The sequence below is a fragment of the Parvularcula oceani genome, assembly GCF_000733125.1.
GTDB classification, from domain to species: domain Bacteria; phylum Pseudomonadota; class Alphaproteobacteria; order Caulobacterales; family Parvularculaceae; genus Parvularcula; species Parvularcula oceani.
Genome location: NZ_JPHU01000001.1, coordinates 1 through 56,908, shown reverse-complemented (window position 1 = coordinate 56,908; position 56,908 = coordinate 1). Strand labels below are relative to the sequence as shown.

Below are 56,908 nucleotides of genomic sequence, written 5' to 3'. Positions count from 1 at the left end.
GGCGCACCGTGATCTCCTCGACAGCTATGGCGGGCTGGACAAGGACGTCGCGAAGGTCCGCGCGCTTTATGACAGGCGCCGCACGCTGGAGCGGGACCTCCAGGAAAAGCAGGCGAGCCGCGAACAGGCGCTGCGCGAAGCGGACTATCTGCGCCATGTCGCCGAGGAGCTCGCCTCCCTGGACCCGCAGGAAGGCGAGGAGGGACGGCTCGCCGACCGGCGGGCGGTGCTGATGGCGGCGGAAAAAGTGTCCTCGGATCTCGCCGATGCCGTGGAGATGCTCGGCGATGATGGCCTAGAGCAGAAGCTTTCTTCGGCGGCGGGACGGATGGAACGCGCGGCCGCGCGCCTGCCGGATGACGAGGCGGGGCCGCTGGCCGCCGCTATCGAACGGCTCGATGCCGCGCTGTCCGAATTCGCCGAAGCGCGCTCGGCGGTGATCGATGCGGCGGACGCCTTCGTGCAGGACCCCGACGAGCAGAATGAAGTCGAAGAGCGCCTCTTCGCGCTGCGCGCTGCTGGCCGGAAGCATTCCCGCGCGCCCGATGCGCTCGCTGCCTATCGCGAGGAGGTGGAGCGGCAGCTCGAGCTGATCGACGAGGGCGAGGCGAGCTTCGGTAAGCTCGAAGCGGAGCTGAAGGACGCCCAGCGCGATTACGACAAGGCGGCAGCCGAACTGTCGGCGAAGCGCCTGCGGGCTGGCAAGGCGCTCGACAAGGCGGTGAAGGGCGAACTCGGCCCGCTCAAGCTCGGCCATGCGACGTTTTCCGCCGATATCGACCCGCACCCGGACGAGCCGGGGCCGCATGGCATCGATAGAGTGCAATTCCTGATCTCGACCAATCCCGGCGCGCCGCTCGGGCCCCTCAAGCAGATCGCGTCGGGCGGCGAGCTGTCGCGCTTCGTCCTCGCGCTCAAGGCGTCGCTGGTCGCCAAGGACGGCAAGACGGTCATCATCTTCGACGAGGTCGACGCGGGCGTCGGCGGCGCGGTGGCCGACGCCATCGGCGAGCGGCTGGCCCGCATCGCGGAGGGGAGCCAGGTGCTGGTCGTCACCCACAGCCCGCAGGTTGCCGCGCGCGGCTTGGCGCATTGGAAGGTCTCCAAGGCCGGCAAGAAGGCGATGACGACGACGGTCGAGCCTCTGTCCGAGGACGAGCGGATCGAGGAGCTGGCGCGCATGCTGTCGGGCGCCAAGGTGACCGACGAGGCGCGCGCCGCGGCGCGGACGCTGCTCGCGGATAGCCGCGCGGAGGCTGGCAGGAGCGCGGCGTGAGCGAGACGAAGGATGTGAAGGCCTTGTCGCCCGAGGAGGCGGCAGACGAACTCGAACGGCTGAGCGGCCTCATGGCCGAGGCCGATAGCGCCTATTACACTGACGATGCGCCGGTCATGTCCGATGCCGAGTATGACGCCCTTCGTGCCCGGAACGCCGCTATCGAAGAGGCCTTCCCGCAGCTCGTCCGTGCCGACAGCCCCTCGGTCCGGATCGGCGCGGCGCCGTCATCGCGCTTCGCCAAGGTCCGCCATGCCGAGCCCATGCTGTCGCTCGACAACGCCTTCTCGGATGAGGACATGGGCGAGTTCGTCGCGCGGGTGCGCCGCTTTCTCGGCCTGTCCGAGGATGAGACGGTCGCCCTGACGGTCGAGCCCAAGATCGACGGCCTCTCCGCCAATCTGCGTTATGAGAGCGGCCGCTTCGTCCTCGGCACGACGCGGGGCGACGGCATGGTGGGCGAGGACATCACCCGGAACCTTGCCACGCTGGACGAGATCCCGAAGGAGATCGAGGGCGCGCCGGACGTGCTGGAGGTCCGCGGCGAGGTCTACATGACCAAGCCCGATTTCGCCGCGATGAACGAGAGGCTGGAAAAGGCGGGCGAGAAGCTCTTCGCCAATCCGCGCAATGCCGCCGCCGGATCGCTCCGCCAGAAGGATGCGGACATCACCGCCGAGCGTCCCCTGCGCTTCTTCGCCTATGGCTGGGGAGAGGTGTCCGAGCCCTTGGCCGAGACGCAGCGAGATTGGCTCGAACGGTTCGCCGCCATGGGTTTTCCCGTCAACGACCTGACAGAGCGGACGGTGACGCTGGAGGCGGCGCTGTCCCATTACCGGACGATCGAGGAGCAGCGGGCGAGTCTGCCCTATGATATCGACGGCGTCGTCTACAAGGTGGACCGGCTCGACTGGCAGCGGCGGCTCGGCACGATCACCCGCACCCCGCGCTGGGCCATCGCGCACAAATTCCCTGCCGAGCGGGCGCAGACCGTTCTGGAAGCCATCGATATCCAGGTGGGCCGCACCGGCGCGCTGACGCCGCTCGCCCGCCTGACCCCCGTGACCGTCGGCGGGGTCGTGGTCTCGAACGCCACCCTGCACAATCAGGACGAGATCGAGCGCCTCGACGCGCGGGTCGGCGACACGGTGATCGTGCAGCGGGCAGGGGACGTCATTCCGCAGATCGTCGAGGTGCTGAAGGACAAGCGGCCGAAGGGGTCGGAGGCTTTCGTCTTCCCTGATCACTGCCCCGTTTGCGGCGCGGAAGCCGTGCGCGAGATGAACCCGCGCACCGGCGAGCCCGATGTCGTGCGCCGCTGCACCGGCGGCCTCACCTGTCCCGCGCAGGCGGTCGAACGCCTGAAACACTTCGTCTCGCGCCGGGCGATGGATATTGACGGCGTCGGAGAGCGCCAGGTCGAGGACTGGTTCCGCGCGCATATCGTGCGCGAGCCCGCGGACCTCTTCACGCTGCAAAAGCGGCAGGAGGAGGAGACGGAGGTGCACGGCACGTCTGACCTGCGCCGCTATCGCCGGAAGCCCGCGACGAAGACGCGCGGCGAGGTGTGGACGGACGAGGTCACCAACGCCACGGCGCTCGCCAATGTCTATGCGTCGATCGAGGCGGCGCGGACGCGCCCGCTCGACCGCCTGATCTTCGCGCTCGGCATCCGCCATGTCGGAGAGATCACGGGGCGCCTCCTCGCGCGCCGTTATGAGAGCGCGGAAGGGTTCGTGGCGCTGGGCGAGGCGCTGTCGGCGGGCGATGAGGCTGTCCGCGAGCAGCTTCTGGACATTGACGGCATTGGCGAGACGGTCGCGGATGCCCTGGCTGCCTTCTTCCACGAAGACCACAACCGTGCGGCGCTGGCGCGGCTTCTGGCCGAGGTCGATCCCGCGCCGCTAGAGGCCGTCAGCGATGAAGGGCCCGTCGCCGGAAAGACCGTCGTCTTCACCGGCAAGCTCGAGAAGATGACCCGCGACGAGGCGAAGGCGCGCGCGGTCGCGCTCGGCGCCAAGGTCTCGGGCTCGGTCTCGGCCAAGACGGATATCCTGGTCGCGGGACCGGGCGCCGGCTCCAAGCTCAAAAAGGCCGAAGAGCTCGGCGTCCAGGTCATGAGCGAGGACGCCTGGCTCGAAACCGTGGGCGCCGCCTAGAGCGGCGCCGTCCGCGTCTTCAGCCAGTCTTCGACCTCTTCGGGCAGGCGGCCCGAAAGCTTCGCGGCCACTTCCGCGTGGTACTCGTCCACCCAGCGGCGCTCGTCCTCGGTCAAAAGCCCCTTGAGGATCAGCTCGCGCTCGAACGGCGCGAAGGTGACCGTCTCGAAGCCCATCATCTCGCGCTCGCCGCCGACGACCGGGGCGAAGGGCGTGACGATGACGAGGTTCTCGATCCTGATGCCGTACTCGCCCGCGCGGTAATAGCCGGGCTCGTTCGAGCAGATCATGCCAGGCATGAGCGGCTGGTCGATCGGGTGCTTGGAGATCTTCTGCGGGCCCTCATGCACGCCGAGATAGCTGCCGACGCCGTGGCCCGTGCCGTGATCGTAGTCGAGGCCGGCCTCCCATAGCGGGCGGCGGGCGAAAGCGTCGAGGGCGTGGCCGGACGTGCCCTTGGGAAAGCGCGCAGTGGACAGCGCGATATGGCCCTTGAGGACGAGCGTATAGTGGCGGCGCATGTCCTCGGACGGCTCGCCCACCGCGATGGTGCGAGTGATATCGGTTGTCCCGTCGCGGTACTGACCGCCCGAATCCACGAGATAGAGCGTACCCGGCTCGATCGGTCGGTCGGTCTCCGTGCTGACCTTGTAATGGGCCATGGCGCCATGGGGACCAGAGGCGGAGATCGTATCGAAGCTCACATCGCGCAGCTCACCGGTCTCGCGACGGAAGGCTTCGAGCTGCTGCGCGGCGGCGATCTCGGTCAGCTTGCCGGAAGCTGCGTTCTGCGCGAGCCAGTGCAGGAAGCGCGTGATGGCGACGCCGTCGCGGATATGGGCCGCGCGGCTGCCGTCGAGTTCGGCGTCGGTCTTGATCGCGCGGGGCAGGGCGGTCGGATCGTCCCCTTCCACCAGTGTCGCGCCCGCCTCTTCGAGCACGGTCAGATAGCGGGCCGGGGCGAGCGAAGGGTCGACCAGAACCTTGATGCCTTCACCGCCCAGCTCGGCGAGCGCGGCCTCGACCTCGCTCTCCTCGCGCAGCTCCACCGCATCGCCGAGATGCGTCCGCAGCTCGTCCGAGACCTTCTGCGCTGCCAGGAAGAGACTGGCCCGCCCGTCCTTGCGCAGGACAGCGCGGCCGAGGGGCAGCGGGCTCGCATGCACGTCGCCGCCGCGGATGTTGAACAGCCAGGCAAGAGAGGTCGGCGCCGTCACGAGGACGGCATCGGCGCCCGCTTCCGCGACGCTGCGGCCGATCCGCTCGCGCTTGGATGCCGCGCTTTCACCGGCGAGCGCTTCCTCGTGCGGCACGACGGGCGCGCATGGGGCGGGCGGGCGATCGTCCCAGGCCTCGTCGATCGGGTTCGTTTCGACCGCCTTGAGGGTGAAGCCCTTGCGCGCGGCGGCCCGTTCGAGCCGCTTCACGCCCTGGCGGGGGTGCAGCATCGGGTCAAAGCCGATCACGGCACCTTGCGGCACCTCGCGCTCCAGCCACTCCGCCACAGCGCTGGCCGTGTAGTCCTCATACTCGAAGAACGCGTCATCGACCTGTTCGCGGACCTGGATCGTGTAGCGGCCATCGGTGAACACCGCCGCGCGGTCGCGCATCACCACGCCCGCCCCGGCGCTGCCCGAAAAGCCCGACACCCACATCAGGCGCTCCGTGCTGTCCGGCAGATATTCGTTCTGGTATTCGTCGTCATGCGGCACGACGAGGCCGTCGAGGCCCTGCGCTTCGAGCCGTTCGCGCAAAGGGGGAAGGTGGCGCGAGGCGAAGCTGCGGTCGGAGGGCGGGTCGTAGGTCTGGAACATTTGCGGTCTCCTCGCCTCGCACATAGGCGGAAAGGGACGCCGCTAGAACCCCGTGAAGTCGACGTTGAAGGTCAGGGACCGGTTCTGGTCGAAGCCGCCGCCCGTCGTGTTGTCGAACTTGTAGTTCACCGTGAAGATCGTGCACTGGTCCGTATAGCGCAGCAGGAGCGACTGCGCCGTCGTCTCGCCGCTGGCGAGGTTCTCCCGCCAGGCGCCGCCGACGGTCCACTTGTCGGTCAGCCTGTAGGCGAGCGCCGCGGAGAGGAATTCGTCGCGTTCATCGGTGATGCCGAGTTCCTGCGTCTCGGTCCGGAGATAGGAGAGATTGGTCGAGACGGGGCCGACGCTCGCCCGCAGCGCGGACTCGGCGCGGCGCAGCGTGAGGTCCTGGTCGTCGACGCGGAAGCGGTTGTCGAGCTGGAAATGGCGGCCGAAGCGGATGTCGAGATTGCCCACGAGGTCCGAGGTTGTCTGGCCAAGCCCCGTATCGGGGTCGAAGGCATTGCTCTCGTCGATGCGCAGCTGCTGGCCCACGAGCCCCGACATGGTGAGCCCGTTCGGATAGACCGCCGTCGCCGACAGGCCGTAATTGAGCCGCTGCCCGTCCTCCCACTGATCGAAGCCGGAGGCCTTGGACCAGTCGAAGAGCGTGACCGTGTCGAACTGGAAGAACTGGCTGTCCTCGTTGAAGACGTCGGTGCTGAAATCCTTCTCAGGGCTGACCGCGACTTGGACCCGCGGCTCGAGGATATAGGTCGCGCCATCGGTCAGCCGCGCGAGCGGATAGGACCACTCCGCGCCCACCGTCGGCAGGAAGCGGGCGGTGGTGAAGCCGGAATCCTCGCCATTGCGCGGCAGCGTCTCCCGGCAATTCTCGTAGCGGTTCAGTTCGCTCGGCGTGCCCTCGCCGGTATTGCAGCTTTCGATGCCGAGATCGGCATCCTCGAACCGGTAGATGTCCCCGCGCAGCTGGGCGAAGCCGGTGAAGCGATGCCCCCCCCGCGTCGTGTGCTGACGCTCATAGGTCAGGGAGGTGATCCCGCGCGTCGTATCGAGGCCGCCGGGTCGGTTCAGATAGAGGAAATTGCCCAGGATCTCGAGATCGCCGCCGAGGCCGGGGACCTCGAGGTCCTGGATGTGAGTGATCCGGGGCAGGGCATCGGCCTGGAAGTCGTTGTCGTCGGCGAAGCGCAGCGACTGGAACGCGATGGCCGAAATGTCGGTATAGCTGTCCGGCAGGCGCCGGGTGAAGGCGAGCTCGTTGATCAGCCGGTCGGGCTGGATGACGTCGACGGCGTCGCGCAGCTCGCCTTCGGGCTCGATGTCGTAGGTCCGCAGGTAGCCTTTGTCGGACACGACATTGATGTCGACCTGCATCAGCCAGTCGTCGCGCAGCTCCTTGAAGGCCGACCCGAAGAAGTGCCAGCGGAACGCGTTCGGATCGAGTTCGGTCGCGACATCGTCATCATTGGAATCGATGAAGCCGCTCTGCACCACGAGGCCGCCATCATGGGTGCGCAGGCGGTACTCCCCCTTGAGCAGCGTGCCGAGCTCGGTGAGGTGGCGCGGGCTGAACGTGATGTCCTGATAGTCCGAGATCGCCCAGTAATAGGGGATCTCGACCTCGAACCCTGTCCGCGTCGAGGTGCCGATATTCGGCGTCAGGAAACCCGACTGGCGGTCGACGGAAGGGTCTGCGATCTGGAAATAGGGCGTGTAGAAGACCGGCACGCCGAGCACCTCGACGAAGGCGTGGCGGAAGCGGATGACCTTGTCGTCCTCGTCCTGCGTCACGCGCAGCGCCTTGACCTGCCAGGTCGGGGTGCGGTCGTCGCCTTCTTCGGTACAGACCTCGCAGGCCGTGTAGACGGCGTTGTTGAGGTCGTTCTCTCCCGATGCCCGGCGCACCACCGAGGACCCGGCCAGACGCGAATCGCCGGCGAGAAGGGCCGAGAAATTGGTCGCGACGCCATCGGCCAGATCGCCGGTCAGCTGCGCCTCGTCGGCGAAATAGACCTGGCCATCCTCGTCATAGATCGCGACCTCGCCATAGGCGGTGACGAGATCGCTGTCCGGATCGTATTCGACGCGCTGGGCGGTGAGGAGCTGCCCGCCAAACGTGGCGCGGACATTGCCGGTCGCGATGATGGGGCTGTCCACCGTCTGCCGCACGACGGCATCGGCCTGGAACAGGACCGTCTCGTCCGCGTCTTCGGTGACGACGATGTCCTGGAGTGCGGCGGCAGACGACGTGCCGAGCGCCAGGAGCGCAGTCACGAGCGCGCCCCTGGAGATCGCCATGCGGAACCTGCCCCTCGTGCCGCAGCCTGCCCGACGCAAACCGTTCCTCATTCGTTAACGGCGATTGGTAAATGAATCCTAACCGGTGCCCGCTGCCGCCGGCTCAGCCGTCTTCCCGATACAGCAAGAGGCCCGTGGCGAACAGCACCGCCAGAATGCCCGGCGCCCAGGCGGCGAGCCCTACCGGCACGATGCTCGCCTCGGCAATGGCTGTCGACAGCTCGGACAGGATGAAGAGCGCGAAGCCCGCCGCGATGCCGAGGCCCATCAACGCCGCCACGCCCCCCGCGCGGGCATTCATGCCGAGCGCGAACGCGCAGGCGATCAGGACCATGGCGGCGAGCTTGAGCGGCAGCGACCAGAGATCGTGATAGCGCAGGCGGTAGGAGATGGTCTGTATCCCCGCGCTTTCGAGCACCTCGGCCATGTCCCGCAGCTCCCACACCGACAGGGCGCCCGGCTTGGCCTGATCCTCGCTGAGCGCGCGCAGGTCGAGGCTGACCGGAAGGACATAGCTGTCCTGGACCCCTTCGTCCTTCCGCGTGAGGGTGGTCCGCCGGGCATCGCGCAGGATGAAGGCATCCTCCTCCACGCTCGCGCCCTCCGCGTCCCAGCGTTCGAGGAAGACGCCGTCCGCCGTGCGGCGCCACAAGGTCACGCCGCGCAGCATGCTCTGGGCAGAATCGAAGCTTCGGGCATGGACGACGGTCGTGATCCCCTCGCTGCGCTGGCGCAGCCAGACCCCGTCGCGGAAGGCGGACAGCATCTTGCCGTCGCGCCCGCGCAGCTCGTTCTTCACGGTCTGCGCCTCGCTCGCCATGTGAGCCGCGAGCGGGTCGAGCGCCGTCACCGTGAGGATGCCGAGCGCGACGGCGAGGATGGCCGGCGCGAAGACGAGCCGCCAGACCGAGAGGCCCGCCGCCCGCATGACGGCGACCTCGGACGTCTTGGCCATCTGGCCATAGGCCCAGAGCGTTCCGAACAGGAAGACGAAGGGGGTCAGGGTCAGAAGAAGCTGCGGGGCCCGCAGGAGAGTGAGGTGCAGGGCATCGCCGAAGCCCGCGCCCTCGATCTTCTCCACCTCGCGCAGCGCCTCGATGAGGTCGACGGAGATGACGAGCGCCGCGATCACGGTGAAGAGGCCGAGCACCCCCATCAGGGTGCGCCGGATCAGATAGCCGAAATAGAGCCTCGGCCTCATGCCGGCGCTCCCGCGGTGGCGGTCGAGTAGCGGGACGCGGCGGCCTTGCGCTGGCGGACGGTCCAGAAGCGCCCTGTCAGGACCGCGAAAGCGAGGACGCTGGCGGAGGCGGGCAGCAGATATTGCACGGGATTGAGGGCAGGCATGTCCGCCGCCGCGTTCTGCAGGATGAAGCCGAATGTCCGGAGCGTGATCGCCAGCACGAGGGCGAGGGCGAGGCGGCGCCCATGCCCCTGCCGCGAGACCGGCGCCGTCAGGAGAGCCGCCGTCGCGATCATGCCGAAGGCGAGCGTGTAGAGCGGGGTGGCGAGCCGGGCATGCCCCTCCGCGCGCAGGCTGCCGGCGTGAAGGCGGTCATAGGGCTCGGACATGTCGGGCTCGAGCAGCTCTCCGACATAGCGCTCGGTGGCCTCCTGAATGCGGTCGGGCGGGCCCTGTTCGAAGGTCGCAAGATCCACCGCCGTCTCCATGAAGCGGACGATCTCGACCCTGTCCCGCCCCGGATCGACCCGCTGCACCGTGCCGCGCGCGAGGAAGAGAACCGGTCCCGCCTCGGTCATGCGGAAGAGGCCGCTTTCGGCCGTATAGGTCCGCGGCTCCACCGGGTCGCGTTCGTCGTGAATGAGGAGGCCGATATACTGGTCGCCCGGCCGCACCTCGTCCGCATAGATCGTGACGCCGTTCATCGCCTCGGTGAAGACGCCCGAACGGATGAGCGAGCGCGCGATGTCCGAGCGGACCTCCTGCACCGTATCCTTCAGCATGCGGTAGCTGCGCGGCTGGAGGTCGAGATTGACCGCCAGGACGAGAAGGCTGGCGAGCGCGGAAAGAAGGATCACGGAGCGTCCGATCCGCAGCCGGCTCCCTCCGGCCGCGCCGATCACCGGCAGCTCGTTGTCCGTCGCCAGCACGTTGAGGCCGTAGAGCACGCCCGCAAGCAGCGCGAAGGGCACGATCAGCCCGACGAGGCTCGGGATCAGGAGCATCGTCACCCGGAGGAAGGAAATCAGCGAGCCGCCATCCTCGACCATGAGGTCCACCCGCTGCAGCACCTGGGTGAGCCAGACCACCGCCGTCGTGCAGAGCAGCGTCAGGAAGAAGGGCAGCGCCGTCTGGCGGAACAGGTATCTGTCGAGGCGAGTCAAAGGCCGGGTTTGCCTCCCCGTTGGCGGCGTCCAGATGGTGAACACGTCCAGAAGAGCGCGGCGCTGCGGCCTTCACGGCGGAATGAAAGCCGGTTAGCACGGCTTCAAACTCGCGCATAGAAGACGCGGCCCCTTCCGGGGGCCGCACCGAGGGAGTCCCTTTCATGAACGTCACTTTCGCTTCCGATCATCCCGCCGAAGGCCTGATCGTCGTCCCCGTCCCCCAGGACCGCCTCGACCAAGGGCCGGCCGCCGCGCTCGACCGAGAGCTTGACGGCGCCGTGATGCGCGCCGCGCGGGCGTCGGAATTCGTCGGCAAGAAAGGCCAGAGCGTCACGCTCGCAGGGCCCGCCGGGCTGGAGAACGCCGTCGTCGTCCTTCTGGGCGCGGGGCCTGCCGACAAGGCGACCGCCGCCGATGCGCTCGCTCTGGGCGGCAAGGCCGCGGCCAAGGCGATGATGGCCCACAAGACGCTGTCGATCCTGCTCGGCGACCTCGCCCTCGGCACCCTGTCCGGCGACAAGCTCGCGGTGCAGGTCGCGCTCGGCGCGCGCCTGCGCGCCTATGCCTTCGAGATCTACAAGAAGAAGGCCGATCCCGACGATCTCGCCAAGCTGCGCGCTATAACCGTCGTCACCGATGCGGAGGGCGCCGCGCGCGACGCCTATGAGGCGCAGGACGCTCTCGCCGAAGGCGTGCGCCTCGCCCGCGATCTGGTCTCCGAGCCGCCCAATGTCCTCTTTCCGGAGAGCTTCGCGGAGCGCTGCCGCGAACTCGAAAGCTATGGCGTCGAAGTCGAGATCCTCGGCGAGGCCGAGATGCAGAAGCTCGGCATGGGCGCGCTCCTCGGCGTCGGCCAGGGCTCGGTCCGCGAAAGCAAGCTCGCGGTCATGCGCTGGAACGGCGGCGAGAAAGGGGACCGTCCGCTGGCTCTGGTCGGCAAGGGCGTCACCTTCGACACCGGCGGCATCAGCCTCAAGGCCGGCCCCGGCATGGAAGACATGAAGATGGACATGGGCGGCGCCGCCGCCGTGACCGGCGCGATGCGCGCGCTGGCGGGCCGCAAGGCCAAGGCGAATGTCGTCGGCCTGATCGGCCTCGCCGAGAACATGCCCGACGGAAACGCCCAGCGCCCGGCCGATGTCGTGACCACCATGTCCGGCCAGACGGTGGAGATCTTGAATACGGACGCCGAAGGCCGCCTCGTCATGGCCGACGTGCTGACCTATGCGCAGGAACGCTACAAGCCCGATGCGGTGCTGGACCTCGCCACGCTCACCGGCGCGATCATCATCAGCCTCGCCGACCAGTATGCGGGCGTCTTCACCGAGAATGACGCGCTGGCCGATGCGCTGCTCGCCGCCGGCGAGTCCTCGGGCGAGAAGCTCTGGCGGATGCCGCTCGGCGACGCCCATCGGGACATGATCAAGTCCGATATCGCCGACATGAAGAATATCGGCGGGCGCGACGGCGGCAGCTCGACGGCGGCGGCCTTCCTCTCCCGCTTCATCGAGGGCGACACCCCCTGGGCGCATCTCGATATCGCGGGGATGGCCTGGTCGAAGAAGGACCGGGATCTCTCGCCCAAGGGCGCGACGGGCTACGGCGTGCGCCTGCTCGACGCCTTCGTGCGCGCCAGCCGCGAGAGCTGATGCGGCTTGCGGCCATCGAGGCGGGCGGCACGAAATTCGTCTGCGCCAGCCTCGATGGCGCGTTGAACATTCTGCGGCGGAGCGTGATCCCGACGGGCGCGCCCGACGAGACGCTCTCCGCCGTGAAAGACTTCTTCGCCGAGGGGGACGCGCCTCACGACGCGCTCGGGATCGCGACCTTCGGCCCTGCGGGCACAGTGCCCGGCGAGCCCGGCCATGGCCGCATCCTGCGCACGCCCAAGCCCGGATGGTCGGACGCGGACATGCTCGGCGCCTTGTCCGGCATCGCGCCCGCGGCGGGCTTCGACACGGATGTGAACGGCGCGGCGCTCGCGGAGGCCGCGCTCGGCGGGCAGGGCGAGCCGCTCGCCTATGTGACGGTCGGCACCGGGGTGGGCGTCGGCGTCGCGGCGCAGGGTCGGGTCCTCTCGGGCACCGGCCATTACGAGGGCGGCCACCTCGCCGTTTCGCGGGCCGCGGAGGACCGCTGGCCGGGACATTGCGTCTTTCACGGCGATTGCGCGGAAGGCCTCGCTTCCGGGCCGGCCATCGCCGCGCGCTGGGGCAGATCCCTCAGCGAGCTGCCAGACGATCACGAGGCGCACGGGCTTGTCGCGGCTTATCTCGGCCAGTTTGCCGCCACGCTCTGCCTCCTCCACCGGCCCCGGCGAATCGTCATGGGCGGCGGCGTGATGAACACGCCCGGTTTGCGCGAGCGGGTCGGGCTTGCCATGGAAGAGCGGCTGGCGGGCTATCTCGATCCGCCTTCTGATGCTGCCCGAATCGCCGACATCGTCGTCGCGCCGGCGCTGGGCGGGGATGCAGGCCTTCTCGGCGCGGCGCTTCTGGCGAAGGGAGCCCTGACATGACGACCCTCGTTGCCGATATCGGCGGCACCAATGCCCGCTTCGCTCTGTCGGAACCCGACGGCGCGCTTCACCATATCTCCAAACTGCGCGTCGCCGACCATCCGCGTTTCGAGGATGCGCTGCGCGTCTATCTGGACAGCGTGCCCCAGAACCCCACCGAGGCCTGTCTCGCCGTGGCGGGCCCGTCGGACGAAGGACGCGTCGCCTTCACCAATTCGCCCTGGGTGGTGGAAGGCGCCGCGCTGGAGCGGGCGCTGGGCCTGGGCCGCTGCATGATCGTCAACGACTTCCAGGCGCTGAGCCGCTTTGCAGCGCTGACCACGCCGCAGGACGTCGTCGAGATCAAGTCCGGCGAGCCGCTGGAGGGGGCGCCGATCCTCACCATCGGCCCGGGCACCGGGCTCGGGCAGGGCCTGCTCGTGCCGACGCCGGCCCGCCCGCTGACGATTCCCACCGAGGGCGGCCATGTGGTGCTACCGGCGGTGGGCGAGGCCGAGGCGGTCATCGTGGAGGGGCTCTCCGACCAGCTCGGCCGGACGGCGACCGCGGAGGACGCGGTGTCCGGACCGGGCCTCGAACTCCTCTATCAGGTCATGGCCGGGACCGCGGGCGAAGCCGCTCTTCCCGCCACGGCCGCAGAAATCACGGCGGCGGCCCTGAAAGAAGACGGGCCCGCAAGGCGATGCGTCCGGCAGTTCTGCCTGTTCCTCGCCACGGTGGCCTCGAATTCCTGTCTTGGCACGGGCGCCCGGGGGGGCGTGCTCATCGCGGGCGGGATCCCGCCGCGCATCCTTCCGCTGATCCAAGACAGCGGCTTCGCCGAACGCTTCGTCGGCACGAGCAAGATGCGCCACTATACCGAGGACGTGCCGGTGCGGGTGCTGACCGCGGACAGCGCGGCGCTGCGGGGGGCGGCGGCGCTGCTGACCGATGACGGGCATGCGAGGGCGGTCCTCAGCGGATGATGCGCAGCTTGTTCAGGTCCGAGCCGATCGCGCCGAAGGCGCCTTCGAGCGCTTCGCCGGACGGGGCGACCCAGTACTTGCCGAGATCGGTCGCGCACTGGCGATAGTAGCTCTTGGTGCTGCCGCTGACGCTGTCCGAGAAGACGATCGTATAGACGGTGATGTGCTGCGCCTTCGCCTGTTCGCAGAGGGCGAGCATCCGTTCATTGACCTTGGTCTGGATCGTGCCCGAATTCGTCGTGGCGAAGAGGGCATTCATCTGGCCTTCGCCCACCCGGCCATAGCCGGTCATGTCCGATGCCTCGTCGTCGACGAACAGGCCGCCTTCGGTGCCTGCATCGTAAAGGGTGTTGTTGCCGTCGGTCATCAGGACGATGGCGCGGCGCCAGCGGTTAGACTCCCAGATCGCTTCGCCGGTATCGGGGTCGACATGCGTGGCCGATTCCGTGAACGGCGCGCCGGGGCTCAGAACGCGGATGCCCCAGGACATCCCGATATCGGCGAGGGTGCCGCCGCGGTTCCAGGCGGTCATCGCGTCGACGGCATTGTCGACCGTGGTCCGGCTGTTCGTAAGCGGCGTGATCGGCGTCGGGCAGCCGACATTCGGGCCGTATTGCTTGTTGGTGCTGTGACCCGGCTGCGTCACCACTGTATCGGCTTTGACGCGGCCGATCTCCATGCCATAGGCCCAATAGGTCTCCGTGCGGTACGGATTGTCCCCGTCCACCGGCCAGATGAGGGGATCCCAGTAGCCGCCTTCGGTGGGACTGGTATCGGCGATCGAGTGATCGACGCCGCCGCTCGCGGGCCGCTCGCGCACGCAGCCCTTCCAATGCGTCTTGTCCGCGGGATCGTAGTTCAGCACGGGAAGCTGCCAGCCGCTATAGCCGGTCGCGGCGTGCGGATCTTCCACCCGAAACTTCGTCACCGTCGGCAGGCCGTCGGAACCCAGAGGCCCCACCCAGCGCAGCAGATCCTCGTTCCACCAGCCCGGATTGATGATCGTCCCGTTCTTCACCTCGTCGCCGACATTCACCATCGAGGCATAGGGCACGATGCCGAGATAGAGATGCTCGGGCTCGGTCTCGTCCATGAAGACTTCGTCGACGAGAAGCTCCGTCGCGCGGCGCAGCGATTCGATCCGGCCGCTGGTCCACATCGAGCCGGTATTGTCGAGGACGAGCGAGACCATCAGCCCGCCGCCGGCCCGCTTCACCTGCGTTTCCGCGGTGACCTCGAGGTCGCCGCGCCAGACGATGTTGATGAAGTAGGTTTCGATGCCGACGCTGCCGCGGACCACGACGTCGTCCGCTGACGACTGAACCGCCACGCTGCGGACGGTGGTTCCGCCGATGTCGAAGTTCTGGCCGACATAGTCCTCGACCCGGCTGAGCAGGGTGCCGTCGTCGCCATAGGTCGCGCCGACCGCGAGCGCGGCCGCGTCGAGCGCAGCCTGGAAGCGGTATTTGACCAGAAAGGCGCGCGAGCCGTCGATGGCGAGGCCGGTCATCGCGATGATCGGGACGATCATCAGAGCGAAGTTCAGGGCGATCGCGCCGCGTTCCGACGATCCGAAGGACCGGATCAGCCGCATGCGGCGCATCTTTTCAGCGATCCTGATTCCCATCATGCACCTACGTCGTAGAAGGTCCAGGTGACGCCGCTGTCGTGGATCTCGCCGTCGATCGAGATCGCGCGGGTCACGCGCGGCACGAAATACAGCGTGCGCCGGAGCGTCGTGGTCTGGCCGAACCGTTTGGTGAAGGAGGAGGCGAAGGTGAATTCGGCATCGATGCGCAACACGCTGCGGCTCGGCTTTTCGAGGCCGAGGGCATCCGACAGGTCGATCTCGCCGAGGCTGGCGCCGTGCTGCCGCCGCCACAGGAGGAGGGGCGCCCCGTCCTCTTCATAGCCGACGCTCGTCACCGACAGGTCGAGCATGTCGGGCGTCACCTCAGCGGTGCGCATCATCTCGGAGGCCATGTCGTAGACCAGCGCGATCTCGCTGCTCGTCAGGGCGTCTTCGCGCGACAGGTAATCGCCGGCCTGGAAGGCGTAGCGCTCGAACTCGTCGGCCACCTTGAAGCGATAGGTGAATTCGAACACGCCCGAGACCAGCAGGACGCAGATCGGGGCGATGAGAGCGAATTCGACGGCAGCGGTTCCGCCGTCGCTCTTGAAGCGGCGCCACATCATGAACAGCTCGCCTGGCAGCTGAACGGTTCGTTCTTGGTCATCGACGCGCCGACGATGATGGCGGGCACGCCGTCGGGCTGAAAGATCTGCTGCATCATCGGGGTGGCGAAGTTGTAGGGAATCGTCGCCTGCATCACCATGATGGCTTCGGGGCCGCCGAGTTCGAACTCGGTCGTCCCGCTGGTGGGCCGCCCGTCCGGGTCGAACTGGAAGTCGGCGAAGCTGGCATCTCCGAGATTGGCGAATGCGCGGGCATCGAAGGTGATGGCGTCGCAGTCGAGAAACGCGCGGGCGTAATCGCAGGCCGCATCGTGAAAGGCGGTCGCCGGATCCGCCGAGTTCTGGATCTCGCCGGTCTGGATGTCCCGGGCGACCTCGAAGAGCACATATTGCAGGGATGCGCGGCGGAATTCGAACAGGCCGTATTCGAGGATCACGAAGACCATCAGAATGAAGACGGGCCAGACGATCGCGAACTCGATCGCGGCGACGCCATCGGTCCGCCGACAGAAGGAACGCGCGCGGGAGAGCAGGCCCCGAGGCCTCCTCTTGCGTCCCGTGTTCCCGCTCTTACCGGTCATTCCGTCCGCTCCGTACACATTGCGGCAACGGGCAGGATAGCGGGTGGAGGTGAACCCCGCGTCAATCGGCGGGTGGGGAGTGGTTAACGCGCGCGGCGGGGAGCGGCGGCGGAGCGCGCCCCGATGTTAACGCCGCTCTGGCATCGGCATGTCAGGCGGCGGTGAGGAAGCTGCCGATCACCTTCTTCAGGCCGGCATGGTCGAACTCGACCTCCAGCTTGTTGCCGTCGATCCGCTGCACCGTGCCGGTACCGAATTTCTGGTGGAAGACGCGCTGGCCGCGCTCGAAATCGGACTGGCCGGGCGCTGAGGAGGCGACGAGCGTGGCCGACCCTTCGATGGCCGGGGGCTTGCCATAGCTCCGCGACTTGCGCGCTCGCCGCCAGCCGGGCGTGTCGTAGCCGCCGCCCGTGCTGTCGCGTTCGACGACCAAGTCCTCGAAGCGGCTATGGGAGGGCAGCTCCTTGGCCGCGACCCCGTAAAGCCCCGCTTCGGAGGCGATTTCGACATGCTCCTCGGGCAGCTCGTCGATGAAGCGCGAGGGCAGGGCGGATTGCCAGCGGCCATAGACCTGCCGGTTGGCCGCGAAGCTGATCCGGCAGCTCTCCCGCGCGCGGGTGATCCCGACATAGGCGAGGCGGCGCTCTTCCTCGAGGCCGTCCTTGCCCTTCTCGTCGACCGAGCGGCCCGAGGGGAAGAGTTCCTCCTCCCAGCCAGGCAGGAAGACGAGAGGAAATTCGAGCCCCTTCGCCGCATGCAGCGTCATCAGCCAGACCTGGCCTTCGGCGCTCTCAGAAGAGCGCTCGGAGACGAGGCTGACATGGTCGAGATAGCCGCCGAGCGTGTCGAACTCCGAGGCGGCGTTGACCAGCTCTTTCAGGTTTTCGAGCTTGCCGGGCGCCTGGGCGTTCTTCGACTGCTTCCAGAACTCGGTATAACCGGATTCTTCCAGAACCATTTCCGCGAGGTCGCCCGGCGGCTTGCTGCCGCTCGCCTCGGCCCAGCGATCGAGCGAATCGAGGAATTCGCGCATCGAGCTCTTGGCCTTGCCCTTGAGCTCATGCGTCTCGAGCAGGAAGCGGCCCGCATCCACGAGGTTGGTCCGGTTCGCGCGGGCGGCGATGTTCAGGGTCTGCAGCGCCTTGTCGCCGAACCCCCGGCGCGGCTTGTTGATGATGCGGGCGAAGCTCAAGTCGTCGCCGGGGTTCCGCACCAGGCGCAGATAGGCGAGGGCGTCGCGGCTCTCCTCGCGCTCGTAGAAGCGGGGGCCGCCGACCACCTGATAGGGGATGCCGGCCGTGTTGAAGCGCTCTTCGAAGCTGCGCATCTGGAAGGAGGCGCGCACGAGGACCGCCATCTCGGAGAGCGAGCGGCCCTTGGTCTGCTCCGCCTCGATATCGTCGGTGATGACGCGCGCTTCCTCGTCGCCGTCCCAGACCCCGCGGATGACGACCTTTCCTCCCTCATCGGCCTCGGTGAAGAGCGTCTTGCCGAGCCGCCCCTCATTGTTGGCGATGACGGCGGAGGCGGCTGCGAGGATGGCGGGCGTCGAGCGGTAATTCTGTTCGAGGCGAATCACCTTGGCGCCGGGAAAGTCCTTCTCGAAGCGCAGGATGTTCGCGACCTCCGCGCCGCGCCAGCCATAGATCGACTGGTCGTCGTCGCCGACCACGCAGACATTGCCGCCCGAGCGCCCCGTCTCGTCCCTCGCGAGGAGGCGCAGCCACAGATATTGCGCGACATTCGTGTCCTGATATTCGTCGACGAGGACATAGCGGAAGCGGCGGTGATATTCGGCCAGGATGTCCGGCTGCTTGCGGAAGATCGTCAGGTTGTGGACGAGGAGGTCGCCGAAATCGGCCGCGTTGAGCGCGACGAGGCGCGCCTGGTAGGCGGCGTAGAGCGCGATCGCCTTGCCGTCGGCGAAATCATGCGCCTCGGGACCGGGAACTTCGTCCGGCGTCAGCCCTCGGTTCTTCCACGAATCGATCATCCCGGCGAGGCCGCGGGCGGTCCATCGCTTCTCGTCGAGGCCCGCCGCCTCGATCACCTGCTTGCACAGGCGGATCTGATCGTCGGTATCCAGAATGGTGAAGGAGGGCTTGAGGTCCACGACCTCGGCATGGCGGCGCAGGATCTGGGCGCCGATCGCATGGAAGGTGCCGAGCCAGCGCATGCCCTCCACCGTCTCGCCGACCAGCTCGCCGATCCGCTCCTTCATCTCCCGCGCCGCCTTGTTGGTGAAGGTCACGCAGAGGACCTGCCAGGGCTGGGCGAGGCCGGTATGGATGATGTGGGCGAGGCGGGTCGTCAGCGCCCGGGTCTTGCCGGTGCCGGCGCCCGCCAGCATCAGGACAGGCCCCTCGGTCGTCAGCACCGCATCGCGCTGAGGCGCGTTCAGGCCGTCGAGATAATGCGCATCGCCGCGAGGCGGCGTTGCGGGAGGCTTGGCGGCGGCACGTTCTGACAGGGAAGGCATGGCAGGCGCCTTAGCCGATGCGGAACGTCAGGGGAACACGGGATCAGCCCGGATCGGCGTGCACCACGCGCGCGACCGCGGCGAGCACCTGTGTCGGCGAGGACGGTTTCGCCACGACCTGCGCACCCAGATCGTCGATCAATTCGCCCTGGCGCATCAGGTCTCCCGAATGCAGCACGAAGGGCACGCCGAGTTCCTGAAGCCGCTGCGCCACCGGCTCGCAGGTCTCATCGCGGCCCAGATTGACGTCGAGCACGGCAGCTTCGGGGGCATGCTTTTCGATGGCCTGCAAGGCTCTCGCGACCGTCCGCGCGGTCTGCACGACGGCGCCGACATCCTCGAAGGCGAAGCTCAGTTCGAGACCGATCATCGGCTCATCCTCGACGATGAGGATGCGCCGGCCTTCGAGGGCGGAACGGGAAGGGGGCGTGCTCATCGGATCGGGAGGTGCACTGTCGCGCGCAGGCCTTCGGGCGCCCAATCGGTCTCGATTGAGCCATCGGCCGCAGCCAAGAGGCGATCGACCAGGCCCGCGCCGGTGCCCTTGCCGGCGGGCGGCTCCTCCACCGGCGGCCCGCCCGCTTCCGTCCAGCTCAGCGTGAGGCAGTCCTCCGCCTGATCCTCGATTTCGCGGATTTCCCAGCTGATCTTCACGCGCCCCCCTTCGCGCGAGAGAGCGCCGTATTTCGTTGCATTGATCGCCAGTTCATGGAGGGTCAGCCCGAGAATGGAAATGACATTGGGATCGAGACGGATCTTCTCGCCCTCGCAGATGATCTCTTCCGCCTCCCCGTCATAGGGCGTCAGCACGGAGCGGATCATCTGGCTGAGTTCGATATCGCCGGCCGACGCGTCGTCGAGCGTCGTCTCATAGGCGCGTCCGAGCGCGCCGATGCGGCCATTGATCTTCTCGGCGACCTCGGGAACCTCTTCGCGGCGCCCCGTGGCGGTGACGATGCTGCTGATCACCGCGAACATGTTCTTCATGCGGTGGCTGAGTTCGCGCGACAGCATCTTGGCATGCCGCTCGTCCGCGCGGGCCGTGTGCATGTCCGTGACGTCCCACTGCGAGCCGAAGAAGTAGCGGACTTCGTCCTGGTCGTCATAGATCGGCCCGAGATGGAGGGCGTTCCAGAACTTCTCGCCGTTCTTGCGATAGTTCAGGATCTCGACGACCGTGACATCCTCTTCGGTGACCGCCCGCTTGAGTTCGGCAACGGTCTCGGGATCGGTCTCCGGTCCCTGCAGGAAGCGGCAGTTGCGGCCGATGATCTCGCTCTCGTCATAGCCGGTGAGTTCGCGGAAAGCCCGGTTGGCGAAGACGATGGGATCGTCCTCCTGGCGCGGGTCCGTCAGGCAGACAGCCATGCGGGTCTGCGCCATGGCCTGCTCGAACAGGAGCTTGGATGCTCCCGAGAAAGTATCCGAAGCTCCCGGCTGGCCGCGGCCGAGACTGGCCGCCTGCGCGGCTTGATGGGAGTCTTTGGGCATCCTCGTTCCAATACCGGTACCACCTGCGCCGGTGACCTAGAGCTTTTGTGCTGCTGCGGCCAGCGAAGTCGAGGGATTTGAAGTCACGGAAATGTCATCGGACTGTCGGCAGTTTGCCTTATGACAAAAACGGTTACGCCGCCTGCCGTCCCGATCCGTTCGCAGCCATGCCCGCCCTCCCGCGCCGCATGCGGAATGTCGACATTCGCGATGGGATCGTCCGTCCTGATCGCCACGAGCGCGCCCGGCGGCAGCGCCCGCAGCGCCGCCTCGAGCTTGAGGACCGGCAGCGGGCAGCGCAGGCCGAGAGCGTCGATATGCCGGTCCGCCTCCACCGGCCAGGCGGGCTCAGACACGCCGCTTTTCCGGCAGCGCCTCGGCGAGGGCGGTGCGCAGATCGTCCCAGGGATCGCTCACCGGCTCTCGCAGAAGGTCCTGCGCCTCCTCGACCGACCGGGCGAGGTCCCGGGGATACCAGAGCACCGTCTCGCGGCGTATCCTGCCGCGGATGGCGACCGCCCGTTCCCCGGCCACGGCGCTGTCTGGAGGGCTGTCGGGCGGGGCGTTGAGGATGAGGCGGGCCGCGCCCGCGGCGGCGGCCAGCGCGTCCAGCGTCGCCTCGGCGGGCAGCGAGCTTCGATGATGGCAGACGCCGCCCGCCCGCTCGATGGCCCAGCTCGCCACCGCCATCTGCGCCGTCCGGACCGCGGGCGTGCCTTCGAAGACGACCCTCAGCCCGACCGCGCCGCGTCCCAGCCGCCGGCGTCCGCGCCAGAGCCCTGCGGCGGCCATGACCTCGGCGTCGAGGGCGGGAATGATCTCCGCGTAAAGGGGCGAGTAGAGCCGCACCGTGCGCTCGAAGAGGTCTCTCGCGCTGTCCGCGTCCCGCATCAGCCACGTCTTGTCGGTGGCGCCGACCGCGCGCGGCGGCAGGACCGCGCGGGCCGTGGCGGCCGCGCCGCGGAACCGCGTTGCCTCGCTGTCCGCGAGAAGGCCTGCGAGGGCGGCGTCGGCCGGACGGGGAAAGCGATCGGACAATGTCGCGGCAGGCACGCCGAGCCCGGCCCGCTCGGCTGCCCCGATCAGGCCGCCCCAGCGCTGTCCCGCGCCGAATTCGGCCTGTCCCGTCTCGGCCGCGACGGCGACATGGACCAGCCGCTCGAAGGACAGGCCGATCGGCCGCTTGGCGGGAGGCGGCTCGTAGCCGGCCGCGAAGCACTCGGCGAGATGCTCCTCGGCCTCTTCGACGGATTTCGGGAACAGGGCCGCCCGCAGGAGGGGCGGCGTCCCCTCGGCCTGCCGGATGAATCCGAGGACGCCCGGCTCGTCGCCCGCGCTGTCCCGGTCGCGCGGCGACAGGGACACGGCCCCCGGCGGAAGCGCCGCCTCGAGGTCGACCAGATCCGCCTCGTCCGCCGCCGACAGGTCGTCGCGCCGCGCGCCCCGGTTCAGCGTCGAGACCAGAATCGGCCTGCCGAAGGTCTCGGCGAGAAGCGCGCAGACGCGGGCGAGACGGTCCTCGCCGAGGCTGTCCACATGCTCCTGAACTGTCGCTACGCTGCTCATCGCGCGGGATGCCGCCATGCTCATCTCGTCGAGTATGGGCCGCTCAGCCCCCCGCCTTGTCAAGAGCCACCAATGCTGCCGTGTGTGCGCCGCAGCATGTTCGGCCAGTTCCGCGTGAGCGCGGCTGGCATCCTTCTCGCATGGCGGGTGGGAGAGCTTCAAAAGCGCTGCGGCCTCGGCTACAGTGTCACAGGGGCAAGGCAGATGAAGGCGAACGGGTAGGCCATGCAAGGGGTTGCCGATATCGTGCCGCTCGACCAGGAGCGAACGCGCCGCGCCAGTGCCGAGCCGCCGAACGACGCGGTGCTGAGCACGGCGGGCGGCATGTTGCGGGCCGCGCGCCAGAACCGCGCGCTCTCGCTCGAAGATGTCAGCCGCGCGATCAACATCAAGCCCGAACGCCTGGCGGCGATCGAGGCGATGGACAAGGACGCGCTGCCCGCCGCGCCCTATGCGCTCGGGTTCGTGCGCAGCTACGCGAATCACCTCGACCTGCCGGCCGACCCGATGGTGGCGCGCTTCCGCGAACAGGCGGGCTATGCGCAGGCTCCGGCGGTGAAGCGAATCAGGACGCCGCTCTCGAAGGATCTGGGGGCGTCGCGGGACGTGCCGCTTTTCGGCGTTCTCCTGGTCCTCGGCTTCCTCGGATGGTTCGCCTGGCGAATCGTCCTCACCCAGGCGCCGGAGACGCCGGTGGAACTCGAAGGCTTTCCCATCGCGGACCGGACCGAGACGCAGCAGGTAACCTACGAAGTGGGCACGAGCCTCGCTGCCGACCAGGAGGCGCCGCCGCTCCCCGGTCCGGACGCGTCCGGGGCCGTCACGGCAGCGCAGCCGGCGGGTGAGGCATCGCAGGCGGCGGTCCCGCCAGGGGAGGCGCCGCAAATGGCGGTCGGAATGCCCGAAGCGGAACTCGGCGAGCCCGCGCCGGCCTCTGCGCCGGCGGAGGCGGAGATCGAGATTGCTGCGGCTGAACGCCCGCTTGAGCCCGAGGCGCAGGCGCCGGCCGATCCCGCTCCGAGCGCGGCGGATCGCCTCAATGAGCGCCTCCTCGCGGAATTGCAGGGGCAGGATGCGGGCCCGGAGACTGCCGGCAGCGCCGGGCAGGGCGTGGCCGCGCAACTGCCTCCGCTGGCGGCTGCCGAACCGGTGGAGGAGGTCGCCATCCGACCGGCCCCGGCGCCCGAGCCGGTTCGGGTCGAACCCGCGCGGCTGACCTCGCCCGTCTCTCCGGTCTACCCGTCCCGCTGCGAAACGGGCGCGGCCGCCGAAGAGGTGGTGACGGTCGAGTTCGCGGTCTCGCGCTTCGGGCGGGTGACGCGGCCCGCCGTGGCGGAAACGACCAATCGCTGCTTCAACAGCGCGGCGCTCGCCGCGGTGAGCCGCTTCGCCTTCGAGCCCGCCATGCAAGGAGAGCGGGCGGTGGCGAGCAATGGGCGGACAACGCGAATCGTCTTCCGCCGTCCCTGATCATTCGCCGCGAGAGTTGAGCGGCGGAGGCGCAGCGCCTAAGTCGCTCACGAGCCGGAACGGAACGGAACGGAACCTTCGACATGAGCGTGCGGCCCTGGCGGGACATCGAGCGGCGGCCCTCCCGCCGCATCATGGTCGGCAACGTGCCCGTGGGCGGAGACGCGCCGGTCGCGGTCCAGTCCATGACCAATACGGACACGGCGGATGCGCGAGCGACCCTCGAACAGATCGAGCGCATCGCCGAAGCGGGCGCGGACATCGTGCGCGTGTCCTGCCCGACCGAGGCTTCGACCGCGGCCATGGCGGAAATCTGCAGGCTGTCGCCGATCCCGGTCGTGGCCGACATCCACTTCCACTACAAGCGCGGGATCGAGGCGGCGGAGGCGGGCGCGGCCTGCCTGCGCATCAATCCGGGCAATATCGGCTCGAAGGACCGCGTGCGCGAGGTCGTCGAAGCCGCCCGCGCCAATGGCTGCTCCATGCGCATCGGCGTCAATGGCGGCAGCCTCGAGAAGCACCTCCTCGAGAAATACGGCGAGCCCTGTCCCGAGGCCATGGTCGAAAGCGCGCTGCATCACGCGGACATCCTCGAGGAGCATGATTTCCGCGAATACAAGATCTCGGTGAAGGCGTCCGACGTATTCCTGACCGTCGCGGCCTATCACGCGCTCGCCGAGGCCACCGACGCGCCGCTGCACCTCGGCATCACCGAGGCAGGCGGATTGCGCGGCGGGACGGTGAAATCCTCGATCGGCCTCGGCAACCTCCTCTGGGCCGGGATCGGCGATACGATCCGCGTCTCGCTCTCGGCCGAGCCCGAAGAGGAGGTGAAGGTCGGCTTCGACATCCTCAAATCGCTGGGCCTGCGCCATCGGGGCGTGAACGTCATCTCCTGCCCCTCCTGCGCGCGGCAGGGCTTCGACGTGATCCGCACGGTGGAGAAGCTCGAAGAGCGCCTGGCGCATATCTCGACGCCGCTTTCGCTGTCGGTCATCGGCTGCGTCGTCAACGGCCCCGGGGAGGCGCGGGAGACCGATATCGGCTTCACCGGCGGCGGCGCGCAGGCGGGCATGGCCTATCTTGGCGGCGTGCCGGCCTTCAAGCTCAGGAACGATGAGATGATCGACCGGCTGGTCGCGCTGGTCGAGGAAAAGGCCGCCGAGATCGAGGCCGCGAGCCAGGCGGCGGAGTAGGCGCGCCTCTGGTCAGGGCGCTTCCGCTTTGCCCGACTCAGGCTTAGGGATGGCGCCATGCCGCTTCCCTTTCCAGCTCCGCTCGCGCCCTATGCCGAACGCGCCGACCGCACGCGCGGACGGCTGGTCGAGGAGCCCGTCTCGCAGACCCGCACGCCGTTCCAGCGCGACCGGGACCGGATCATCCACTGCGTCGCCTTCCGCCGCCTCAAGCACAAGACGCAGGTCTTCGTTTTCCACGAAGGCGACCACTATCGCACGCGGCTGACCCACAGCCTCGAAGTGAGCCAGATCGCGCGCTCTCTGTGCCGCCTTCTCAAGCTCGACGAGGATCTGGGCGAGCTCGTCGCGCTCTCCCACGATATCGGCCATCCGCCCTTCGGCCATACGGGCGAGGACGTGCTCGAAGATTGCATGAAGGACCATGGCGGCTTCGACCACAATGCGCAGACCCTGCGCGTGCTGACCAAGCTCGAACGCCGCCACGCGCTCTATGACGGGCTGAACCTGACCTGGGAGAGCCTCGAGGGCGCTGTGAAGCATAACGGCCCCCTCGCAGGGCCGCTGGCCGAGGAGCGGGCGCGGAACAAGGGGCATGTCCACGCGCCGCCGCTGCCCGCGGCGCTGGCGGAATATGCCGAAGCGCACGACCTCTGGCTGCACACCTATCCGAGCCTCGAGGCGCAGATCGCCGCGATCGCGGACGACATCGCCTATAACAACCACGACACCGATGACGGCTTGCGGGCGGGGCTGTTCAGTTTCGCGGACGCGCTCGACGTGCCGCTGATCGGCGAGGCGCTGCACAAGGCGCGCAGCGAATGGCCGGATGCGCCGCAGGGCATCCAGATCGCCGAGGCGGTCAGCTTCCTGATCGGGCGCATGGTGATGGACGTCTTCGAGGAGGCGCAGCGGCGCCTGGCGGAGCTGAACCCGCAAAGCGCGGATGAAGTCCGGCTCGCCAAGCGGCCCATGGTCGCGTTCTCCGACGCGCTGGAACCGGAGGTGACGCAGCTCAGGAGCTTCCTCTTCGAGCGCATGTACCGGCACTACAAGGTCAACCGCGCCCGCAGCCAGGCGAAGCGGGTGATCCGCGAACTCTTCGATCTCTTCACCGCCGAGCCCGAAGTGCTGCCGCCAGAATGGTTCGCCCGGCAGGAGGGCAAGGATGCCGATGGCCGGGCCCGCGCGGTGTGCGACTATATCGCCGGCATGACCGACCGCTACGCCATCGAGGAGCACCGAAAGCTTTTCGACATGGAGCGCTGGTTCACCACTTGAGGCCTAGTCAGAGGTTACCAAACCGTGCTCACACAGGCGGGAAGTTAACCTGGCGTTTACTACCAGACGGTGTAGTCCGCGCGCACGCGCAAGCGGGTTGGGCCCCGACACCCCGAGGAGATGGCGATGTCCACGACGGTGGAAGAATTCGACGACGAATATGACGACGGCGAGGAAGGCGGCCTGTCCGGCTTCTACATCCTCGTGATCTTCCTGATCCTGCTTGCCGCCTTCATCGCGATCGTCTTTTTCGCCTATCAGAAGGGCCTCGCCGAGGGGCGCGCGGACGACGGCAGCCTGCCGGTGGTGGCCGCAGATCCGACCCCGGTGCGCGAAGAGGTGCCGCTGGCGACCAGCGAGAATCCGCGCCGCGAAGTCTATGACCGCCTCGAGGGCAATTCGCCCACCATCGTCGTCGCCGACGCCGATCCGGCCCGCGACCCGCTCGAAGGCTTCGAGCAGGCTCCGCAGGCCGAGCGGAGCGCGCCGGGCGCCGAGAGCGAGCCCGAGCCGGCGGCAACGCCCGCCCGCACCGAGCCCGTGCGCCCGGCGCCCGAGCCCGAAGCCGAGGAGGTCGAGATCGCCGCGGTCGAGGCGGCGGCCGAGGTGGAGGAGGAGCCTGCGGCGGTCACGCCCGAGCCCGCACCCCGTCCCGAACCCGCCGCACAGCAGACCGGCGTGACGACCGGCACCCATGTCGTGCAGGTCGGAGCCTTCGGGTCGGACGAGGAGGCGATGACCTTCTATGACAGGCTGTCGGGCCGCCTCGGCAGCATGGTCTCCGGCAAGACACCGGACATCCAGACGGCGGTCGTCAATGGCCGGAACTATCACCGCCTGCGCCTCGGGCCATTCGATTCGAAGTCGGCGGCGCAGAGCTACTGCAACGATCTCAAGGGGCAGGGGCAGGACTGCCTCGTCCGGTCGCTCTGATGGTCCAGGCCGCGATCTATGGCTGCAAGGAAGGAATGCTGTCCTCGGACGAGGCGGCGTTCTTCCGCGAGGCGGACCCCTGGGGGTTCATCCTCTTCGCCCGCAACTGCCAGGATGCCGAGCAGATCACGCGGCTCTGCCACGATCTGCGCGAACGCGTCGGGCGCAACGCGCCGATCCTGATCGACCAGGAAGGCGGCAGGGTCGCGCGGCTCGTCCCGCCCGTCGCGCCGCGCCGCCCGCCCATGGACCGCTTCGGCGAGCTGATGAAGCTCGACCCGAAAAAGGCGAAGGAGGCGGCGCGCCTCGGCGCCAAGCTCCTGGCGGAAGACTGCCGCGCGGTCGGGGTGGACGTGAACTGCGTTCCCGTCCTCGACGTGCCCGAGCCCGGTGCCCATGACATCATCGGCGACAGGGCCCTGTCCAGACGCGCCGAGGCCATTGCCACGCTCGGGCGCGAAGTGGTGGAGGGCTCGATCGAGGGCGGTTGCCTGCCGGTGGTCAAGCACCTGCCGGGCCACGGAAGGGCCCTCGCCGACAGCCATCTGGAACTGCCGCGGGTGAGCGCGCGCCGCGAGGATCTCGAAGCGGTCGATTTCGCGCCCTTCGCCGCGCTGCATGACGCGCCGCTCGGGATGACGGCGCACATCGTCTACGAGGCGCTCGATCCGGACCGGCCCGCGACCCTGTCCCCGATGCTGATCGAGACCGTGATTCGCGGCGAAATCGGCTTTGACGGCCTCCTGATGACCGACGACCTCTCGATGAAGGCGCTTCAGGGCTCTTTCACCGACCGGGCGTCCGAGGCGCTGAAGGCCGGATGCGACCTCGTCCTGCACTGCAATGGCGAGATGGACGAAGCGCAGGCGGTCGCTGCCGGAACGGGCGCCCTCTCGAAGGATGCGCAGCGCCGTTCCGAAGCCGCGCTCGCGCGCATTCCGCGCGATCGTCCCGGCTTCGACCGCGAGGCGGCGGAGGCGCGCTTTGCGGAACTCCTCGCGCCGGTTACAACGGCCTGATGGAAGGGGCTTCCGAAGCCGAGGATTGGGACCGGCCGCCGCGCGACGACGCGCCCGCCGATACCCTCGTCGTGCATCTCGACGGCTTCGAAGGCCCGCTCAGCGTTCTGCTCGACCTCGCCCAGCGCCAGAAGGTGGATCTGCGCCAGATCTCCGTGCTCGCGCTGGTCGATCAGTATCTCGACTTCATCGATGCGGCGAAGCGCGAGGATCTGGACCTCGCCGCCGACTATCTCGTGATGGCGTCCTGGCTCACCTACCTCAAATCGCGGCTCCTCCTGCCCAAGGCGGAAGCGGAAGGCGAGGAGCCGACGGCGGACGAGATGGCGGCGCAGCTCGCCTTCCAGCTCCAGCGGCTCGACGCGATGCGCAAGGCGGCCGATGCGCTCATGGCCCTGCCGCAAACCGGGCGCGACGTCTTCCCGCGCGGCGAGCGGAAGCTGCGGACCGAGCGGCACACGGCCTGGCAGGCGGAGCTCTTCGACCTCCTCAAGGCCTATGCGCGCCAGCGCGTGCGGGGCGTCGAGGCGGTGCACCGTCCGGAGGCCCCCAAGGTGCTCTCGGTCGAGAGCGCCCGCGCGCAGCTCGCCGATGCGCTGCCGAAAATCGACGATTGGCGCAGCCTGGCAGAGGTCGGAACGCGGGCAGGCGAGGGCGTGCCGGCGGCCTCCATCACCGCCTCCACCTTCAACGCGGCGCTCGAACTCGCCAAGGACGGCCGCGCCGAGCTGCGCCAGGAGAACGCCTTCTCGCCCCTGTTCCTGAGAGGCCGGCATGGCTGACGGCGGCGTGCCCCTGGACAGTGACACGGCGCGGATCGTCGCTGAGGCGACCGACCTGCGGCGCCTCGAGGCGCTGCTCTTCGCCGCCGGCGCGCCGCTGGGCATGGACGAACTCGCCGAGCGACTGCCGGGGGCCGATGTCGAGGCGCTCGTGGCCGAACTCGAGGCGCGCTATGCGGACAGGGGCGTGAACCTGCGCCGCGTTGGCGGGCGCGTGCAGATGGTCACCGCGCCCGATTGCGCGGACGTTCTCGTCTCGCACCGCACCCAGTCCAAGAAGCTCAGCCGCGCAGCGCTCGAAACCCTCGCCATCATCGCCTATCACCAGCCTTGCAGCCGGGCGGAGATCGAGGAGGTGCGCGGGGTCGCGGTCTCGAAGGGCTCGCTCGACCAGCTCCTGGAGCTCGGCTGGCTGCGCCTGCGCGGACGGCGGGACGCGCCGGGCCGGCCGCTCCTTTACGGCACGACGCGCGCGTTCCTCGACCATTTCGGCCTCGACGATCTCAGCCACCTGCCGGGCAAGGCGGATCTCGAAGCCGCCGGCTTGCTCGATGCGCGCCTGCCGCCCGACTTCCAGGTTCCCGTGCCCCGCGGCGGCGGCGAGGACGAGGAGGTGGAAACGGGTGGCCAGGACGCGCCCGAATTCGTCGCCGATTTCATCTCCGACGAAGACTGAGGTCCAAGGCTTTGCGCCGGGGCGCCGATGCGCCTAGATGACCATGGAAGCATTCCCCAAGGGAGGCCGGAATGGCCGTCGGCTGGCAGCAACTCCTCATCGTCCTGGTCCTCGTGCTCGTCCTCTTCGGCGGCCGTGGGCGAATTTCCGCCCTGATGGGCGACATGGCGAAGGGTATCAAATCCTTCCGCAGCGGCCTCAAGGACGAGGACGAGGCGGAGCAGAACGAAGCGGTCCGTGCGAGCCTCGCCTCGGACAGCGCGCAGCCCGTGCGCGATACGGAGACCGAGACGACCCGCACGAAGGTCTGAGATGTCTTTGGTCCCGCAGCTCGGCTTCGGAGAGCTTCTTCTCCTCGCCGTCCTGGCGCTCGTGGTCGTCGGGCCCAAGGACCTGCCGCGCCTGATGCACGGGCTCGGACGGGCCGTCGGGCAGTTGCGCAAGCTCGCCGACGAATTCCGGGCGAGCTTCGACCAGATGGCGCGCGAGGCGGAAATGGAAGAATTGCGCGCCGAGATCGATGCGCTGAAAAAGAGCAATCCGGTCAATGAGGTCAAAGGCGCGTTCGATGAGGCCCGCGACGACGTAATGCGCGCGCTGCCCGACGAGGACAAGCGCCCGAATGGCTGACGGACAGGGGCCCAGCGCCGACATGGATCCGCCCGACGGCGCCTTCGACGACGATGAGGTCGAAGCGTCCCGCGCGCCCCTGCTCAGCCATCTAATCGAGCTGCGCAAGCGCCTGATCATCTCGATCGCGGCCATCGCGGCGGGCTTCGCGCTCTGCTTCGCCTTCTCCTACCAGCTCTACGCCTTCCTGACCGTTCCCTTCATCGAGGCGGTGACCGACGCGCAGGGCGAAGCGCCGATCCTCAACTATGCCACGCTGGAGCTCTTCTTCGCCCGCGTGAAGCTGGCGGCGATCGCGGGCATCATGCTCGCCTTCCCCTTCATCGCCTGGCAGGCCTATGCCTTCATCGCGCCGGGCCTCTACAAGCGGGAGCGGAGGGCGGTCCTTCCCTTCCTGATCGCGATACCCTTTCTCTTCGCGGCGGGCATCGCGCTCGTGCACCAGCTGATCCTGCCCTTCGTCATGGACTTCGCATTGTCGATGGAGCGGCCGGCGGAGGCGGCGGGCGCGGCGCGCTACAATCTCTTCGTCAAGGTCGGGGAGTATCTGAACCTGGCGGTCACGCTGATGGTCGGCTTCGGCTTCGCCTTCCAGCTGCCCGTCATCCTCACGCTTCTGGGGCAGGCGGGCATCGTCACGCCCGAATGGCTGCGCAAGAACCGCCGCTTCGCGGTGGTCGGCATCTTCCTGGTCGCAGCCTTCCTGACCCCGCCCGATCCGGTCAGCCAGCTGGCGCTCGGCCTGACGATCTGGCTCCTCTACGAGATCTCGATCCTCTCGGTCCGCATGGCGGTGCGGGACCGGGAACCTGCGGACGAGGCCAAGTGACGCCTTACATGCAGGCATGAAAAAAGGCGCCGCGAGGGCGCCTTTTTCGCTGCGATGACGCCGGCTCAGGCCGAGCGCTTGCGGGTCGCCTTCTTCGCCGGCGCCTTGCGGCCGCCTTGCGTGCCGAGGCCGATCTGCTTTGCGAATTCCGAACGGCGCTTGGCGTAGTTCGGCGCCACCATCGGATAATCGGCCGGCAGGTTCCATTTGCGGCGATAGTCCTCGGGGCTCATGTCGTATTGCGTGCGCAGATAGCGCTTCAGCATTTTGAGCTTCTTGCCGTCTTCGAGGCAGATGATGTAATCGTCCGTGATCGATTTCTTGATCGGCACGGCCGGTTTCTGGTTGGTCTGCTGCTCCTCGCTCGTGCCCGACAGGCCGGTGAGGGTCGCGAACGTGTTCTGCAGGAGATCCTGCAGCTGCTCGGCGGGAACCGAGTTGTTGCTGACGAAGGCACTGACGATATCGGTCGTCAAATGGAGCGTCTCGGATTTGTCCATCGCCAGCTGTGTCTGTTTGTCTTCGTCCATGGCGAAGTCCCTTTCATCATGAATCGTTACTGCGCCCGAGGAATAGGGCGGTATCGGGAAAAGCCAGAATCATTACTCGAGGCTCGATCCTCGGCCACTTAAGGTGATCCCCTTCCGCCCGCAACCGAAAAAGCGGCCTCAAGATTAGTCCAACTGATGCTCATGTCAGAAACAGGCAAGTAACCACGTCGTTCCATCGCGACGCTGCGACGCGCGTTGAAAGCGTCGTAAGGAGCCGTATAAGCGGCGGACGAGCTGTTCAGTGTGCCGGGTCACAGCGAAGGTCGAGCCCATGTCAGAATCCCCTAAACCGCCCTCTTCGAGTGCTGTCTTCTTCACCGAAGGGCTCGCCGCGCATGATCCGGAGCTCGAGGCCACGATCGGCGCGGAGCTGCGCCGCCAGCAGGAACAGGTCGAGCTGATCGCCTCGGAGAACATCGTCAGCCGCGCCGTGCTCGAGGCACAGGGCTCGGTCCTCACGAACAAATATGCCGAGGGCTATCCGGGGCGCCGCTATTACGGCGGCTGCGAGCATGTCGACGAGACCGAGCGCCTCGCCATCGACCGCGCCTGCCGCCTCTATGGCGCCAAGCACGCCAATGTGCAGCCGCATTCGGGCAGCCAGGCGAATCAGGCGGTCTTCATGGCGCTGCTTCAGCCTGGCGACCGCATCATGGGCCTCGACCTCGCCGCCGGCGGCCACCTGACCCACGGGGCGAAGGTGAACCAGTCGGGCAAATGGTTCGACGCCGTGCATTACACGGTGGATGCGGACACGCAGCAGCTCGACATGGATCAGGTCATGGCCGCCGCGAAGGAGGCGCAGCCCAAGCTGATCATCGCCGGAGGCTCGGCCTATAGCCGCACCATCGACTTCGCCGCCTTCCGGGAGGTGGCCGATGCTGTCGGCGCCTATCTGATGGTGGACATGGCGCATATCTCAGGCCTCGTCGCGGCCGGCGTCCACCCGAACCCCGTTCCCCATGCCCATGCGGTGACGACGACGACGCACAAGACGCTGCGGGGGCCGCGCGGCGGCCTCGTCCTCACCAATGACGACGCCATCGCCAAGAAGGTGCGTTCGGCGCTCTTTCCCGGCATTCAGGGCGGCCCGCTCATGCATGTCATCGCGGCCAAGGCGGTGGCCTTCGGCGAGGCGCTGCAGCCCGACTTCAAGCTCTACATCCAGCGCGTGGTCGAAAATGCGCGGGCACTGGCCGACGTGCTGGTCGAGGCGGGCTATGCCGTCGTCTCGGGTGGCACGGACACGCATCTCGCCCTGATCGACCTGCGCCCCAAGGGCGTGAAGGGGAACGCCGCCGAAGAGGCGCTCGAACGCGCCGGCATCACCTGCAACAAGAACGGCGTGCCGAACGATCCCGAAAAGCCGACCGTGACCTCCGGCATCCGCCTCGGCACGCCCGCGGGCACGACGCGCGGCTTCGGCGTCGCCGAATTCCAGGAGGTCGGCCGCCTCATCGCGCGCGTCCTCGACGCTCTGGCGGAGGGCGGCGACACCTCGGGCGCCGAGCAGGAGGTCCGTGAGCAGATCCGTGCGCTGACCGCGCGCTTCCCGATCTATGAAGGCCTTGCATGATCGAAGCGCTCTTGCTGCTCGGAGGAGCGGCGCAGGCGGGCGAGGTCGACGTTGCCACCGACGAGACGGCGATCGGCATCGATGGCTCCATCGAGGCCTCGATCGCCAACACGACGGGCAACACCGAGACCCTGAATGCCGGGCTCGCCGGCAAGCTCAACTATGAGCGCCTGCGCTACACCCACAATCTGAACGCGGCCGCCAACTATGTCGAAACGGGCGCGGCGGGCGGTGGGGACCGGGACACAACCGCGCAGAACTTCTTCGTCTCCTACCAGCTCGACATCGACATCTCGGATGAGAGCTTCGCCTATGGCCGCGTGCGCTACGAGCAGGACAAGTTCTCTGGCTACGATCAGCGGGTGTTCGCGGGCCTCGGCTATGGCCACCACATCTTCGAGACCGATGAGCTGAACTGGCGGGTCACGGCCGGGCCGGGCCTGCGCTGGGTCGAGACCGCGCAGCCGAACTCGCCCGATGCCGAGCCGGGCAGCTCGATGACCGAGCTCTCGGGCTATGCGGCGTCCGAGTTCGAATGGGACGTGCGCGAGAATGTCGGCGTCGAGCACGACTTCACCGTGACCTATACCGCCGCGAATACGACGCTGGAGACCGAGGCCGGCCTCAAGACCAAGCTCACCGAACTGCTTTCGGCGCGCCTGTCCTATTATGTCCGGCACGAGACCACCCCGGCCCTGGACCGGGAACCGACCGATACGCGCCTTCGGGCAGGTATCGTCGTTGATTTCTGAAGCCTCCCGCCGCTAAGCCGCGCGGCATGCGTTGCCCCTTCTGTTCAGGCGAAGACACACAGGTGAAGGACTCGCGTCCGACGGAGGACGCGGCCGCCATTCGCCGCAGGCGCCTTTGCGCGGGCTGCGGCGCCCGCTTCACCACCTTCGAGCGGGTGCAGCTGCGCGAGCTGATCGTCGTCAAGTCGTCGGGCAAGAAGGTGCCCTTCGATCGCGAGAAGCTCGCCCGCTCCGTCGCCATCGCGACGCGCAAGCGCGATCTCGATCCCGAAGAGGTCGAGCGGACGGTCGCCGCCGTGGTGCGCGACCTCGAAGCGCGGGGGGAGGCGGAAATCCCGTCTTCCGTGGTCGGCGAGAAGGTCATGAACGCGCTTGCGCGGATCGATGACGTCGCTTTCGTGCGCTATGCCAGCGTCTACAAGAATTTCACCGAGGCGAAGGACTTCGAAGCCTTCCTCGGATCCATGGTCAAGAAATGAACGAATCCAATATGACGGCCAGGGGACGGGCGCAGGACGCCCGTACCATGGCGCGCCTCGGCGCCGTCCAGGCGCTTTATCAGATGGAGCATTCGGGGCAGGGCGTCGACGGCGCGGTGCGCGAGTTCCAGAACCACCGCCTGGGCGGCGAACTCGACGGCGAGGCGATCCGCGAGGCGGACGATGCCTTCTTCGAGGATCTCGTGCGCGGCGTGGTCGAGCTTCAGCGCAAGATCGACCCCTATATCCAGGCGCGCCTGCGCGAAGGCTGGACGCTCAAGCGGCTCGACGCCACCGCCCGCGCCATCCTGCGCTGCGGCCTGTTCGAGCTGATCCGGCGGACCGACGTGCCCTATCGCGTCGTGATCGAGGAATATGTCGAGCTCGCCAACAGCTTCTTCGGCGCAGGCGAGACCGAGCCGCGCTTCATCAACGGCGTTCTCGATTCGAGCGCCAAGAAGATCCGGCCGGACGAAGCGGCGGCCTGAGCCTTGGACGAATTCGGCCTCATCCGCCGCCACCTCGCGCCGCTGGCGGGGGCTGGCGGACGGGGCCTGCGCGACGATGTGGCGAGCCTCGGGGACGGTGTCGTCACCAAGGACCTGATCGTCTGCGGCACCCATTTCCGCGCCGACGACCCGCTGGACAGCGTCGGCTGGAAAGCGGTGGCGGTGAATGCCTCCGACATCATCGCCAAGGGCTGCAAGCCCGAGGCCGTCCTGCTCGGCGTGGCCTGGCCCCGGGCGGTCGGGGAGGAAGACATCGCGGCCTTCTCGGCCGGCCTCGGCGAAGCGCTCGGCGCCTATGGCGCCACGCTTCTGGGCGGAGACACGACCCGCCATGCCGGGCGGGGGCCTTTGACGATCAGCGTGACGATGACGGGCGGTCCCTTGGGTGCCGCGCCGGTCTGGCGCTCGGGGGCCATGCCGGGCGACCTTCTCTTCGCAGGCGGCACGATCGGCGACGCGCATCTGGGCCTGTTGCAGCTCGAAGGGCGCCACGATGCGGGTTCCGGTGCATCCTCGGTCGTCCGAGCCTATAGGCGGCCTCATCCGCCGCCCGCTCTGGCCGGACTGGTCGCGCGCCATGCGAGCGCCAGCCTCGACGTCTCAGACGGCCTTCTCGCCGATGCCCGGCACCTCGCGGAAGAATCGGGCCTGCGCTGCCGGATCGAGGGCGTGCGCCTGCCGCTATCGTCGGCAGGCGAGGCCTTTGCGGCCGGGGGCGAGGGCGCGCGCGCCGCGCTGGCGGCGGGAGGAGACGACTACGTTCCGCTCTTCGCCGTCCCGCAGGCGCAGGCCGAAGCGATGCGCAAGGACGCCGCAACGCTCGGCCTCGCGATCTTCGAGATCGGCGCCTGCGAGGAAGGAAGCGGCATACGCTATACCGGCCTCGACGGCACCGAGCGCTCCGTCGCGCGCGGCGGCTACCGCCATTTCGGCGACTGACTGCTTTTCGTGGCTTGCGGGGAGTGGCGCTGCGCCGCCGCTTTCCTAAACTGCCCCGGAGCCGTCCCGAAGAGACAGCCATCAGGAGGAAGCATGCCGAACCGTCCCACCGAAGCCGCTCTCTGCGCGCTGATGTTAGCGCTAACGCCGCTCGCGGCGCCCTCTGCCGCCGCACAGGAGAAGGCGGAGCCGGACAGCTTCGAGATCGGCGAGGACGGCTATTTCGACCGGCGCGGCGCGAATGTCCTCGTCTTCTCGAACTGGTATGACAGCCTCTTCTCCGACGCCAAGATCAGCGGGGTCGAGCTCATCCATCACGGCCAGCGCACCGTCACCAACGGCGATGTGCGCCTGTCCGCGACGCCCGGTCAGTGGGAGCCCATCGGCCGCTTCGGCGAGCGGCGGGTCGACGAAGAGGCAGGCGTAATCGAGGCGGACCTGTCCTATCCGGACGAAGGCTTCGAATACACGATCAGGGCCGAGCGCACCGGCGATGGCGCGGTCACGGTCAGCGTGCTGTCCGATGAACCCGTGCCCGAAGCGCTGGCGGGCAAGGCGGGGTTCAACCTCGAATTCCTTCCCTCGGCCTATTGGAGCGCGGGCTATCTCGCGGACGGCAGGCCCGGCCGGATGCCGCGCTATCCCGCAGGCGACATGACGCTGCGCGAAGAGGGGCCGCGCTCGGACGGCGCGCTGGCGGAACCCGAAGCCTTCGCGAGCGGTCAGGACATCGTGCTGGCCCCGGAAGACCCGCTCCGCCGGGTCCGCGTGACCTCGAACGGGGCACCCATCAGCCTCTATGACGGCCGGAACCAGGCGCAGAATGGCTGGTTCGTCCTGCGCAGCGTGCTGCCCGAGGGCGAGACCGGCACGCTGATCGAGTGGACGATCGCGCCCAATGTCGTCGATGACTGGACGCGCGAGCCCGTCATCAGCCACAGCCAGGTCGGCTACACGCCGGGGCGCGGCAAGGTGGCGGTGGTCGAGCTCGACCGCAATGACACGCCCGCGGAAACCGCCCGCATTCTGAGGATCGGCGCGGATGGCGCAGAGACGCTCGCCGCCGAGCCGGAGGTCGAGCCCTGGGGCGGATATCTGCGCTACGACTACGCGACGATCGACTTCTCGTCGGTGGAGGAGCCGGGCCTCTACGTCATCGACTACGAAGGCATCAGGAGCGCGCCCTTCTTGATCGCCGAGGACGCCTATTCGGGCATCTGGAAGCCGACCATGGACGTCTTCTTCCCGGTGCAGATGGACCACATGTTCGTCAACGAGGCCTACCGCGTCTGGCACGGCGCCTCGCATCTCGACGATGCGCTCCAGGCGCCCACGAACCATGAGCACCACGACCTCTACCGGCAGGGGCCGACCACCGATACCGAGTTCGAGCCGCTGGAGCACATCCCCGGCCTCGCCGTCGGCGGCTGGTACGACGCGGGCGATTACGACATCCGCACGCAGAGCCAGTACGGCACGGTGCGCGGCCTCGTTTCCGCCTGGGAAGACTTCGCGCCGCAGCGCGACGAGACCAAGGTCGACTGGGACCGCCGCCGCGTGGACCTGCACGTGCCGGACGGCGAGCCCGACATGCTCCAGCAGATCAAGCACGGCACGCTGCAACTCGTCGCCCAGTTCGATGCGGTGGGCCACGCGATCCACGGCATCGTGGAGCCCGACCTCGATCAGTACACGCATCTCGGCGACGGCGTCACCAAGACCGACAACCTGATCTACAATTCCTCGCTCGGCGCGGACGAGACCGAGGGCGGCGAGAGCGGGCGCAAAGACGACCGCTGGGCCTTCACCAGCAAGGCGAGCGCGCTCAATTACGGCTCGGCCGCGGGTCTCGCCGCGGCGGCGCGGGCGCTGCGCGGCTATGACGACGCGCTGGCGGACAAGGCGCTCGGCATCGCCGAGGATGTGTGGGCCGAAGAGCAGGGCAAGGAGCCCGACACCTATTCGCACGGCAACACGACCGGCGGCCCGCTCGAGGCGGAGCGCTTCACCGCGGCGGCGGAGCTCTACGCCGCGACGGGCGAGGACCGATACGCCGAGGCAGCGGAGCGGCTCTGGCCCGAAGCCGAAGCGCATTTCGGACGCGTCGCCGATGCCGCCTTCCGCATCCTGCCGGACATGCCCGCAAGCTACCGGCAGGCGCTCAGAGCCTCGGCGGAGGACTGGCTCGCCGAACATGGCGAGGCGAAGTCGAACAATCCCTTCGGCGTGCGGATCACCGAGGGCGGCTGGGCCGGGGCCGGCACGGTCGTGAACGAGGCGCTGGTCGCCTATGACATTCACAGCGCCTTCCCGGACCTGTCGGGCGCGGAGGACGTCTTGGCCGGGCTCGACTTCATCCTCGGCCGCCATCCGGGCCACAACCTCTCCCTCGTCTCCGGCGTGGGAGCGCGGTCGAAGGAGGTCGCCTACGGCACCAATCGCGCGGACTTCTCCTTCATCGCCGGCGGCGTGGTGCCGGGGATCCTGGTGATCAAGCCGGACTTCCCGGAGAACAAGGAGGACTGGCCCTTCTTCTGGGGCGAGAACGAATACGTCATCCCGCTGGGGGCGGACTATGTCCGCCTCGTCGCCGCCGCGCGCGATCTCACTTCGGGTAACGCAGCGGGCAGCGGCGCGGGCGGCGGCCGGTAGAAACGAAAGCGGGCCGCCGCGCCCTCGCGATCCTGCGCGAGGATGCGGCGGCCCGGCGGCGCCTCCCGTACCCTGTGGTCAGGCCGCCTTCTGCCCTTTCTCGGGACGGGTGTTCTCGGTCAGCTTGAAGCGGGCGACGACCGCGTCGAGCGCATCGAACTGGGCGCTCGACTGCGAGATGGCCGTGTTGTTCCGCTCGACGAGATGATTGTTGTACTGCGTGATCTTGTCGAGATGGGCCATGGCGACGCTGATCTCCTTGAGCGTCTCGTTCTGCATGTTGGTCGCCTCGCTGATCCCGTCCATCACGCTGGCATTGTCCGCCACCGCCTCGACGATCCGCGACAGGCTGGCCGAGGCCTTGCCCACCAGGTCGACGCCGGTCGAGATCTCTCCGTTCGTCGTGTTGACGATGGCGCCCACTTCCTTGGAGGCATCGGCCGTCGACTGGGCGAGCTTGCGCACTTCGCTCGCCACCACCGCGAAGCCTCTGCCCGCATCGCCGGCCCGCGCCGCCTCCACGCTGGCATTGAGGGCGAGCAGGTTGGTCTGGAAGGCGATCGAGTCGATCAGGTCGATGATCTCGATGATCTTCCGGGAGGAGGTCGCGATGCGGTCCATGGCGTCGGTCGCCTCGGTCATGACCGTCCCGCCGTCATCGGCGATCTGCCGGGTGAGCTGCGTGTTCTCCCGCATTTCCGAGGTACGCTCCACCGTTTCCTCGACGGTGCCCGAGAACTGCTGGAGGGCGGCGTTTGTCTGCTCGAGCGTCGCGGCCTGCTCTGTGGTGTGCCGGGACAGCTCGACGACGCTCTCCCGCAGCTCGGCCATCGACGTGCCGACCCCGTCAGAGGCCGATTTCAGGCCGGTGATGACCTCGGCCAGGCCATCGGCGGAATAATTCACGCCGTCGCGGAGGTCACCGAGCGAGCCTTCGAAATGGCTGTCGATGCGCCGCGTCAGGTCCGAGTGCTTGATCGCTTCGAGGACCACGATCGCTTCGTCGAGGCCGTTCTTCACCGTGCCGACCAGCGCGTTGAGGTTCGAGGCCAGCTCGTTGAGCTCGGGATCGTTGAAGGTGGCATCGACCCGCTTGGAGAAGTCGCCTTTCTGGGCGGCCCTGACGACCTCGCCGATCTCTGTCGACAGCTCGGCCATCATCTGGCGGCGCTCCTCTTCGCGGCGGGCATCCGCCTCGACCTTCTCGCGCTGCGCCCGCTCGTTCTCGCGCGCCGCCCGCTCGTCCGCTTCCCGTGCGGCCCGCTCGGAGGAGAGCTTCTCCTCGTTGAGGCGCTCCACGCGCAGCGCGTTCTCCCGGAAGACTTCGAGGGCGCGGGACATGTCGCCGAGCTCGTCGGCGGCATCGAGGCCGCGCGACTGCGCATTCAGGTCGCCGCTGGACACCTTGGTCATGACGGCGGACAGCTCGTCGATGCGGGCGACGACATGGCGGGACACGTAGAGCCAGCCGAGAAGGGCGGCCGCGCCGATGCTGCACAGCGCGACGAGGCTCAGCACCGCCTTGGACAGCCCGGCCTGGCCGAGCGTGTCGGCGGTCGCCGCCTCGACCGTGCCCCTGATCTCGGCCACGAATTCCGCCACGAGCTGGCTTGCCGTGGCGACGATTTCCTCGGCGCCCGACTTGGCGATCAGCGCCGCGACGAGGGCTTCGATCTCATCGGCCCGCAGGGCGAAGAGGCCGCTCTCGGCATCGCCGATGGCGAGGAAATCCGTGGCGGCGTCGGCAACGCCAGCGGGGACCGCCTCGCCCAGGATGGCGAGGTTGATGGCGATCTCGTCGGCCTGCTCGGCATATCTCTCGGCGATCGCCTCGACATCGGCCACGCTCTCCGACGCGTTCGCTTCGGCGTAGAGCGTCGCGATCTGATTGGCGGCCAGAGCCATGCGCAGATAGGTTTCGACATCCTCCTCGCGCGCCTGGTCGATGGCGCCTTCGAGCATGCTCTGGAACTGCGTTCTCGTGGCGGTGGCGTCATCCATCAGGTGGGCCCGCCGTTCGCGGGCGGCGAGAACGCGCGCTTTGGCGGCATCGACCGAGCGGGCGGCCTCGGACAGGTCGTGCCGCGCATTGGAGAGCCGCGCCAGCGCCTCGGTGCGCCCGACCGTCCGCTCGAGGTTGCCGGCGATGTCTTCCGCCTGCGCGTCCAGCGCTTCATAGGACCCGAAGCTCGCTTCGCGGTCCGCCATGGTCTCGGCAGCAGTGATATTGTCGATTTCCCGCACCATGCGCTGGTTGAGGAGCGCGAGCTCATTGGCGGCGGTCGCCGCCGGGAGGTGGCTCGTTCCCACAGCGCGCATGGCGTTGGTGGTCAGCGTCAGGCCCAGGAACGCCACCGCCACCGCCAATGCGGTGAGGGCGGCGACGAGGCCGAAGGAACCGATGAGGCGAACACGGATGCTCTTGAAGTTCATGGATCTTCCGACCTTCTTTGTCGGGGCTTGGCCCGTTCGGTGGGCTCTGGACGGCGTTTCGGCTTACTCGGCGAGCTTGAAGCTGAGCTGCTTCTGGATGTTGCTCGCGGGCTTGCCGGCCTCGAATTCCCACCGCTCGATGGCGGCCAGCGCGGCGCGGTCGAACACGCCCGGCGGCGTCGCTTCGACCACTTCGACGGCCGCGACCTTGCCGGCTTCGTCGACGTCGATATTGACCGTGACCGTGCCCTCGATGGAGCGGCGTTCCGCTGCGCGCGGATATTTCGGCGCGACCTGCTTGACGAGCGCCGGTTCGAAAGCGTGAGCGGCGGTGGTGCCGGCCAGCGACAGACCGGCGACAGAGGCCAACGCCACGGCATGAGCCATTGCGATCTTCTTTACATGCATGAGCTTGCCCTTCGATGTGGGGAGGCCGGTCCCGATGACCGTCTCACAAGCTCCTGCTAAAGCTCTTGCTTCAAGGTCGCGTAAAAGGCGTTACGAGATATCGCGACAGGATAATTACTCCCGCTTAACCATGGGAGATGCGTATCGCCGCGAGAGTACGTGCATCCGGCCCGGATCGAGGCGCGGCGGTGGCATGGCCGATCCGGTCCGACGGCACGGCGCGGGGGCGCCGGGGCGCCCTCGGATCCCGCGATGGAACAAGTTCATTTCCCGCAAAACGGGCCTTGCAGACCGCTTCCGCAATCGCAGGGAGGCGTCCCGCGCTGCCGAAGATGACAAAACATGTCTGGCGCCCGCAAGGAGTTCTTCCCCGCCGGCAATCCACCTAGTTCACGGCTCTGGAGCTCTCGAACTGTGTAGATGATGATCTTCGATGCCCCGCCCCGTATCCTGATCGTCGAGGATGACGGCGCCCTGCGGACACTCCTTTGCCGAAGCTTGCGCGAGCGGGGGTTCGAGCCGACCGGCGTGCGGTCCGGCGCGCAGATGCGCGAGGCGCTGGCGGGGAGCGCCTTCGATCTCATCATCCTCGACATCATGCTGCCCGGGACCAGCGGACTGGACCTGACCCGCTGGGTGAGGTCGCGCAGCGAGGTGCCCATCATCATCGTCAGCGCGCGCGGGAACAATACGGACAGGGTCGTCGGCCTGGAACTCGGCGCCGACGACTACGTGCCCAAACCCGTCGATGTGGACGAGCTCGTCGCCCGGATCCGCGCTGTCCTTCGCCGCGTCGCCTCCAAGGGCAGCGGCGTGGGCGAGCCACTGGGCCAGGTCGTCCGCTTCGATGGCTGGTCCGCCGACCGGCGCCGCCGCGAGGTCCATGCGCCGGACGGCAGCCAGGTCATCCTGTCGGGCGGAGAGTTCGACCTCCTCTGCGTCCTGCTCGATGCGCCGGGGCGGGTGGTCGGCCGGGAATACCTTCTCGAACAGTCGCGCGACAGGGTGGCGGCAGGCGACGCGTCCGACCGCTCCGTCGACGTCCTGATCAGCCGCCTGCGGCGCAAGCTCGGCGCCTATGAAGGCGGACGCAGCCTCATCAAGACGGTTCGCGGCGCCGGCTACGCCTTCACCGCTCAGGTCAGCCGATGATCCATCGCGGACGCCTCTGGCCTTCCGGTCTCGTGGGATGGGTGACGGTGGTCCTCCTGGCGGCGATCGCGGTGCAATGCGCCGGCGCCGCGATCCTGATCGGCATTTCCGAGCGTCAGCTTCAGAGGAACGACATCGCGCGCCGGATCGCCGAACAGCTCGTCGTGGCCGACCGCCTTCTGGAGAGCGGCGGTGCCGAGGCAGTCTCGGACCTGTCGACCAAGCACCTGACCTTTTCCCTGGCAGACGCGCCCATCGAGGGGGCGCGGCGCCTGAATGGCCGCACGGACGCCGTCCTGTCCGAGATCCTGCGCTGGGAGCCGAGCCTCGCGACCGAGAACCTGCGCATCACCGCGACGCGCTTCGCCGCGCCTGGCGCTGAGGGGCGCATCGAGGGCACGCTCGAAGTGGGCGAGGGGCGTTGGGTCCGTTTCGAGACGGTCGAGCCTCTCGGCAGCTTCGCGCCGATCGTCACGACGATCCTTTGGGTGGCCGTCGTCGCGCTCCTCGTGATGGTCGTCGCCGTGTCCCTCGTCCGCATCCTCGCCGCCCCGCTGCGCGCGCTGGCGTCCTCCGCGGACCTCGTCGGCACGGGCGTGCGCATTCCCTTCGAGGAGGAGCGGGGTCCGCCCGACCTGCGGCGGCTGGCGACGACGCTGAACCGGATGCAGGAGAGGATCGATACCCTGCTGACGTCCCAGAGGCGCGCATTGGCGGCCGTCAGCCACGATCTTCGAACGCCGCTCTCGCGCCTCCGCCTTCGTCTCGATGCAGCGGATCTCGATGCCGAGAGGGCCAGCATGCGGGCCGACCTCGCCGAGATGGACGCGATGCTCGCCTCCCTGCTCGCTTTCCTCGAGGATGCGGAGGTCAGGGAGGACCTGGGGAAGGTCAATCTCGCGAGCCTCGTCGAGACCGTCGTCGCCGACGCGGCGGATGCAGGCGGATCCGCGGCCTATGACGGTCCAGAGCGCCTAGATGCGGTCGTCAGGCCGCTCCTCCTGAGGCGGGTGATCGACAACCTCGTCGACAATGCCCTGAAATATGGCGGGACGGCCAGGGTGTCCTTGCGGGCCGAGGGCTCTTCGGCTGTGCTCACCGTCGACGATGACGGCGAGGGCGTCGACCCGGATCTCCTGCCGCATGTCACCGAACCCTTCTTCCGGGCCGACGATGCGCGGGCCCGGACGACCGAGGGGTTCGGCCTTGGTCTCTCGACGGCCGCGCAGGTCGTCCGGTCGCATGAGGGGACGCTCGTCCTCTCGAACCGGCCCGAAGGCGGTTTTCGCGCAACCGTGACACTGCCGCTCGGCCACTGAAACACTTCGTCACGAAGATGATGCCTCGCAGCAAACTGCGCGGGCGAGTTCCCCCTCGATCGACACGCATCCGATGGCGGGACACCCTCCTTATGCTTCAGACCTCGAAACCGTTGCAGCGACTCGGGCTGCCCGACGCCTACGACAAGAACAGCCTCGCGCGGGACGTGGCGGCATCCTTCGTCGTCTTCCTCGTCGCGATCCCGCTCTGCCTCGGCATCGCTCTCGCCTCCGGCGTGCCGGCCGAGCTGGGCCTGATGACCGGGATCATCGGCGGGATCGCGGTGGGCATGGCGGGCGGACAGCCGCTCCAGGTCAGCGGTCCGGCGGCCGGCCTCGCGGTGATCGTGTTCGACATCGTCCAGGATTACGGCGTGGAGGCCCTGGCGCCCATCCTGCTGCTCGCCGGCGCGATGCAGCTCGTCGGCGGCTTCTTCCGCCTCGGGCGGTTCTTCCGCGGGGTGTCGCCGGCTGTCATTAGCGGGATGCTCGCGGGCATCGGTGTCCTGATCGTGGCCGGCCAGATCCACGTTCTCTTCGCGGACTCGCCCCGAGCGCACGGTCTCGACAACCTGGCCGCGATCCCCGCCGCCTTCTTCGACATCAGCGTCATGACGCTCGGCCAGGCCGAACAGGCCTTGATCGTGGGCGTCGTGACGATCGCCAGCATGGTGCTCTGGGACCGCTACAAGCCTGAAAAAGCGAAACTGGTGCCGGGCGCGCTTCTCGGGGTGGTCGCGGGCGTTCTGCTGGCATTGGCCGGTCTCGACGTCGCGACGATCGACGTGCCCGCGAACATCTTCTCCAGCTTCGGGCTGCCGACGGGCAGCACCCTGTCCATGCTCGCCATGCCGGGCATCATCTTCACAGCGCTGGCCGTGGCCTTCATCGCGAGCGCCGAGACGCTGCTCTCTGCGGCGGCGGTCGACAAGATGCAGGACCGGGTCAGGACCGCCTTCGACAGGGAGCTCGGTGGGCAGGGCGTCGGCAACTTCCTTTGCGGCCTCGTCGGGGCCATGCCGATGACCGGCGTCATCGTCCGCTCCTCTGCCAACGTCCAGGCGGGCGCGGTCTCGCGGCTGTCCGCCATCCTCCACGGCGTCTGGATCCTCGCCTTCGTCGCCTTCCTGCCGGGCGTGCTCGCGATCGTTCCGACCGCAGCCCTCGCAGGCGTGCTCGTGGTCGTGGGCTGGAAGCTCGTGAAGGTGCGCGATGCGGTCTCGCTGTTCAGGAAGCATGGCTGGCTGCCGGCGCTGATCTATGTGGCGACGCTCGGCACGACGGTGGCGGTCGACCTTCTCGTGGGCGTGCTCGTCGGTCTCGGCCTGTCTCTGCTCGAGGTCATCCCGCACCTGCGCCGCCAGCGCAGCAGGGTTGAATCGCGAACCGAAGACGGCGTTCACGAGGTCCACCTCGATGGCCGGGTCACCATGCTCGAAGTCAGCCGCCTGACCCGCGCCCTCGACGCCCTGCCGTCAGACAAGCCCGTCAGGATCCGGACCGAGGGACTGACCTTCGTGGACCACACATCGGCGGAGCTGATCTCCGACGCGGTGATCCGCAAGCGGAAGGCCGGCGGCTCCGCTGAGGTCACGGGCGGGGAAAGCGCAGCCAGCAGGGCCGTCCTGGCGGCGGTCGGCTGAGACTTCCCGCCAGCGCCGACGGTTCATCGACCCGGTTTTCTATCAGTGGAGCATGCCATGCCCTTCGAAGCCTTCATCGAGCGGCAGCCCGCAGAGTTGTCGACGATCTACACCGAGGCCTGGTGCTTTCTCGGCCCGGAGGACGATCAGCTCACTCTCGGGGCGCGGCTGAACAAGATGGCGGGCCGCAGCGGCCTGTCCCTCAATCTCGCGCCGATCCGTCAAGGCCGCCTGGCGAGCGGGCTCGACGAACGCGCGACCTGGCGGCTCTCCGGCCTGATCGGGAAGTTGAGCCCCCGGCAACGGCCCTGCACCGCCGTCCTGTGCGAGCGGCAGGCCTGGTCGCGGCTTCGCCGCGAGGTCCCCGAGCGCCGCCGCCTCATTGTCACCACGCCGAAGGCGATGCGGAACCGGATCGTGCGCCGGTCGGCGCGCCTGGTCGCGACCGACGTCCTCCTCGTGACGAGCAGCCCGGCGCCGAAGGCGCAGGCGCGGGTTCTGACCCGGTCGGATGAGGCGACCGAGGCGCTCACCCGCAGCCTGGCGCTGCTTCGCGTCAACGGCGTATGCGATGCCGCCATCACCCGCTGCTGGATGCCGGCGGACAGCAGCGTCTTCGCCTCGCCGCGCGATGCCGTCGAACCGGCCTCCGTCGCCAGCGCGCTTTCGGACTGCGAGCGCCAAGCCGCCAGCGCCTCCCGCCAATTGGCGGCCGATCTGACCTCCGCCACGGACGGCATGCCCCGCCTTCGCCATGACGAACTCTTCGTGCGGACGTGGCGGGACGCGACCGATCAGGCTTCGCCGGGCCAGGCTGGTATGGTCGCGACCGACGAGTGGGCAGCCTTCATCGCTCTGGCGCGGGCGGACCGCGAAGCGATCTATGTCGGCGACTGAGCGCCGGGCGAGGAAGCGGGCTTCCCTGCCACCGCGCCGAGCGAAGGCTCGCATCCTTGGTTGACCGAGGGAACACCTGATCCTTCGGCATACTGAATTACGGGCGGCCGCGCCTCAGGCGCCCCGTTCTCGCCCACGCGGCGATCGCCGCGAGCGCGAGGGCTGGGGCGAGAGAGCGGCAGGCGACCGGTCTTCCTTCGTCGCTCCGCTCTCTCAGCCGAGGCGCGCCGCGCCCGGCGCGCTTTCCCCGCCCTTACTGCCCGACCGTCTCGCCATCCGCGGCGATGGTGAAGCGGTCGATCTTCACGCTGACGGGTTCCATCAGCGTGCCGGCGTCATGGCCGAGGGCGAAGGCGTATTCGCCGCCTTCGACGACCCACCTGTCATCCTCCCACTCGGCGAGGAGCCGCGGCTCGATCTCGAGCTCGACGCGGGCGGACTTGCCGGGCGCGAGCTGCCGCTTGGCGAAGCCGACGAGGCGCTGCTTCGTCTCGCCGCCGGCGGAGACGAGATAGAGCTGCGCGACATCCGCGCCCGCCGTCTCGCCGGTATTGCGCAGGCGGAAGCGGGCGGAGAGCGCGGGGCCCGCGCCGCGCAGGCGGAGCCTGTCCATCTCGAACTCGGTGTAGCTGAGGCCGTGCCCGAAGGGGAACAAGGGCGCGTCGCCGGACTTGGCATAGCCGCGATAGCCGATATCCGAGCCTTCGATTCCGTAATCGGCATCGAGCGTCTGTCCGGGTTCGCCGCGCCCGAGGAAGCTCGGCTCGATCTCGTCGATGCCGGGCAGGTCCGGCCGCGGGAGCTGCTCGGTGGAGGCGGGGAAGCTCACCGGCAGGTGGCCGGAGGGGTTGGTCTCGCCGAAGAGCACGCTCGCGATGGCCTCGCCGCCCTGCTCGCCCGAATACCACGCCTCGAGGACGGCGGGCACGGCATCGAGCCACGGCATCACGACCGGGCCGCCGGTCTCCAGGACGACGATGGTGTTGGGATTGGCCTCGGCCACGGCCGCGATCAGCGCATCCTGATTGCCCGGCAGGGACAGGTCGGGGACGTCATAGCCTTCGGTCTGGTACTGGGTGGCGAAGACGATCGCCACATCGGCCCCTTCGGCCGCCATCGCGGCTTCCGAGGGATAGCGCCCGTCGCGGAAGACGACCTGCGCCTCGCCCGCCCGCTCGCGGATCGCGTCGAGCGGGGCGACGCCCTGATACATGCGGTCGAGGAAGAAGGCATAGTCCGACGCCTCGCCGCGCAGGATCGGAACCTGCGCTTTGGGCCCTTCATCGGGCATGACGCGCGACGAGCCGCCCCCGGTCGGCACGCCCGCATCGGCGAAGCCGCCGATGACGGCGATCTTCCGCGCATCGCCCGCGAGGGGCAGCGCGCCACTCTCGTTCTTCAGGAGGACGATCGCCTCCTTCGCCGTGGCGAGCGCGACCGCGTCGCCCTCTTCGTTCTCGGCATCGGTGCGCTCGGGCACGTCCTCGCCGATGCCGACATCGTAGATCGCGTAGAGAACGTTGCGCGCCATCTCGCCGAGCCGCTCGGCATAGGCGGGATCGCCCTGCGCCGCTTCGAGAAGCGGCTCGCCGAAGAACATGCCCTCGTCGAGCTGCGCGCCCGATTGCTGGTCGAGGCCGGCGAGCGCGAAGTCGAGCGCCTCGACCGCGCCCCAGTCGGACATCACGAAGCCCTTATAGCCCCAGTCGTCCCGCAGCACGTCGGTCAGCAGGAACTCGCTGCCGCAGCTCAAGGGGCCGTTGATGCGGTTATAGGCGCACATCAGCGCGCCGGGCTGCGCGCGTTCGATCGCGATCTCGAAGGCGAGAAGGTCGCTCTCGCGCAGGCTCGGCTCGTCGATCTCGACATTCATGAAGTGGCGGCCGGTCTCCTGCGGGTTGATCGCGAAATGCTTGAGCGTCGAGATGACGTTCTGGGACTGGATGCCCTTGACCGCCGCCGCGCCCATCAGGCCCGAATGCCAGGGGTCCTCGCCCATATATTCGAAGGTCCGGCCATTGCGCGCCTCGCGCATCAGGTTGATGCCGCCCGCCAGCAGGACGTTGAAGCCCTTCAGGCGCGCCTCCGAGCCGATCAGCGCGCCGCCCCGCTCGATCAGCTCGGGGTTGAAGGTCGCGCCCTGCGCGATGCCGGCGGGCAGGGCGGTCGCCCCGTCGCCGCGCGCGCCGCCGACCCAGGTGACGCCGTGGCTGGCATCGGTCTCGCGCAGCGCCGGCACGCCGAGCCGCGGAACCCCGGGCACGATGCCCGCACCGGGAATGGCGCCCTCCGGCGGCTCGATCCCGCCAAAGGACATCGCCATGTAGCCCAGCGTCAGCTGCGTGCGCTCCTCGTCCGTCATCTGCGCCTCGACCTCGGCGGCGCGGGCCGCCGGATCGGCCTGCGCCTGGGCGGCATGAAGCGGGGCGGCGGCGCACATCGCCGCGATGGATGTGGCAAGGGCGAGGGCTTTCGGCGTCATCATCTGTCTCTCCGGTCGTTTCCTGATCTTGTCGTTGGGCCGTCGTCGGCCACGCGTGCCGCATCCGTAGGAGGAGCATTCGCTCTGGGGCGCTATGCGCCGTAAAGTGCCTCCTGGGCGAGGCGGTTCGCCGCCACGGCATCCTGGCGCGCCTGCGCCTCCGCCATCGCGTTCCAGTCGAGCCTGTCCAGCGCCCGCTCGATCTTCTTTAGGAAGCCGATCGCCATGTTCGCCGCCTCGACGGCGTTTTCGCGGAACGGGAACTGGTCGAGCTGCCAGACGCCTTCCCACGCGTTCTTCCGCAGGGTGTAGAAGAACTCGAACAGCTCCATCGGGTGGACCGTGCCGGCGATCATGTCGTCGTCCCAGCCGCGCAGATTGTCGTTGACGTCCATCCCGAAGAGCCGGCCGTGGTCGATCGCCAGCTGCGCGGAGTCCGCAGGGGACTCGCCCCCGTACAGGGCATGGCCGAAATCGAGCAGGATGCCGACATTGGGCAGGCCGATCGACTCGATCCCCAGCAGCGTCCGGGCCACCGAGTCGTAGCTCATATGCACCCGGGGCTCGCGCGGCTTGTATTCGACGACCAGCTTCAGATCGCTGTTCTGCGAAGCCAGTTCGCCGACGCCTTCGCGGGAATGTTTCCAGAGCGTCTTGTAGTCGACCTGGAAGGGATAGTCCCATCCATCCTGGCCCGGCCAGAGCTTCACATAGGTTCCGCCGAGTTGCCGCACGACGTCGGCGGCTTCGTTGCACATTTCGTTGGCGCGCCTGCGGATCCCGGGATCGGGATTGGTGAAGGCGCCCTTCGCGAACTCCCGGGTATAGATCTCCGGCGTGATTCCGATCACGCCGAGCCCCGCGCGATCCAGCGCCTCCTTCACCTGGGCGACGCTGATGTCGGGCGACCACGGATAGTTGATGTCTACGACGGAAAGGTCTTCGACCGTTCCCGCCATCTCGATCATTTCGAGCAACGAGCGCGGCTCGCCGTAGCCGTCGGTCGCGTAGCGATCGACGTAATTGGCGAAATGCCAGATCCCGGCGCCGAATTTCTGGTTCATGATCATCCGATCCTTCCGCTTCTCAATCGCGCTCTTGCTTCATCTGGAAATCGTCCAGCCGTTCCGCGTTCCCGGCATCCACCAGGATGCAGTCCATCAGGAGCTTCTCGGGCTGCCCCGTGGCGCCTTCCGTCAGATATCCGTGGGCGAGTTCGACTGCATATTCCGCCTGCAGATGGGCTGGCTGGAGCACTGTCGCATGCGCCTTGCCCGCGAGAACCGCGTCCCGCATGTCGTTGGAGCCGTCGAAGCCGACGACGACGACGTCGGACCGTCCGATCCCTTCGAGCGCTGCGATCGCGCCCATCGCCATGGTGTCATTGCCCGCGATGATACCTCTGATGCCCGGATTGGCCTGCAGCATGGACTGGGTGCGGGAGAACGCTTCGGACTGGCTCCAGTTCGCGCTCTGGCGCGCGACCATCTCCAGTCCGGGATACTGGTCGAGCACGGCATGATATCCGGCGCTGCGGATGGCGGCATTGGTGTCGGATTCCCGTCCGACGAGTTCGGCATATTGACCGCCTCCGCCCATAGCCTGCGCAAAGCTCAGCGCCCCGAGCATCGCGCCCTGATAGTTGTTCGAGACGATCTGGGCGGTCGCCACTCCGCGCCGCGAGATCTCGCGGTCGATCAGGAAGACCGGCACGCCGGCCCGCTCGGCTTTGGCAACGGCCGCGACGCTGGCATCGGCGCCCGCATTGTCGAGAATGATGGCGGCGGCGTCCCGGGCGATCGCCGAATCGATCAGTTCGCTCTGCTTGTAGGCGTCGTCGCCATGAGAGAAGAGCAGGGTGTCATAGCCGAGTTCCCTCGCCTTTCCGTCGGCGGCGGCCGCTTCCTGGCCGAAAAAGGGATTGTCGAGCGACGGGGCGATGATGACGATCAGCTCGGAAGGGTCGCCGGACTCCGTGCAGGATTCGAGTGTCAGGAAGGCGAGCGCGCCAGCCAGGAGGAGCGCCGCGCGAACGAGCCGGTTCATCGCCGCAAGCCTCATGCGATCAGCACCTCGATGCCCATCTCCTCGAAGCGTTTGGCATCCTTGTCCTCGAGGCCTTCATCCGTGATCAGCGTATTGACCATATCGACGCCGCCGAGGGCGGAGAAGGACATCCGGCCCACCTTGGAGGAGTCGGCGAGCAGGTAGACGTAATCGGCCGATGCGATCATCGCCCGCTTCACGGGAAGGTCGGCGATCGACGGGTAGGTCAGGCCGGCGCTGAACGAGATGCCCGCCGTTGCGAGAAAGAGTTTCTGCGCATGCAGGCCGTCGAGATAGGCCGCCGCCTTTTCCCCGCTCAGCGACAGGGTCGGCGCCTTGAAGTGTCCCCCCGTCATGTGGACCGAGACGGAGGGATTCGCGCCGAGCGACAGGGCGATGTTGAGGGCATTGGTGATCACCGTCAGGTATTGCCTGCTGGCGAGATGCTCGGTCATGGTCGAGGTCGTGGAGCCGGAATCGAGGATGATGACGTCGCCGTCATCGACCCGCGAGGCCGCCATCCGGCCGATCCGCTCCTTCGCGTCGAGGTTCACCGCGTGCTGCGGCAGCGACATCGTCCGGACCTGTTCTGGAAGGGTCCGCAGATAGGCGCCCCCATGTTCGCGGACGAGGTCGCCGCGCTTTTCGAGGAATTCGAGGTCCTGGCGGATGGTCACTTCGGAGACGCCGAAGGCTTCGGAGAGGTCGCGGACGCGGGCGCTGCCTTCTTCCTTGAGCCATTCGAGGATTTTCTGCCTGCGGCGCGCAATTGGAAGGGAGGTCGTTCCCACAGAGCGCGATCTGGACTTGCCGGCGGGGAGGACGGCTTCGGATTCCGGCCTGTTTTTCGGTTGTGGCATTCTACACTTCCTTTCCCAAGGAGGCCTGAAACTGGTCGAGCATCACGGCTAGCACGATTACCGCCCCTTTTATGACCATCTGCCAGAACTCGCTGATTCCCATCATCACCATCCCATCGCCGAGCACGCCGATGACGCAGGCGCCGGTGAGCGTGCCGATGATCGTGCCGCGTCCGCCCGAGAGGGACGCGCCGCCGAGGACGACGGCCGCGATCGCGCTCAGTTCCAGCGTTTCGCCGGAGGCCGGATGAGCCGCGGAGAGGTCCGAGGCGATGATCAGGCCTACGAGAGCGGCGCAGACCCCGGAAATGACATAGACGGCGATCTTGAGCCGGCCGGTGCGCAGGCCGGAAAGATAGGCGGCGCGTTCATTGCCCCCGAGCGCGTAGACGCGACGTCCGAACGTCGTGCGCTGGGTGACGAACATGCCGAGCAGCGTGACGCCGACCAGGATGAGAACGGGCAGGGGGATGCCGAGGATCGTTCCTGAGCCGAGGATCGGGAAGCCCTGATTGCCCAGATCCGGATGGCCGACCAGGTTCGGGAAGGTGGTGCCGCCGGAGATCAGGAGCGCCGCGCCCCGCGCGATGTAGAGCATGCCGAGCGTGGCGATGAATGGCGCCACGTTGAAGCGCGCCACGAGTATTCCGTTCAGGAAACCGATCAGCCCGCCGCAGGCGAGCGAGAGCAGGATTACTTCCGGTACTGACGGCACGAGGACCGTCCCGAAGGGGACGATCGGGATCCCGTTGAGAAGAAGGAAGCCCGCGACCATCCCGCTGAGCCCGGCGATCGACCCCACCGAGAGGTCGATGCCCCCAGTCAGGATCACGAATGTCATGCCCAGAGCCAAAATCGCGATGATCGAAATGTGCTTCATCATGATGACGAAGTTCGAGACCGACAGGAAATTCGGCGCTACCAGCGAGAAGAATACGATCACCGCGATGAGGGCGATGAAGGTTCGAAGCTTGAGCAGGATCTGCAGGGGCCTGGGTCCGGGCGCCTCCGGTGCGATGCTCAGCGCTTCGACCATGTTTCCGTCAGCCATCAGCCCGCCACCTTCAAGTCGATCTTCCGTATTGTGCTGTTCGCCGCCTGGACGAGCTCGGTTTCGTTCGTGTCCCCGGCCTGCACGTCGAGGACGACCCGCCCCTTGGCGAGAACGACGATCCGGTCGGCGACGGCCAGGGCCTCGCGGACGTCGGATGTCGTGAAGAGCACGCCGAGGCCGTCCGCCGCGATCGATTGGAGCAGGCGGAAGATTTCGGCCCGCGCCCCGATATCGATTCCGCGGCTCGGCTCGTCGAGGAGCAGCATCTTCGGCGACGAGGCGAGGGCCCTGCCGATGATGCACTTCTGCTGGTTGCCGCCGGAGAGAGAATGAATAGGCTGTTTCGGATCGGACACCTTGATGTGGAGGTCGGCGATCTGCTCCCTCACCGCCCGGTCTTCGTGCCGCCGCCGCAGCACCCCGCTGCGCGCATGGCGCGCCAGGCTGGCGATCGTGATGTTGTCGGCGACGGCGAAGTTCCGGAACACCGCATCGCGCTGGCGGTCTTCGGGCACGAGGAGAAGGCCCAGCCGGGCGCATTCGGGCAGCGGCAGGCCGGTGATGTCCTGGCCGTTCAGCACGACCCGGCCCGATGCGGCCTGGCGGGCGCCGCAGACGAGTTCGAGCAGTTCCGTGCGTCCCGCGCCCAGAAGGCCGAAGACGGCCGTGATCTCGCCGCTGCAAAAATCGAGCGTCACTCCGCGAACGGCGGCCGAGGTCGCGCCATCGCGCGGAAGGCTCACGCCTTGAACCGACAGGACCGGGGAATGCGGTCCGCTCTCGCTGGGATGCCGCTCGAGCACGCCTTCGCGGCCGAGCATCTTCTCCACGATCCAGTCGACCGATGCCTCGGCCGCCTCGGTGCGGGCTACGACCTTTCCGTCCCGCAGCACGGTGATCGTGTCTCCGATGCGAAGCAGCTCCTCCAGACGGTGCGAAATATAGACGATGCCCACTCCGGCGGACTTGAGCTCGGCGATGACAGCAAACAGGTTGGTCACCTCGGTATCGCTGAGAGCGGAGGTCGGCTCGTCGAGGATCAGGACCCGGCACTCCCCGACCAGCGCCTTGGCGATCTCGACGATCTGCTGCTGGCCGATCGGCAGCGTGCCGACCGGCGCATCCGGATCGATTCCCACGCCGAGCCTTTCGAGAATCGCCCGCGTGCGCTCGCGCTCCTCGCGCCGGTTCAGGAGAGGGGAGCGCTCGCCGTCCTGGCGCAGGAACACGTTCTCGGCGACGGAGAGATTGTGGCAGAGATTGAGCTCCTGATGGACGATCTTCACGCCCTTCGCCGCCGCGTCGCGGACCGAGCCCATCCGGACCGGCCGGTCGTCGAGGAGCGTCTCGCCCGCGGTCGGCTGCTCGATGCCGGCCAGAATCTTCATCAGGGTCGACTTGCCGGCTCCGTTTTCGCCGATCAGGACACCCACCTTCCCGGCTTCGACAGCGTAGGTGACGCCGTCCAGCGCGGTCGTGCCGCCATAGCGCTTCGTGATCTTCCTCGCCCGGAGCACGCTCATCGCCTACTCCGCTCTCGTCAGTTCGATGGGAACGATGCGCACGCCTTCGGCGGGATCGTCGAGCGAAAATGCGCCCAAAAGGCGCAACCTGTCCCCGACCTCCGCTTCCGCCAGGACGGGCCGCGCCCGCTGCAGGGCCTTCTCGTTCAACGCGGCACCGATTTCGGCGTATACGACCTGATCGTCGACGTCGTTATAGGTGATGGAGGGCAGGGCATCGCGGATCGGCATCTCGATGAGGACGGGGCCGGTCAGGATCGTCCATGACCTCGATGCGCCGTCCGGCCGCGCTTCGACCGCGACCGAGCCGGTGCGGGAATCGAGATCCTTCCTGGTGACGGTCACATCGGCGCTCAGAACGAAGGTCCAGGGCGATGCGAGGCCCGGCTGCTCGCCATAGCGCTCACCGGCGGCTGGCAGGCTTTCCGCCAGCACGGCCCAGAGCGCATCCGCCTCGACGGCGCGGCTCCGCAGATAGGGAAGGTATTCGCTTTCCCACCGCTCCTCCAGCGCCTCCGTCCCGAAGGCGGATGCTGATCCGGGGGGCTGCGCCGCCTGAAACTCCGCTTGGGAGACGAGGCGGCAGCCGCTCGCGGTCAGCGCGAGCGCTGCCAGGGACATGATCGTGATGCCCTTTTTGAAATCGAACGGCATTGCGCCCTCCCGACGGCCTCTCTTTCGGAGGCTTTCGAATGCTCCGCGATACTGGCAGGCCTGCGCGCCGGGTCAAGGAATTCCTGCCTCATAGTTTCGAAAACTTACGACCACCGAAGAAAACCGGAAGCAACAAGTTGCGTTTTTCGAAAGTCGGAGTTATCCCTCGGACACGAACTTTTTTCCCGGAGGAGATCGCGATGAGTCCGTCACCCGACCTCGCGCAACCGATCGGCGGCGATGCCGGTGCAAGCTGCGCGGAGCGTGCGAACTGGATCCGCCGCCGTAGCATACAGATGGTCTACGAGGCGAAGCTGGGTCATCCGGGCGGAGACCTCTCCTCCGCCGACATCTTGGCCACGCTCTATTTCGGTGCCATGCGGTACGACCCGTCGAATCCGGCGCTCCCCAGCCGCGACCGCTTCGTCATGAGCAAGGGGCACTGCACGGGAGCGTTCTACTCGGCCCTGGCGGCTGCGGGCTATTTCCCGCTCGAGGAACTCTCCACCTACATGCAGCCGCTGTCGCGCCTGAACGGTCATCCGAACCGGAAATATCTGCCGGGGATCGAGACCAATACCGGTCCTCTCGGGCATGGCTTCCCGGTCGCGGTCGGAATGGCGATCGCAGGCTCGTTCGAACCCGATCCGTTCCATGTCTACGTGCTCGTCGGCGACGGCGAGCTGCAGGAGGGGAGCAATTGGGAGGCTGCCATGACGGCGGGACATCGGCGGCTGTCGAACCTGACGCTGATCGTCGACCGGAACCATTTGCAGCAGGGCGCGGCGACCGAGGATACCGTCTCGCTCGAGCCGCTGGCCGACAAGTGGCGGGCGTTCGGCTGGACGGTCGAGGAATGCGACGGCCACGATATCGACGGCCTGGTGCGCGTTCTGGCGCCGGGACCTCATGAGTCAGGACGCCCGCTCTGCGTGATCGCGGAAACGGTGAAAGGCAAGGGTGTATCATTCATGGAGGGGCAGGCGAGCTGGCATCACGGCGTTCCCGACAAGGAGCAGTACGAGCAGGCGCTGAGGGAGCTCGGCGAATGAGCGGCGCATCCGAAACATTCGATTGCCGCGTCGCCTTCGCCGAGGCGCTGGAAGAACTCGCCGAGGCCGATCCGCGCGTGGTGGCGGTCGTCAATGACAGCGTCGGGTCGAGCAAGCTCGGCGGCTTCAAGAAGCAGTTTCCCGATCGGCTGATCAATGTCGGCATCGCCGAGCAGAACATGGTCGGGGTGGGGGCTGGCCTCGCCAATGGGGGCAGGATCCCCTTCGTCAGCGGCGCTGCCTGCTTCCTCACGGCGCGCGCGATGGAGCAGATCAAGGCCGATCTTGCCTATGCCGGCGCGAACGTGAAGCTATGCGGCATGTCGAGCGGCATCGCCTATGGGGAACTCGGAGCGACGCATCATTCGATCGAGGACGTCGCATGGCTGCGGGTCATGGGCGATATCACCATCCTCGTGCCGTCCGATCCGTGGGAGACGAGGGAGGCGGTTCGCGCCGCCGCCGCGAATGAAGGGCCCTATTTCGTGCGCGTCAGCCGCCTGAAAGTGCCCAACCTCCCGCGGCCGGACGGCGCGGAATTCCGCGTCGGCCGGGCGGAGGAGCTCCGAGCGGGCGAGGACATGGCCATCCTGGCGAACGGCATCATGGTCCACAGGGCGCTCGATGCGGCAGAGATGCTTGCGCGCGAAGGCGTGAGCGCGCGCGTCGTGAACATGTCGAGCATGTCTCCTATCGACGAGGAGGCGGTGCTCGCGGCGGCGGAGACCGGCGCGATCGTCACGGCCGAAGAGGGCTCGGTCAGAGGGGGGCTCGGCGGTGCCGTGGCCGAGATCGTCGCGACCCGCTCCTCCTGCAAGCTGGAAATCCTCGGCTTCCCCGGCTTCCTGCCGACCGGCTCCGTCGAATTCCTTCTGGGGCGGCATGGGCTCACGGCGGAGGGCATCGCTGACGCTGCCCGGAAGGTTGCGGGGTAGGGGGATGGCGCGGGAGGCGGTTCTTGCGATCGATCAGGGCACGACGAACACCAAGGCGCTGTTCGTCCTGCCTTCGGGCGATATCGCAGGCGTGGCGTCCCGGCCGACGAACCCGTCATATCCGGCCCCCGGCTGGGCTGAGGTCGACCCGGACGCAGTCTGGCAAAGCGTGCTGGCGGCGGTCTTGGCGGCGTCGGACGATGCGGGCGAGGTCTCGCTCCGAGCGATCGGCATCGCCAATCAGCGCGAATCCGCGATGATCTGGGACGCCGCGACGGGACAGGCCCTGGGGCCCTGCATCCTCTGGCAGTGCCGCCGAACGGCGGAGGCCTGCGAGGCGCTGCGCGGGACCGACGACGCCGCCCTGATCGCCGAGCGCTCCGGGCTCGGCATCGACCCGCTATTCTCCGCGCTGAAGATCAAATGGCTTCTCGAACACGCCGCCAAGGGCATACCGGCCGAACGCATCCGCGCAGGCACC

50 protein-coding genes (1 of these 50 cut by a window edge) are annotated in these 56,908 nt (G+C 67.9%); 28 read left to right on the top strand and 22 right to left on the bottom strand.

Annotation, left to right across the window (positions count from 1 at the left end; translation table 11 throughout):
* Positions 1–1,276: the 3' portion of a DNA repair protein RecN gene (gene recN / locus IE88_RS0100255; RefSeq protein WP_031548830.1), read on the top strand. 422 nt of this gene lie to the left of the window's left edge; 1,276 of the gene's 1,698 nt are visible here — the last part of the coding sequence; the start codon falls outside the window, past its left edge; the stop codon is at positions 1,274–1,276.
* Positions 1,273–3,435, top strand: coding sequence for an NAD-dependent DNA ligase LigA (ligA, locus tag IE88_RS0100250; protein WP_031548827.1), 2,163 nt, complete (start codon positions 1,273–1,275; stop codon positions 3,433–3,435). The genes recN and ligA overlap by 4 nt, the downstream gene beginning before the upstream one ends.
* On the opposite strand, the gene IE88_RS0100245 is transcribed toward ligA, so the two are convergent.
* The 4 genes from IE88_RS0100245 to IE88_RS0100230 all read right to left on the bottom strand — a co-directional run bounded on the left by IE88_RS0100245 (position 3,432) and on the right by IE88_RS0100230 (position 9,896).
* On the bottom strand, positions 3,432–5,249 hold the full coding sequence (locus IE88_RS0100245; RefSeq protein ID WP_031548823.1) for an aminopeptidase P family protein: 1,818 nt from the start codon (positions 5,247–5,249) through the stop codon (positions 3,432–3,434). The genes ligA and IE88_RS0100245 overlap by 4 nt on opposite strands.
* Positions 5,250–5,291: 42 nt before the next feature.
* A complete protein-coding gene (locus IE88_RS0100240) occupies positions 5,292–7,550 on the bottom strand; it encodes an LPS-assembly protein LptD (protein ID WP_031548819.1) in 2,259 nt (752 codons plus the stop codon).
* A gap of 103 nt (positions 7,551–7,653) precedes the next feature.
* The gene (gene lptG / locus IE88_RS0100235; RefSeq protein WP_031548815.1) at positions 7,654–8,751 is read right to left on the bottom strand and encodes an LPS export ABC transporter permease LptG; all 1,098 of its coding nucleotides are present in this window, start codon (positions 8,749–8,751) and stop codon (positions 7,654–7,656) included.
* Positions 8,748–9,896, bottom strand: a complete 1,149-nt coding sequence (locus IE88_RS0100230) for an LptF/LptG family permease (protein ID WP_031548810.1) — start codon at positions 9,894–9,896, stop codon at positions 8,748–8,750. The genes lptG and IE88_RS0100230 overlap by 4 nt, the downstream gene beginning before the upstream one ends.
* Positions 9,897–10,060: 164 nt before the next feature.
* On the opposite strand from IE88_RS0100230, the gene IE88_RS0100225 reads away from it, so the two are divergent.
* The 3 genes from IE88_RS0100225 to IE88_RS0100215 are packed head-to-tail and all read left to right on the top strand — an operon-like array spanning position 10,061 to position 13,382.
* Positions 10,061–11,548 (top strand): leucyl aminopeptidase, encoded by a 1,488-nt coding sequence (locus tag IE88_RS0100225; RefSeq protein ID WP_031548808.1) that lies wholly within the window; start codon positions 10,061–10,063, stop codon positions 11,546–11,548.
* Positions 11,548–12,417 carry an ROK family protein gene (locus tag IE88_RS0100220; protein ID WP_031548805.1) on the top strand — a complete coding sequence of 290 codons (870 nt, stop codon included), beginning with the start codon at positions 11,548–11,550 and terminating at the stop codon, positions 12,415–12,417. The genes IE88_RS0100225 and IE88_RS0100220 overlap by 1 nt, the downstream gene beginning before the upstream one ends.
* The gene (locus IE88_RS0100215) at positions 12,414–13,382 is read left to right on the top strand and encodes a glucokinase (protein WP_051881298.1); all 969 of its coding nucleotides are present in this window, start codon (positions 12,414–12,416) and stop codon (positions 13,380–13,382) included. The genes IE88_RS0100220 and IE88_RS0100215 overlap by 4 nt, the downstream gene beginning before the upstream one ends.
* Here the strand turns inward: IE88_RS0100215 and IE88_RS16120 are convergent.
* The 8 genes from IE88_RS16120 to IE88_RS0100175 all read right to left on the bottom strand — a co-directional run bounded on the left by IE88_RS16120 (position 13,372) and on the right by IE88_RS0100175 (position 21,713).
* Positions 13,372–14,976 (bottom strand): pilus assembly protein, encoded by a 1,605-nt coding sequence (locus tag IE88_RS16120; RefSeq protein WP_036766248.1) that lies wholly within the window; start codon positions 14,974–14,976, stop codon positions 13,372–13,374. The genes IE88_RS0100215 and IE88_RS16120 overlap by 11 nt on opposite strands.
* A 32-nt stretch (positions 14,977–15,008) precedes the next feature.
* Positions 15,009–15,578 (bottom strand): TadE/TadG family type IV pilus assembly protein, encoded by a 570-nt coding sequence (locus IE88_RS0100205; RefSeq protein WP_156032268.1) that lies wholly within the window; start codon positions 15,576–15,578, stop codon positions 15,009–15,011.
* Positions 15,575–16,159, bottom strand: a complete 585-nt coding sequence (locus IE88_RS16940) for a TadE/TadG family type IV pilus assembly protein (protein ID WP_031548794.1) — start codon at positions 16,157–16,159, stop codon at positions 15,575–15,577. Before IE88_RS16940 ends, IE88_RS0100205 begins: the two co-directional genes overlap by 4 nt.
* A gap of 151 nt (positions 16,160–16,310) precedes the next feature.
* Complete coding sequence (locus IE88_RS0100195) at positions 16,311–18,638, bottom strand: UvrD-helicase domain-containing protein (RefSeq protein ID WP_031548791.1); 2,328 nt, start codon at positions 18,636–18,638, stop codon at positions 16,311–16,313.
* A gap of 43 nt (positions 18,639–18,681) precedes the next feature.
* Positions 18,682–19,074 carry a response regulator gene (locus IE88_RS0100190; protein WP_031548788.1) on the bottom strand — a complete coding sequence of 131 codons (393 nt, stop codon included), beginning with the start codon at positions 19,072–19,074 and terminating at the stop codon, positions 18,682–18,684.
* Positions 19,071–20,129: a PAS domain-containing protein gene (locus IE88_RS0100185; RefSeq protein ID WP_081871303.1), complete on the bottom strand. Its 1,059-nt coding sequence runs from the start codon at positions 20,127–20,129 to the stop codon at positions 19,071–19,073. The genes IE88_RS0100190 and IE88_RS0100185 overlap by 4 nt, the downstream gene beginning before the upstream one ends.
* Before the next feature lie 83 nt (positions 20,130–20,212).
* Positions 20,213–20,485 (bottom strand): sulfurtransferase TusA family protein, encoded by a 273-nt coding sequence (locus tag IE88_RS0100180; protein WP_202900378.1) that lies wholly within the window; start codon positions 20,483–20,485, stop codon positions 20,213–20,215.
* Entirely contained in the window at positions 20,478–21,713 is a 1,236-nt protein-coding gene (locus tag IE88_RS0100175; RefSeq protein WP_156032267.1) for a hypothetical protein, read from the bottom strand. The genes IE88_RS0100180 and IE88_RS0100175 overlap by 8 nt, the downstream gene beginning before the upstream one ends.
* 207 nt (positions 21,714–21,920) lie before the next feature.
* On the opposite strand from IE88_RS0100175, the gene IE88_RS0100165 reads away from it, so the two are divergent.
* From IE88_RS0100165 to tatC, 10 genes are all read left to right on the top strand, one after another.
* Positions 21,921–23,165, top strand: coding sequence for a TonB family protein (locus IE88_RS0100165; RefSeq protein WP_031548777.1), 1,245 nt, complete (start codon positions 21,921–21,923; stop codon positions 23,163–23,165).
* A gap of 83 nt (positions 23,166–23,248) precedes the next feature.
* A complete protein-coding gene (gene ispG / locus IE88_RS0100160) occupies positions 23,249–24,361 on the top strand; it encodes a flavodoxin-dependent (E)-4-hydroxy-3-methylbut-2-enyl-diphosphate synthase (RefSeq protein ID WP_031548773.1) in 1,113 nt (370 codons plus the stop codon).
* Between the two features lie 57 nt (positions 24,362–24,418).
* Positions 24,419–25,642 carry a deoxyguanosinetriphosphate triphosphohydrolase gene (locus IE88_RS0100155; RefSeq protein WP_031548769.1) on the top strand — a complete coding sequence of 408 codons (1,224 nt, stop codon included), beginning with the start codon at positions 24,419–24,421 and terminating at the stop codon, positions 25,640–25,642.
* A gap of 126 nt (positions 25,643–25,768) precedes the next feature.
* On the top strand, positions 25,769–26,575 hold the full coding sequence (locus tag IE88_RS16110) for an SPOR domain-containing protein (RefSeq protein ID WP_156032266.1): 807 nt from the start codon (positions 25,769–25,771) through the stop codon (positions 26,573–26,575).
* A complete protein-coding gene (gene nagZ, locus IE88_RS0100145; RefSeq protein WP_031548766.1) occupies positions 26,575–27,594 on the top strand; it encodes a beta-N-acetylhexosaminidase in 1,020 nt (339 codons plus the stop codon). The genes IE88_RS16110 and nagZ overlap by 1 nt, the downstream gene beginning before the upstream one ends.
* On the top strand, positions 27,594–28,376 hold the full coding sequence (locus IE88_RS0100140; RefSeq protein WP_036766243.1) for a segregation and condensation protein A: 783 nt from the start codon (positions 27,594–27,596) through the stop codon (positions 28,374–28,376). The genes nagZ and IE88_RS0100140 overlap by 1 nt, the downstream gene beginning before the upstream one ends.
* A complete protein-coding gene (gene scpB, locus IE88_RS0100135; protein WP_081871302.1) occupies positions 28,369–29,052 on the top strand; it encodes an SMC-Scp complex subunit ScpB in 684 nt (227 codons plus the stop codon). Before IE88_RS0100140 ends, scpB begins: the two co-directional genes overlap by 8 nt.
* A 71-nt stretch (positions 29,053–29,123) precedes the next feature.
* A complete protein-coding gene (locus tag IE88_RS0100130) occupies positions 29,124–29,363 on the top strand; it encodes a twin-arginine translocase TatA/TatE family subunit (protein ID WP_031548757.1) in 240 nt (79 codons plus the stop codon).
* 1 nt (position 29,364) lies between these two features.
* On the top strand, positions 29,365–29,682 hold the full coding sequence (gene tatB / locus IE88_RS0100125) for a Sec-independent protein translocase protein TatB (protein ID WP_051881297.1): 318 nt from the start codon (positions 29,365–29,367) through the stop codon (positions 29,680–29,682).
* Positions 29,675–30,511 carry a twin-arginine translocase subunit TatC gene (gene tatC, locus IE88_RS0100120; RefSeq protein ID WP_202900377.1) on the top strand — a complete coding sequence of 279 codons (837 nt, stop codon included), beginning with the start codon at positions 29,675–29,677 and terminating at the stop codon, positions 30,509–30,511. Before tatB ends, tatC begins: the two co-directional genes overlap by 8 nt.
* 65 nt (positions 30,512–30,576) lie before the next feature.
* Here tatC and IE88_RS0100115 read toward each other — a convergent pair whose 3' ends face one another.
* Positions 30,577–31,041 carry a Ros/MucR family transcriptional regulator gene (locus IE88_RS0100115; protein WP_031548748.1) on the bottom strand — a complete coding sequence of 155 codons (465 nt, stop codon included), beginning with the start codon at positions 31,039–31,041 and terminating at the stop codon, positions 30,577–30,579.
* A 292-nt stretch (positions 31,042–31,333) separates the two neighbouring features.
* Between IE88_RS0100115 and glyA the strand changes: the two genes are divergently transcribed.
* From glyA to IE88_RS0100085, 6 genes are all read left to right on the top strand, one after another.
* Positions 31,334–32,638: a serine hydroxymethyltransferase gene (gene glyA / locus IE88_RS0100110; protein ID WP_031548745.1), complete on the top strand. Its 1,305-nt coding sequence runs from the start codon at positions 31,334–31,336 to the stop codon at positions 32,636–32,638.
* Positions 32,635–33,390, top strand: a complete 756-nt coding sequence (locus IE88_RS0100105; protein ID WP_031548742.1) for a DUF481 domain-containing protein — start codon at positions 32,635–32,637, stop codon at positions 33,388–33,390. Before glyA ends, IE88_RS0100105 begins: the two co-directional genes overlap by 4 nt.
* Positions 33,391–33,416: 26 nt before the next feature.
* Positions 33,417–33,869: a transcriptional regulator NrdR gene (gene nrdR, locus IE88_RS0100100; protein ID WP_031548739.1), complete on the top strand. Its 453-nt coding sequence runs from the start codon at positions 33,417–33,419 to the stop codon at positions 33,867–33,869.
* Positions 33,870–33,880: 11 nt separating this feature from the next.
* A complete protein-coding gene (gene nusB / locus IE88_RS0100095; RefSeq protein WP_031548736.1) occupies positions 33,881–34,357 on the top strand; it encodes a transcription antitermination factor NusB in 477 nt (158 codons plus the stop codon).
* A gap of 3 nt (positions 34,358–34,360) precedes the next feature.
* Positions 34,361–35,317 (top strand): thiamine-phosphate kinase, encoded by a 957-nt coding sequence (thiL, locus tag IE88_RS0100090; RefSeq protein WP_031548733.1) that lies wholly within the window; start codon positions 34,361–34,363, stop codon positions 35,315–35,317.
* Positions 35,318–35,410: 93 nt separating this feature from the next.
* A complete protein-coding gene (locus tag IE88_RS0100085) occupies positions 35,411–37,969 on the top strand; it encodes a glycoside hydrolase family 9 protein (protein WP_031548731.1) in 2,559 nt (852 codons plus the stop codon).
* A 78-nt stretch (positions 37,970–38,047) separates the two neighbouring features.
* Here IE88_RS0100085 and IE88_RS0100080 read toward each other — a convergent pair whose 3' ends face one another.
* The gene (locus IE88_RS0100080; RefSeq protein WP_031548728.1) at positions 38,048–40,402 is read right to left on the bottom strand and encodes a methyl-accepting chemotaxis protein; all 2,355 of its coding nucleotides are present in this window, start codon (positions 40,400–40,402) and stop codon (positions 38,048–38,050) included.
* Between the two features lie 63 nt (positions 40,403–40,465).
* Positions 40,466–40,789, bottom strand: a complete 324-nt coding sequence (locus IE88_RS0100075) for an energy transducer TonB (RefSeq protein ID WP_031548725.1) — start codon at positions 40,787–40,789, stop codon at positions 40,466–40,468.
* 441 nt (positions 40,790–41,230) lie between these two features.
* Between IE88_RS0100075 and IE88_RS0100070 the strand changes: the two genes are divergently transcribed.
* The 4 genes from IE88_RS0100070 to IE88_RS0100055 all read left to right on the top strand — a co-directional run bounded on the left by IE88_RS0100070 (position 41,231) and on the right by IE88_RS0100055 (position 45,821).
* Positions 41,231–41,962, top strand: coding sequence for a response regulator transcription factor (locus IE88_RS0100070; RefSeq protein ID WP_031548722.1), 732 nt, complete (start codon positions 41,231–41,233; stop codon positions 41,960–41,962).
* Positions 41,959–43,281 (top strand): ATP-binding protein, encoded by a 1,323-nt coding sequence (locus tag IE88_RS0100065; protein ID WP_031548719.1) that lies wholly within the window; start codon positions 41,959–41,961, stop codon positions 43,279–43,281. Before IE88_RS0100070 ends, IE88_RS0100065 begins: the two co-directional genes overlap by 4 nt.
* A 92-nt stretch (positions 43,282–43,373) precedes the next feature.
* Positions 43,374–44,924 (top strand): SulP family inorganic anion transporter, encoded by a 1,551-nt coding sequence (locus tag IE88_RS0100060; RefSeq protein ID WP_051881296.1) that lies wholly within the window; start codon positions 43,374–43,376, stop codon positions 44,922–44,924.
* Positions 44,925–44,981: 57 nt separating this feature from the next.
* A complete protein-coding gene (locus IE88_RS0100055) occupies positions 44,982–45,821 on the top strand; it encodes a hypothetical protein (RefSeq protein ID WP_031548713.1) in 840 nt (279 codons plus the stop codon).
* A gap of 253 nt (positions 45,822–46,074) precedes the next feature.
* Here IE88_RS0100055 and IE88_RS0100050 read toward each other — a convergent pair whose 3' ends face one another.
* From IE88_RS0100050 to IE88_RS0100020, 7 genes are all read right to left on the bottom strand, one after another.
* Entirely contained in the window at positions 46,075–48,306 is a 2,232-nt protein-coding gene (locus IE88_RS0100050) for a beta-glucosidase family protein (protein ID WP_051881295.1), read from the bottom strand.
* Positions 48,307–48,395: 89 nt separating this feature from the next.
* Positions 48,396–49,373 (bottom strand): TIM barrel protein, encoded by a 978-nt coding sequence (locus IE88_RS0100045; RefSeq protein ID WP_156032265.1) that lies wholly within the window; start codon positions 49,371–49,373, stop codon positions 48,396–48,398.
* A 16-nt stretch (positions 49,374–49,389) separates the two neighbouring features.
* The gene (locus tag IE88_RS0100040) at positions 49,390–50,349 is read right to left on the bottom strand and encodes a D-ribose ABC transporter substrate-binding protein (RefSeq protein ID WP_031548704.1); all 960 of its coding nucleotides are present in this window, start codon (positions 50,347–50,349) and stop codon (positions 49,390–49,392) included.
* 11 nt (positions 50,350–50,360) lie between these two features.
* The gene (locus IE88_RS18780) at positions 50,361–51,209 is read right to left on the bottom strand and encodes a DeoR/GlpR family DNA-binding transcription regulator (RefSeq protein WP_081871299.1); all 849 of its coding nucleotides are present in this window, start codon (positions 51,207–51,209) and stop codon (positions 50,361–50,363) included.
* A gap of 1 nt (position 51,210) precedes the next feature.
* Complete coding sequence (locus IE88_RS0100030; protein ID WP_202900375.1) at positions 51,211–52,260, bottom strand: ABC transporter permease; 1,050 nt, start codon at positions 52,258–52,260, stop codon at positions 51,211–51,213.
* Positions 52,260–53,786: a sugar ABC transporter ATP-binding protein gene (locus IE88_RS0100025; protein WP_036766240.1), complete on the bottom strand. Its 1,527-nt coding sequence runs from the start codon at positions 53,784–53,786 to the stop codon at positions 52,260–52,262. The genes IE88_RS0100030 and IE88_RS0100025 overlap by 1 nt, the downstream gene beginning before the upstream one ends.
* 3 nt (positions 53,787–53,789) lie before the next feature.
* Positions 53,790–54,440, bottom strand: a complete 651-nt coding sequence (locus tag IE88_RS0100020) for a DUF2291 family protein (protein ID WP_031548692.1) — start codon at positions 54,438–54,440, stop codon at positions 53,790–53,792.
* A gap of 200 nt (positions 54,441–54,640) precedes the next feature.
* On the opposite strand from IE88_RS0100020, the gene IE88_RS0100015 reads away from it, so the two are divergent.
* The 3 genes from IE88_RS0100015 to IE88_RS0100005 form a co-directional block, all read left to right on the top strand.
* Positions 54,641–55,492 (top strand): transketolase, encoded by an 852-nt coding sequence (locus tag IE88_RS0100015; protein WP_051881294.1) that lies wholly within the window; start codon positions 54,641–54,643, stop codon positions 55,490–55,492.
* Complete coding sequence (locus IE88_RS0100010; RefSeq protein ID WP_031548690.1) at positions 55,489–56,427, top strand: transketolase family protein; 939 nt, start codon at positions 55,489–55,491, stop codon at positions 56,425–56,427. The genes IE88_RS0100015 and IE88_RS0100010 overlap by 4 nt, the downstream gene beginning before the upstream one ends.
* A 4-nt stretch (positions 56,428–56,431) precedes the next feature.
* Positions 56,432–56,908: FGGY family carbohydrate kinase (locus tag IE88_RS0100005; RefSeq protein ID WP_031548688.1), on the top strand; the 477-nt coding region annotated here is incomplete at its 3' end.

Bases quoted from the DNA above. Each gene is read 5' to 3' on its own strand.
- IE88_RS0100245 (WP_031548823.1), bottom strand. From the start codon at position 5,249: ATGTTCCAGACCTACGACCCGCCCTCCGACCGCAGCTTCGCCTCGCGC.
- IE88_RS0100240 (WP_031548819.1), bottom strand. From the start codon at position 7,550: ATGGCGATCTCCAGGGGCGCGCTCGTGACTGCGCTCCTGGCGCTCGGC.
- lptG (WP_031548815.1), bottom strand. From the start codon at position 8,751: ATGAGGCCGAGGCTCTATTTCGGCTATCTGATCCGGCGCACCCTGATG.
- IE88_RS0100225 (WP_031548808.1), top strand. From the start codon at position 10,061: ATGAACGTCACTTTCGCTTCCGATCATCCCGCCGAAGGCCTGATCGTC.
- IE88_RS0100220 (WP_031548805.1), top strand. From the start codon at position 11,548: ATGCGGCTTGCGGCCATCGAGGCGGGCGGCACGAAATTCGTCTGCGCC.
- IE88_RS0100215 (WP_051881298.1), top strand. From the start codon at position 12,414: ATGACGACCCTCGTTGCCGATATCGGCGGCACCAATGCCCGCTTCGCT.
- IE88_RS16120 (WP_036766248.1), bottom strand. From the start codon at position 14,976: ATGCGGCTGATCCGGTCCTTCGGATCGTCGGAACGCGGCGCGATCGCC.
- IE88_RS0100205 (WP_156032268.1), bottom strand. From the start codon at position 15,578: ATGATGTGGCGCCGCTTCAAGAGCGACGGCGGAACCGCTGCCGTCGAA.
- IE88_RS16940 (WP_031548794.1), bottom strand. From the start codon at position 16,159: ATGACCGGTAAGAGCGGGAACACGGGACGCAAGAGGAGGCCTCGGGGC.
- IE88_RS0100195 (WP_031548791.1), bottom strand. From the start codon at position 18,638: ATGCCTTCCCTGTCAGAACGTGCCGCCGCCAAGCCTCCCGCAACGCCG.
- IE88_RS0100190 (WP_031548788.1), bottom strand. From the start codon at position 19,074: ATGAGCACGCCCCCTTCCCGTTCCGCCCTCGAAGGCCGGCGCATCCTC.
- IE88_RS0100185 (WP_081871303.1), bottom strand. From the start codon at position 20,129: ATGCCCAAAGACTCCCATCAAGCCGCGCAGGCGGCCAGTCTCGGCCGC.
- IE88_RS0100175 (WP_156032267.1), bottom strand. From the start codon at position 21,713: ATGGCGGCATCCCGCGCGATGAGCAGCGTAGCGACAGTTCAGGAGCAT.
- IE88_RS0100165 (WP_031548777.1), top strand. From the start codon at position 21,921: ATGCAAGGGGTTGCCGATATCGTGCCGCTCGACCAGGAGCGAACGCGC.
- ispG (WP_031548773.1), top strand. From the start codon at position 23,249: ATGAGCGTGCGGCCCTGGCGGGACATCGAGCGGCGGCCCTCCCGCCGC.
- IE88_RS0100155 (WP_031548769.1), top strand. From the start codon at position 24,419: ATGCCGCTTCCCTTTCCAGCTCCGCTCGCGCCCTATGCCGAACGCGCC.
- IE88_RS16110 (WP_156032266.1), top strand. From the start codon at position 25,769: ATGTCCACGACGGTGGAAGAATTCGACGACGAATATGACGACGGCGAG.
- nagZ (WP_031548766.1), top strand. From the start codon at position 26,575: ATGGTCCAGGCCGCGATCTATGGCTGCAAGGAAGGAATGCTGTCCTCG.
- IE88_RS0100140 (WP_036766243.1), top strand. From the start codon at position 27,594: ATGGAAGGGGCTTCCGAAGCCGAGGATTGGGACCGGCCGCCGCGCGAC.
- scpB (WP_081871302.1), top strand. From the start codon at position 28,369: ATGGCTGACGGCGGCGTGCCCCTGGACAGTGACACGGCGCGGATCGTC.
- IE88_RS0100130 (WP_031548757.1), top strand. From the start codon at position 29,124: ATGGCCGTCGGCTGGCAGCAACTCCTCATCGTCCTGGTCCTCGTGCTC.
- tatB (WP_051881297.1), top strand. From the start codon at position 29,365: ATGTCTTTGGTCCCGCAGCTCGGCTTCGGAGAGCTTCTTCTCCTCGCC.
- tatC (WP_202900377.1), top strand. From the start codon at position 29,675: ATGGCTGACGGACAGGGGCCCAGCGCCGACATGGATCCGCCCGACGGC.
- IE88_RS0100115 (WP_031548748.1), bottom strand. From the start codon at position 31,041: ATGGACGAAGACAAACAGACACAGCTGGCGATGGACAAATCCGAGACG.
- glyA (WP_031548745.1), top strand. From the start codon at position 31,334: ATGTCAGAATCCCCTAAACCGCCCTCTTCGAGTGCTGTCTTCTTCACC.
- IE88_RS0100105 (WP_031548742.1), top strand. From the start codon at position 32,635: ATGATCGAAGCGCTCTTGCTGCTCGGAGGAGCGGCGCAGGCGGGCGAG.
- nrdR (WP_031548739.1), top strand. From the start codon at position 33,417: ATGCGTTGCCCCTTCTGTTCAGGCGAAGACACACAGGTGAAGGACTCG.
- nusB (WP_031548736.1), top strand. From the start codon at position 33,881: ATGACGGCCAGGGGACGGGCGCAGGACGCCCGTACCATGGCGCGCCTC.
- IE88_RS0100085 (WP_031548731.1), top strand. From the start codon at position 35,411: ATGCCGAACCGTCCCACCGAAGCCGCTCTCTGCGCGCTGATGTTAGCG.
- IE88_RS0100080 (WP_031548728.1), bottom strand. From the start codon at position 40,402: ATGAACTTCAAGAGCATCCGTGTTCGCCTCATCGGTTCCTTCGGCCTC.
- IE88_RS0100075 (WP_031548725.1), bottom strand. From the start codon at position 40,789: ATGGCTCATGCCGTGGCGTTGGCCTCTGTCGCCGGTCTGTCGCTGGCC.
- IE88_RS0100070 (WP_031548722.1), top strand. From the start codon at position 41,231: ATGATGATCTTCGATGCCCCGCCCCGTATCCTGATCGTCGAGGATGAC.
- IE88_RS0100065 (WP_031548719.1), top strand. From the start codon at position 41,959: ATGATCCATCGCGGACGCCTCTGGCCTTCCGGTCTCGTGGGATGGGTG.
- IE88_RS0100060 (WP_051881296.1), top strand. From the start codon at position 43,374: ATGCTTCAGACCTCGAAACCGTTGCAGCGACTCGGGCTGCCCGACGCC.
- IE88_RS0100055 (WP_031548713.1), top strand. From the start codon at position 44,982: ATGCCCTTCGAAGCCTTCATCGAGCGGCAGCCCGCAGAGTTGTCGACG.
- IE88_RS0100050 (WP_051881295.1), bottom strand. From the start codon at position 48,306: ATGATGACGCCGAAAGCCCTCGCCCTTGCCACATCCATCGCGGCGATG.
- IE88_RS0100045 (WP_156032265.1), bottom strand. From the start codon at position 49,373: ATGATCATGAACCAGAAATTCGGCGCCGGGATCTGGCATTTCGCCAAT.
- IE88_RS0100040 (WP_031548704.1), bottom strand. From the start codon at position 50,349: ATGAACCGGCTCGTTCGCGCGGCGCTCCTCCTGGCTGGCGCGCTCGCC.
- IE88_RS18780 (WP_081871299.1), bottom strand. From the start codon at position 51,209: ATGCCACAACCGAAAAACAGGCCGGAATCCGAAGCCGTCCTCCCCGCC.
- IE88_RS0100030 (WP_202900375.1), bottom strand. From the start codon at position 52,260: ATGGCTGACGGAAACATGGTCGAAGCGCTGAGCATCGCACCGGAGGCG.
- IE88_RS0100025 (WP_036766240.1), bottom strand. From the start codon at position 53,786: ATGAGCGTGCTCCGGGCGAGGAAGATCACGAAGCGCTATGGCGGCACG.
- IE88_RS0100020 (WP_031548692.1), bottom strand. From the start codon at position 54,440: ATGCCGTTCGATTTCAAAAAGGGCATCACGATCATGTCCCTGGCAGCG.
- IE88_RS0100015 (WP_051881294.1), top strand. From the start codon at position 54,641: ATGAGTCCGTCACCCGACCTCGCGCAACCGATCGGCGGCGATGCCGGT.
- IE88_RS0100010 (WP_031548690.1), top strand. From the start codon at position 55,489: ATGAGCGGCGCATCCGAAACATTCGATTGCCGCGTCGCCTTCGCCGAG.